Origin of the sequence: Flavobacterium sp. H4147 (assembly GCF_029360735.1) — a bacterium.
Taxonomy (GTDB): Bacteria; Bacteroidota; Bacteroidia; order Flavobacteriales; family Flavobacteriaceae; genus Flavobacterium; species Flavobacterium endoglycinae.
In genome coordinates this window covers 57672-115342 of record NZ_JARKNB010000001.1, presented here as the reverse complement: position 1 = coordinate 115342, position 57671 = coordinate 57672, and the positions used below count along the sequence as shown (strand labels likewise).

The window sequence follows — 57671 nt, the reverse complement described above, 5'->3', positions numbered from 1 at the left end:
CTGAAATTCACGTTGATTTACGTCCAGAAGCTGAAAAAGCTTTAGTTAGTGGAAAAAGTCTTGTAAATAATGATCATCCGCAGGTAATTGAAATCTGGAATAATGTATTCATGGAATTCAATCGTAAAGCCGATGGTTCTTTAGAAAAACTTCCTGCACAACACGTAGATACCGGAATGGGATTTGAGCGTTTGTGTATGGCTTTGCAAGGAAAAACATCTAATTACGATACAGATGTTTTTACACCGCTAATTGAAAAAGTAGAGCAGATTACAGGTTTAAAATATACATCTGATGCGGTTAAAAACATCAGCGAAGAGCAAAACAAAGTCAATATTGCCATTCGTGTAGTGGTAGATCACGTTCGTGCGGTTGCTTTTGCAATTGCTGACGGACAATTACCATCAAATACAGGAGCGGGTTATGTAATTCGTAGGATTTTACGTCGTGCAATTCGTTACGGATTTACATTCTTAAATACAAAAGAACCTTTTATCAATAAACTGGTAGAAGTGTTAGCAGATCAAATGGGACAATTTTTCCCAGAAATAAAATCACAGCAGCAATTAGTTACCAATGTAATTCGTGAAGAAGAAGCGTCTTTCTTAAGAACTTTGGAGCAAGGATTACAATTGTTAGAAAATGTTGTGGCAGAAACTACAGGAAAAGAAGTTTTAGGAGCAAAGGTTTTTGAATTGTACGATACTTTTGGTTTTCCAAAGGATTTGACAGCTTTGATTTTAAAAGAAAAAGGTTTCTCTTATAATGAAGCAGAATTCGAAGTTGAATTGCAAAAACAAAAAGCACGTTCTCGTGCGGCTTCTGAAGTTTCTACAGAAGATTGGAATGTTTTGATTCCTGGAAATGTAGAAACATTTGTAGGTTATGATAAAACAGAAAACGAAGTAAAAATCACTCGAATTAGAAAAGTTGATTCTAAAAAAGATGGTATTTTGTATCAGATTGTTTTAGATAATACACCGTTTTATCCAGAAGGAGGAGGACAAGTTGGAGATAAAGGAACACTTGTTTCTGCAAATGAAACAATCAAGATTATCGATACTAAAAAAGAAAATAACTTGATTTTACATTTTGCAAAACAGCTTCCAGAAAACATTGAAGCTGCTTTTACTGCAAAAGTAAATACTGATTTAAGAACATCAACTTCAAAAAATCACTCGGCTACGCATTTAATGCACTTGGCTTTGAGAAACATTTTAGGAACACACGTAGAACAAAAAGGATCATTGGTAAATCCTAATTATCTACGTTTTGACTTTTCGCATTTCAGTAAAGTTTCTGATGAAGAAATTAAACAAGTTGAAGCTTCTGTAAATGCTCAAATTGAAGCGCAGTTACAATTAGTCGAATACAGAAATATTCCAATTCAGGAAGCATTAGATAAGGGCGCAATGGCTTTATTTGGTGAAAAATATGGCGATACTGTTCGTATGATTGAATTTGGAGATAGTAAAGAATTATGTGGAGGTATTCACGTAAAGAACACTGCAGATATCTGGCATTTCAAAATTGTTTCTGAAGGTGCTGTTGCAGCTGGGATCCGTCGTATTGAAGCGATTACAGGAGATGCAGTGAAAAACTTCTATCAAAATCAAGAAAACACATTATCTGAGATAAAAGAAACACTTAAAAATCCACAGGATATTTTAAAATCTGTAGCTTCACTTCAAGACGATAATACGAAACTTAAAAAACAAGTTGAGCAATTGCTTAAAGAAAAAGTAAGTGCATTAAAAACCGAACTTGAAAAAGATTTTCAAGAAGTAAACGGAGTTAATTTCCTTGCAAAACAAGTAGATTTGAGCATGGCATCGACTAAAGAATTAGCTTCGGTATTAGGAAGTTCGAAAGCAGATTCATTTGTGTTTTTAGCTTCTATTGAAGATGGTTTACCAAATATTCATTGTTATATCGCAAAAGAATTAGTGGCTTCAAAAAGTCTGAATGCTAATGCGGTTATCAAAGAATTGGGGAAATATATTGAAGGAAATGGAGGAGGACAGCCTTTCTTCGCTTCTGGAAAAGGTAAAAATGCAAACGGAATTGCAGAAGCATTAGCTAAAGCAATTGAGTTTGTGAAATAGTTTTTAATCTCGCAAAGACGCAGAGCCGCAAAGTTTTATAAGCTTTGCGGTTTTTTTATTTTTAAATTTATTTTTTTATAGGTTTATACTTTAATTTTTATAAATGAACGAGAATGAAATTTCAGCTGTTGTGGTTGATGTTAGCTATAAAATACACGTAAAACTTGGACCAGGTTTATTGGAATCAGTTTATGAAGCTATTTTGTTTCACGAATTAACTAAAAGAGGTTTAAGTGTAGAAAGACAAAAAGTACTGCCTGTAATTTGGGATAAAATATATTTGGATATTGGTTTTCGTGCTGATTTAATAGTTGAGAATAAAGTCAATCAATAGAACAATTGACAGATATTCACGCAAAACAAGTTTTGACCTATCTCAAAATCACAAAAATGAAATTAGGGTTACTAATAAATTTTAATGTGCCAATAATAAAATTTGGTATCAAAAGAGTAGTAAGTAATCTTTAATAAAAAAATTAGATAAACAAAGAGTCGCAAAGCTTATAAAACTTTGCGACTCTGCGTCTTTGCGAGATTAATTCTGCGCAAAGAGAAAATGCTTTAGCTAATAGCTTAAATTACTTTCGCTCCCCAATCTGCTGGCGCCACATAGCATAATAAAGTCCTTTTTCTACAATTAAATCATCATGTTTACCTTGTTCGATGATTTTACCTTGTTCCAGAACAAATATTCTGTCAGCGTGCATTACGGTTGATAAGCGGTGTGCAATTAAAACCGTTATTCGGTTTTTGTCTGAAATGTTTCGAATGGTGTCGTTGATTTCTTCTTCAGTAATTGAATCCAAAGCGGAAGTCGCCTCATCAAAAATCAATAAATTCGGATTTCTTAAAATTGCTCTGGCAATAGACAGACGCTGCTTTTCACCACCAGAAACCTTAATTCCACCTTCACCAATAGTAGTATTTAAACCATCTTCGGCACGTCTTAAAAGTTTATCACAGCTGGCTCTTTTTAAAGCATCGTATAACTCTTCGTCGGTTGCATTTGGTTTTACGAACAATAAGTTTTCTCGAATGGTACCCGAGAACAATTGAGCATCTTGAGTTACAAAACCTAACTGTTTTCGTAAGTCTAGTAAATCAATTTCGGTAGAATCAATATCATTATATAATACCTGACCTTCAGCAGGCGTGTAAAGACCCACTAATAATTTTACCAAAGTAGTTTTTCCGGAACCAGAAGGCCCGACAAAAGCAACGGTCTGCCCTTGTTTGATTTCGAAATTGATATTTTCAACCGCTTTGAACTTAGCCGTTTTATGCTGAAAACTCACATTATCAAACAATAGAGATTGAATTGCTCCAACATGTTTTGGGTTTTTCGGACGGAATTCTTTCGGAGCACTTAATAATGTTTTGAAATTTTCCATCGAAACTTTGGTTTCATTCAAAGCAATAATGAAGTTTCCAAGTTCCTGAAGCGGACCAAAAATAAAAAAAGTAAAAAATACCATCGTCAATAAATCGCCCACAATAATTTTTCCTCCAAACAAGAAATAATATAAAGTGAAAACCACACAGGTTCTTAAAAAGTGAACTGTTGTTCCTTGTATAAAACTTAAACTTCTGATAAAACGGATTTTCTCCAATTCTAGCTGAAGAATTTTAAAAGTATTCAAATTCAAACGTTTCTCTTCTTGATACGTCAATCCAAGACTTTTTACCAATTCGATGTTTCGCAAACTTTCGGTTGTGGAACCTGCTAAAGCATTAGTCTGGTTGATAATTTTCTTTGAAACAATTTTGATTTTTTTACCCAAATAAGAACTTACCAAAGCAATAATGGGAGCAGTAATTAAAAAGATAAGTGAAATTCGGAAATCAATTCTTGCGACATAGAAAATCACAAAAATAAAACCAACAATTGTTTGGAAAATAAGTGAAATGGAAAGTGTAATTAACTTTTCCGAATCAGAACGAACCTTGGTTAGTTTGCTTAAAGTTTCACCGCTTCGCTGATCTTCAAATTCGGCATACGGAAGGTCAAGTGATTTTTTAATACCATCAGTATACATTTGCGCACCCGTTCTCTGAATGACAACATTGGTAAAGTAATCTTGAAAGTTTTTGGTAATTCTGGAAATCATCGCTGCACCAAGCGAAAGTCCAAGCCAGAAAGATAATGCTTTGATGAAACCAGTTGGATTTCCTTGGTATTTGTGTAAACCAACTCCGCAGTCCTGCATTAATTTACCGGTAATAATAGAATCTGATAAACTGAAACAAATGTTTATAGAAGCCATAATCAAAGCAAAAAACAACAATAATTTATGCTTGACTATATAAGAATATAATAATTTCATAGAATAATTAAAAAAATGGAAGATGCAAAAATAAGGAATTGTTTTAGTTTGTGAAGTTCATTTATGTTATTTAAAATCTAATTTTTTTGCTTACTATTTTCTTCTTTGATTTAAGAATAAAAAGCTGAAATTAGATCATAAAAAAATTAAGAAAAGGGCTAAGTATTCGTACGTGCTTCGTTGTTTGGAACGAATTTTTTCTGATGAAGAATAATCAAATTTTACTTTTTTGATTTTTAGATATTTATATGTTTCTTTTAAACTAATTTAATTAAAGAAGTACCACAATACGTTTTTTTAGTATTAAAATAAGTTTAAAAAAAATTAGGTTTTGGGGTCCGTTTTTATTTACATTTAGGTCAATTAACACAAACCTACCCCAAAAATGAAAAAAATTCTATGTCTTTTTGGAGCTTTGTCTCTGCTGCTAAGCTCTTGTTCCAGCCAAGATTCTCCTTCTTCTGATTCTGCAGAATCATCAGTTTTATTAAAAAAAGTAATTCTAACCAGTCAGGATGGTCAGAGTAAAGTGAATGTCGATTATAAATACGATGGTAATAAAATTGTAAGTATTACTGATGACTCAGGTGAGGTCGGGATGTATTATACGTATACAGGTGATTTAATTACGAAAATTGAATTTAAACTTCCTGATGGAACAATAGAACAGACCAATACTTTTAAATATAATTCTGAAGGAAAATTATCAGAGTTTTTAAGAGTTGAAAGTGACAATGGCGAATTAAGAGGGCATAAAGAAGTATTTACTCATAATGCTGACGGAACAATTTCGGTAAAATTATACAGCGGAGATGCAGATGTTCAGGATTACCTTTCTGGAACATCTACTATTAAATTTGTTGATGGTGAAGTAACCGATATTATCAATTCAGAATCGGCAAACCGTAAATATACTTACGATACTAAAAATAATCCCGCAAAACATATTTTAGGATTTGAAAAAATTGCATTTGTTGATGGTGAAGCAACTGGAATTGCTCACAATGAAATCAAAGAAACATCAGACGGAGCAGTAGTGGCAACCTATAGTTATACTTATAATTCAGATGGATATCCAGTTAAAAGTGTAGATTATATAGACGGATCTAACTACAGCACAGAATATTTCTACTAAGAAATCGAAATTAAGAAAGAAGCCCGATGAAATTTTCATTGGGCTTTTTTGTTTCTATAAAATAATCGAAATTTGTATTAAAACCATCATGTAATGCAATTCAGAACTCAAATCCCAATTTCAAAAAGTAACCATCCAATCGATTATAATTCGAAAGTACTTTCTATTGGTTCCTGTTTTGCAGAAAATATGGCTGAGAAATTCGATTATTTTAAATTTCAAAATGAAACCAATCCCTTCGGGATAATCTTTAATCCAGTTTCAATCGAAAAGCTGTTTCGAAGAGCTTGCGAACAAAATTTCTTCGGCGAAAAAGATGTGTTTTTTCATAACGAACGCTGGCATTCTTTCGAAGTTCATTCGGATTTAAGTAATTCAGACAGACAAGAATTGCTCGAAACACTTAACAAAGCAGTTACAGAAACGCATAAACAATTAAAAGAAGCTACGCACGTCATCATCACATTGGGAACTTCATGGATTTACAGAAGTACTGAAAGCGATGAAGTTGTCGCTAATTGTCATAAAGTACCGCAGAAACAATTTTCAAAAGAATTGCTTTCGACAGAAGTTATTCAGAAAAGTATTCAAAATACAATTGAATTAATTCGTGGATTGAATCCTAACATCAATTTTATATTTACCATTTCTCCAGTTCGCCACATTAAAGATGGATTTATAGAAAACCAACTAAGCAAATCACATTTGTTTACAGCACTTCACGACGTTTTAAAAACTCATAATTCACAACTCATAACTCATAATTATTTTCCTTCTTATGAAATCATGATGGACGAACTCCGCGATTATCGTTTTTACAACGAAGATATGCTTCATCCCAACCAAATTGCGATTAATTACATTTGGAAACTTTTCAGTGAAAATTACATTTCAGAAGACAGTTTTTTAGTTATGAAAGAAGTAGATGAAATCCAGAAAAGTCTTCGCCACCGCAGTTTTAATCCCGAGTCAGAACAGCACCAAAAATTCTTAGCCAAACTGCAGCAAAAGATAAATACTTTAGGAATAAAACAGCCCCATATAAAATTCTAAAAGGAAAAACTCCGTTCTTTAAACCTTTGTTTCTTACAACGAAAAGTAAGAAAATTAACTATTTCACCGTAAAATTTTAGAAGAATTGCTCATAATTATGTAAATTGTTAAAGGTTAAATTTTACATTTTTGTAAAATGTGTAACCCTGCTTTTTCCACAAGCAATTTAATCTAATTGATTTTACTGGCGTATGAATAAGAAACCCGTTTATTTTCTTAAAAAAACACTTCGCATTCTGCTTTGGTGCGGGATTTCTGTAATCGCCTTATTGTTGCTTATTATAATTTTGATTCAGGTTCCGTCCGTACAAAATTTCGTTAAAGATAAAGCCGTTACCTATCTCCATAAGAAAATAAAAACTAAGGTTTCACTCGATAAAATCCTCATTAAATTCCCTAAAGATGTAGTTCTGGAAGGTTTCTATTTTGAAGATCAAAAAAAAGATACTTTATTGGCAGGTAAACGTTTAGAAGTAGATGTCGACCTTTTTAAACTTGTTAGCAGCGAACTCGAAATCAACTCTGTTTCTCTTGAAAATGTAAAAGCTAATATTTCGAGAAACAAAGACGGCGTTTTCAATTTCGATTATATCATAAAAGCATTCGAATCTAAAGAACCAAAAGTTGAAGATCCGAATAGCAAACCGTTTAAAATATCGGTTGTAAAAGTCAATTTGGATCAGGTTAAATTCAATTTTAAAGACGATTACTCTAAAAACGATATTCGGGTAAACTTGACACATTTTGATACGAAATTTAGGGAATTCGACTTGGATAATATGAAGTTTAATATTCCGAGAATCAATCTCGATGGATTAAAACTAGTTTTAGATCAAGATGTTGTCGAAAAAATTGCTGAAGTTTCGGTTGAAACTGTCGATACCATTTCGAAAAGAAAAGATTTCAATTTAGAACTCGGAAAAATCAGCCTTTCTAAAATTGATATTCTTTATGATAACAAAGATTCCAAACTTAATTCGGGGATTCGTTTAGGAAATTTAAATTTAATAGTAAATGAGATTGATCTTAATAAACAGTTTTTGGATTTTGATACTTTTGAAGTTAAAAATCTTAAAGGAAATTTGCGTCTGGGTGCAAAAGATAAGCAGATTCAAGCACCAAATTTAGATTCAACAGCCATAAAACAAGCGGGTTGGAAAGTAAAGCTGAACGATGCTGATTTAGAAAATATTGCTTTCAAATTTGATGATATGCAGTCAAAACCCAAAACAAAAGGAATTGATTATATGCATTTGGATTTGAATAAATTCAACTTTAAAGCAGAGAAATTATATTACGGAAACGATACCATTTCGGGAAATATAAAAACACTGACCGTAAACGAAAAAAGCGGTTTACAGATTCAGGCATTAAAAACCGAATTCTTTTATGGACCTCAAAATGCGTCTTTGGATAATTTGTATTTAAAAACACCGCAGACATTAGTACAGGACAAAGTAAAAGCTCAATATAAATCGCTTGCATCACTTCAACAAGATTTAGGAAATCTAGCTGTCGATGCCAATTTAAAACAGTCTAAAATTGGTTTCAAAGACATTCTGTTATTCGTCCCAGATTTACAGAAAACAAATCCGTTTAAAAGCAATCCAAATGCGGTTGTATATATAGACAGCCGTGTAAACGGAAAAGTAAAAGATTTGAATATTTCAAAATTTGAAATGAGCGGTATTGGCGCAACAAAAGTTTCCCTTTCGGGGAAGATTGCTGGACTTCCTGATGCTCAAAAAGCTTATTATGATTTGAATATCAAGAAGATTTCGAGCACTTCAAAAGACATCAATATGTTTGTGCCGGCTGGAACAATTCCGAAGAATATTCAATTGCCTTCGCAGTTAAATCTGCAGGGAAAATTTAAAGGTTCAATTCAGAATTTTAAAACCAATCTGGCTTTAAACAGCAGTTTTGGAAATGCTAAGATCGATGCCTTATTCGATCAGCGCATTAAGAAAAGAGAAAAATACGATGCAGATGTGTTGCTGCAGGAATTTGATTTAGGCCGATTAATCAAAAATGATTCAATTGGAAAAATTACCCTTAAAGCAAAAGTTAAAGGAAATGGTTTAGATCCAAAAACTGCTAATGCCGTAATTGACGGTTTGGTTCAGAAAGCTGTTTTTAACCGATATGAATATAAAAATCTAGCATTAAAAGGAAATATCGAAAACGGATCTTTTGCCGTAAAATCGGGAATGAAAGATCCAAATTTGAATTTTGATTTAACGGCCAGCGGTGATACAAAAGACAAATATCCAACCATCAAATTAAAATTAAATCTGGATATTGCCGATTTAGAAAAACTCAACTTACACGCGGGGCCAATGAAACTGCGCGGTAATGTCGACGCCGATATTACTAACAGCAATCCTGATTTCTTAAACGGAAAAGTATTCTTGTCGAATGTTCAGATTTTGAAAGATGCTGAGCCAATCGTTTTAGATTCGGTTCGTGTAATTGCGTTTTCAGATAACACCAAAAATAATATTAAAATTTCGTCTCAGTTTTTAAAAGCAGAAGTCGACGGGAAATACAAATTAACAACGCTTGCCAATGCAGTAAAAAAATCACTATCGAAATATATTGATTTAAAAACTCCAAAAGTAAACGCAGAATCAGATGAGCAAAGATTAGCGTTTACCTTAACGGTTGATAATGACCCGATTCTTTTTAAACTGATCCCGAAATTAACTGGCTTAGAGCCGATTAAAATTACGGGAAAATATAATAATGTGACCGATTCATTAGAGGTTAGAGGAACTATTCCAAGAATCACGTATGGAGAAAACACTATTTCTGATGGAAAAATAAATATTGAAGCCAAAGAAAATGCTTTAGAATACTCGATTTCTATCGCTACAATAGAAAGCGGTTCGTTAAAAGTTCCGTTTACCACTTTAAGAGGTGATGTGCAGAATAATATTTTGACGTATGCTCTTGAAGTTCAGGACGCCAAACAAAAACAACAATATTATATAGCTGGAGAATTTAAAACAGAAGATTCTAAAAACATTGTAAAACTCGATGCCGAAAACTTTGTTTTAAATTACGATAAATGGAATGTTGATCCAGAAAATGCTATCGAATTTGGAGGAAAAAGACTGTATGTAAACAAATTCAATCTTAATAATAACGGAAACGAATTAAAAGTTCAGTCGCAGGGAACGCAGGACAACGCGCCTTTACAGGTCGATTTTGTAAACTTCAAAATTGAGACCATCATGAATATGGTGAAAAAAGACGAAGTTTTGATGCAGGGTTTAATTAACGGAAATGCAGTTGTCGAAAATGTAATGACAAACCCCACTTTTACATCAGACTTAAAAATTGATGATTTTGCTTTTAAAGGAGAAAAAGTCGGCGATTTAGAAGTAAAAGTAGACAACAAAACAGCCAATACTCTTGCAGCCAATGTGACGTTAAGTGACGAAGGAAATGACCTTAAATTAACGGGAGATTATCAGCTTAAAGCTGGAAATTTTGATTTTGATATCGATATCAATAAACTCAACATAAAAAGCATTCAGGGCTTTACAATGGGTAATATTACCGAAGGAACTGGATATCTATCTGGTAATTTTAAAGTAACCGGAAATACTGCAGCACCGCAGATTAATGGAGAATTAAATTTTAATGATACTGGTTTTAGAGTCACACAACTTAATTCATATTTTAAAACTAAAAACGAAAAAATCACTTTCAGCAATGAGACGATTACTTTTGATAAATTCTCTCTTTTTGATGAAAACGACAACGAATTATATGTAAACGGGAATATAAAATCTCCTGATTTTAGAAAATACAATTTTGATTTAGTAGTCGAAGCCAATGATTTCAGAGCCATAAATTCGAAAGCAAAAGACAATGATTTGTTCTATGGCGATTTGTTTCTGGATACCAAACTGAATGTTAAAGGAAATCTGGATAGTCCTGTTATTGATGGAACAGTTAAAATCAATAAAGAAACCAAATTTACAGTGGTGCTGCCGCAGTCAGATCCTTCGATTGCAGATCGTGAAGGAATTGTTGAATTTGTGAATGAAGACAATATGTACTTAAAGCAGACTGTTGAGCTGGAAAATCAGTTAAATCAGTCAGAGCTTAAAGGAATGGATGTAAATGTTGCCATTTCAATTGATAAAGAAGCAGAATTGACTTTATTAATCGATAAATCAAATGGGGATTATTTGAATTTGAAAGGTGAAGCAGAACTAGTAGGCGGAATCGATCAATCTGGAAAAACAACTCTGACAGGTAAATATGAATTTTCTGATGGTGCTTATCAAATGAACTTCAATGGAATAAAAAGAAAATTTGATATCCAAAAAGGAAGTTTCATAACCTGGAACGGTGAACCAACAATGGCTAATGTTAATATAACCGCAATTTATAAAGTCAACACGGCGCCGATCGATTTACTAGGCAATCAGTTGAAAAGCGAAAGTACAACGATACAAAACACATACAAACAAAAACTTCCGTTCAATACCTTATTGAAAATGAATGGAGAATTAATGAAGCCGGAAATCTCTTTTGGAATTGAACTGCCAGAAGGTAATTATAATGTTTCATCAGATGTAGTTGAACTGACACAAAGCAGATTAAAGCAATTAGAACAAGATCCGGCTGAATTAAACAAACAGGTTTTTGCCCTTTTATTACTTAACCGATTTGTGGGCGAAAATCCTTTCCAAAGTGAAAGCGGCGGGGTAAATGCCGAATCGTTTGCCAGACAGAGTGTGAGTAAGATCCTTTCGCAGCAATTAAACAATCTGGCTGGAGAACTTATTACAGGATTTGAAGTCAATTTCGATCTGGAATCTACTGAAGATTATACAACTGGAACCATGCAGAACAGAACCGATTTGAATGTTGAGGTTTCTAAAAAACTGCTGGACGATAGATTAAAAGTTACAGTAGGAAGCAGTTTTGGAGTAGAAGGACAGGAACGTGCCAATGAAGAAAGCACCAATATTGCCGGAGACGTTGCCCTTGATTATCAATTAACAAAAGACGGACGTTATATGGTTCGTGCTTATAGAAAAAATCAGTATCAGGTAGCTGTTGAAGGTCAGGTTATTGAAACCGGAGTTGCCTTTGTCATTACGATGAGTTACAATAAATTCAGAGAACTTTTCCATCGTACCGAACAGGAAAGGGAATTGATAAGAGAAGAAAAACTTCGTAAAGAGAAAGAAAAACAAAAAAAGAGAGAAGCAAAAGAAAAGGAAAAATTACAGGAAAATCAGCAAGAAAACCAAATTGAAGGAAATGAACAAAAAACATAATCATATAAGCCTATTTTTAAAGTGTATGACGCTGTTTTCCTTATTTTTTGTTTTAGGATGCAGCAATACAAAGTACCTGCCTGAAGGTGAATTGCTTTACACAGGAGGTTCTGTAACGGTGAAAGATTCTGTGTTGAAAAAAAAGGAACGAAAAGCACTTGAAACAGAATTGGAAGGATTACTGCGCCCGAAACCTAATAAAAAATTTCTCGGTCTTCGTCCTAAATTATGGATTTACAATCTTGCCGGAGAACCTAAAAAAGAAAAAGGAACACGTTACTGGCTTCGTAATAAAGTGGGCGAACCGCCGGTGCTTTTTAGTCAGGTTGATTTAGATTACAATGCATCTGTTTTACGAAATTATACAGAAAACAGAGGTTTCTTTAAAACCCGCGTTAGCGCTGATTCTACTGCTAAAAATAAAAGAGTAACAGCAGAATATACTGTTACACCAAAAAAACAATACAAAATAAAAAGTGTCATTTTTCCAGATGATTCGCTGGCGATGTCCAGAATTATTGGAAGATCAAGCCGAAGAAGTCTGCTGAAGGTTGGAAACCCGTACGATTTGGATGTAATTAAAGCCGAAAGAGAACGAATCGATGCCCGATTAAAAGAAAAAGGATATTACTATTTTAATCCCGATTATATTTTGGCAAAAGTAGACAGCAGTAAAGGCGATCACGAAGTAAATATTCGATTGGTAATAAAAGATGACACGCCTGTAAAAGCACTTACAGCTTATAAAATTGATAAAATCTTTGTGTATCCTAATTATTCGCTGACGAATGACAGCATGGTGTACAGAAAAAGAAATATTCAGCAGTACAAAGACTTTACGATTATAGATACTACAGAGACTTTTAAACCAAGAGTTTATGATCGTACAATTTACTTTAAAAAAGGAGATTTGTACAATAGAAAAGATCATAATCTAACCTTAAACCGATTTGTAAATTTGGGAACGTTCAGTTTTGTAAAGAACGAATTTAAACCGTCAGACAGTATTAAAAATGCTTTAGATTCGTATTACTACTTAACACTTCTGCCAAAGAAATTCATACGAGTTGAGGTTTTAGGAAAAACCAATTCAGCAAGTTATACCGGAACAGAAGTAAATGTAAACTGGAATAACCGTAATTTCTTTCGTGGAGCAGAATTATTTACTTTCTCCATTTTTGGCGGTGCCGATTTTCAGCTTGGAGGTGTAAATAAAGGGAAAAACATCTATAAACTCGGAGCCGAAACCAGTTTGACCTGGCCAAGATTTATAACGCCTTTTAACATTGAAGGAAACAGCGAATATGTACCTAGAACTAAAGTAACACTGCGATACGAATATCAAAAAAGAACCCAGTTGTATGCTTTGAATTCCTTTAATACCTCTTTTGGATATTTATGGAAAGAGAACATCCGTAAAGAACATCAATTAAATGTAGTAGACATTACGTATGTGAGTCCAAATCACGTTACGCCAGAATATATGGACGACATTGCTCAAGATCCGGCGTTGGGTAAAGTAATTGAAAAACAATTGATTTTTGGACCAACTTACAATTACACGTATACGAATACCATGCAGAAACGCCGAAAAAATACCATTTATTTTAACGGAGAATTGGATTTAGCAGGAAACATAACTGGATTAGTTACAGGTGCAAATTATAATAAAGATAATGTAAAAACCATATTTGATGTTCCGTTTAGCCAATATGTGAAAATCAGATCAGATTTTAGACATTATTTGAAATTGAGTAAAGAAAGTGAATTAGCCAGCCGATTAATTGTTGGTGCCGGATTTGCATATGGAAATTCGAATACCCTTCCAACTTCAAAACAATTTGTAGCAGGTGGAACCAATAGTATACGAGCTTTTAGAGCAAGAACTTTAGGTCCGGGTAGTTATGTGCTTCCAGATAACTTAACGAACAACTATACTCCAGACCAATCAGGTGATATAAAACTGGAATTCAGTACCGAATATCGTGCAAAACTTTTTAGTATCGTAAGAGGAGCGGTTTTCTTAGATGCTGGAAATATCTGGCTTTTAAATGCCGATCCTAATAAACCGGGAGCTGAATTTTCGAAAGATTTTATGAAAGAACTTGCTGTTGGAGCAGGAGTTGGTTTGCGTTTCGATTTGTCATTCCTGATTTTAAGAACCGATTTAGCCATGCCGCTTCGAAATCCAGCTTTACCAGACGGACAAAGATGGGTAATTGATGATATCAATTTCGGAAGCAGTTCCTGGCGAAAAGACAATCTAATTTTGAATATCGCTATTGGATATCCGTTTTAAAATTTTTTCAACCACAAATTCACGAATTAGCTTTAATTTGCTAGCGTTAAACTCGAATTATTCGAATTTTAATTTGTGGAATTAGACACATATTTAAACTCAAAGGAATTAGCGAAAATTCGTGAATTCGTGGCGAAAAAAAGAATAAAAAGAAGTAAATTGGTCATAAATATTTTATTCGAATGCAAAACTTGATCAAAAGAATTATAGGAATCGGTGTTATTGTTTTACTCATTGTTCTGGCTTTTAAATACTGTCAGTTCAAAAAAGATGACGATTCTGGAATTGACTATAATACCAATTTAATTCAGCAGCAGATTCTTAATGTTGGAAAGCTGGTCGTTACCGAAGGACATTTCTCGGAAGTAATCACCTATAAAAACCAGCAGAAGTATTTAATGAATATGATTTCTTTTGAGAAAAAAGCGCTGATTGTGGTAAATGCAAATGTTACAGTAGCATACGATCTGCATAAAATGAAATATGGCATTGACGAAAAAAATAAAACCATTACGATTTTAAATATTCCAAAAGAAGAAATTACAATAAATCCAGATATTCAGTTTTATGATGTAGAACAAAGTAAGCTGAATCCGTTTACAGGTGATGATTACAATAAAATAAACAAATCTGTAAAAGCAAATCTGGCTAAAAAAATCGAAAATTCTACACTAAAAACCAACGCCCAAAACAGACTAATAAGCGAATTGTCTAAGATTTTAATTATGACCAATTCAATGGGCTGGAAACTGCAATATAACGGAAAAACGATTGAATCAGAAACGGAGTTGAATCAGGATTTGAAGCTTTAGATTTTGTTAAAGGTTCAAAGTAACAAAGTAACAAAGGTTCAGAGTTTTTTATTTTAATTAATTGCCTCCTGCTTTACTTGAGGGATTTTTATAAAAAAAGAAAAGGCTTTAGGCAAAACTAATGTTTGGCTAAAGCCTTTGTAGTTAACTTTATTTTTCCTCCAGCTAAGCAGGAGGTAATTCAAAAAAAGATTTATTAAAATTTGCGACTTGGCGTCTTTGCGAGATTAAAAAAAATCAGCAGAATCAGCTTAAATCAACAAAATCTGCGTGAAATAAAAAACTTCGCGTCTTAGTGACTTTGTGGCAAATGAGAATTATTAAAAATCAAATCCAATCCACCCGAAATTAAATGGGCCGTTTCAGGTCGTCTTTTTTTCAATTGATCCAGATAAACCAATACTTCCTGTAAAAGCTGTTTGTCATCAGAATCTTTTAAAAGTTCTGCGATTTCAACCGCTAATAACCAATCATTTGAATGTTCTTTTTTCAGTTTTTCAAATACAGATTGTAAATTCGTTTTAGATTCTTTATTGGTTCTGATGTTTCGAACGGATGCGTATAAATTCTCTAAATCATCGCGTTCTGAAGTATGTTTTGCTTTAATAGTCTTTGTTGAAGGAACAATATTAATCAAGTCAAAACTATTGACATCGGCTGGACCAGAAAAAGCAGAAATCACTTTTTTACCAATCGCCATATCATAATTGCCCCATTCCGGTTGAAACAAAATCGTTTCGCCATGAGTGACCGTACAATTTCTAAAACTGATGAGAATAATTTCTCCGTGAAGATTTCGAGATCCAGTAATAATTTCACCTTCCACGATAATGTTGCCTTCAAATTCCAGTTTTATGGTTTCATTTTCTACAATACTGTAAGCCTGTAAATCCTTCGGACTCATATCTTCAATGGCGAGATTAAAACCTTTCAATTTCCCAATCGGACTTCCAAAACCATGAGGATGTGTTAAGGTTCCGTGACCAACCAGTTCTTTTTCACGATATGCCAAAGCCGTCTTTCCAGTTGTTTGAATATAAACCGGTTTTCCTTCTTCTTCAATCACATTTGTAAAAACTCCAGAAATCTGTAAACCAGTACTTAACTCAATCGTTCCTAAAGCATTTGACTGAATCAGTTTTTTAATTCCTGATAAACCTCCGGTTCTTAAAGCCATTTTATTGGCAAACTCTTCCAGAATCAAACTTAAATGAGAAAAAGTTGGTGTTACATATAGTTGAGGCTGTAACTGTGTAATGTCAAAATTTTGATTCGCAGCGGAAATATCATACGGGATTTTCTTTACATTATCGGTCATACAATGAGCGCTTTCGCCAATTGAAGAAAGCAATCCGGCGCCGTAAATTTTTGGATTTTCAACAGTTCCAATTAAACCATATTCAACAGTCCACCAATGCAGATTTCTAATTTGAGCCATTTCAGATAATTCGCCCATATCATTTTGTAAATCGGCAACTGCTTTTTCGGCTTCGTCTATTTTTTCCTGTGGCGTATCTTCAGCTTCTTTCAAAATAGAAAGCAAACGAATTGCTTCATACATCTGATAATCTTTATGAGATGAAATCGCTTTACAGCCAATTTCTCCAAAACGTCTTAAATATTCGGCATATTCAGGATTTGCAATAATAGGAGCGTGGCCGGCACCTTCGTGAATAATGTCTGGAGCAGGTGTATATTCGATATGTTCCAATTGTCGAATATCGGATGCAATTACCAAAACATTATAAGCCTGAAATTCCATAAAAGCATTTGGCGGAATAAATCCGTCAACGGCAACTGCAGCCCAGCCAATTTCGCTCAGAATTCGGTTCATGCCATACATACTCGGAATAGAATCGACTTCAATTCCGGTTTTGCGTAAACCTTCCAAATAAGAATGATGCGCTACTTTTGAAAGATAATCCACATTTTTACGCATTACATATCGCCAAACCGCTTGATTTATAGGGGTATAATCACTGTAATCTTGTGGTTTAATAAATTGCTGTAAATGTTTCGGCAATTTCTCTAATAACGGATTGGTTTCAATATTTGGATTCATTTCGAAAACGATGTAGATTAGAATGTAAAATTACGAATTTATGAGTCGATTTTTTATCATTCATCACAAAATTTTTATTCGAAATACTATTTTATTGCGTTTTTGTAGATTTTTAAACGTTGAAAAAGAAAGCGATTTTAGCAGTCATTATTTTCATAATTTACTTTCTCCATTGCATTTTCATAGCTTTCAATCTCTTTTTTAGTCATTGAAGTTTCTTTTAAATCAATTTTCAACTGCTTTTTAGCATCTGGACTAATCCATAAACCAGAGAAAGTGTTTCCGGTTATCTTTAAAATGAGAACGCCGCTGAAACCATGTTCTACCATTACAAATTCATTTTCAACTTTTTTATTCTGAGTGATATAAAGCTGAATCCATTTGTTTGATTTATAGCGGTACATTGAAGTGTACATTAAATCTGCCGTACAGGGATTTTCTTCGGTTTTAATATAAATCGTTACAGGTGTTTTTCCATCAAGAGTTCCTTTGTACAAATTAAAAACAGGAGCTTGCTGTGCATTTACATGATTTAAAAAAGAGAAACAGATGGCAAAAAGCAGGAATACTTTTTTCATTATACAATTATTAGTTAGTTACAAATAGGCTTTTATTTGCTTTTCAGCTAAGTCAAATTTATCTAATTAAAAATAGTATTCCAATCGTAATGTAAATATCTTTTAAGATTTGCCTGATGAATTTCTGAGTTCGTTTTCGGCATTTCTAAAATATTCAATTTTGTGGCTGAACATAAATGCCATATTGGTCGCTCGCATTTTGGCTTCTTCGGTAATTGGACCAGCAAATTGAGAATCGATAGTCGAATTAAAAATCGCAATCCAACGGTCAAAATGAGTTTTATCTACCGGTAATTGTTTGTGCGGAGGAAAAGGAGTTCCAGAATAAGCACGAACATCAAATAAAATTGTCTGCCAGAATCCGTACATTTTTTGAAGATGGGGTTCCCATCTGTCCTGTAATTTATCATTAAAAATGGGACCAATCAAATCGTCTTTACGAACATTTCCATAAAAGCTGTTCACCATTTGTTTTATATCGTCGAGAGTTGAAATATCTTTAAGAGTTTCCATGTTTTTGTGCAATAAAAATGAGCTGTAAAAATACAACATAAGTTTATGTGCATTCCATGATATTTGTCACTAAAACCGAATGTGTTTTTTGCATTTGCTGTAATAATTATTGAGGTATAGGTCTTCTAATTTATTGGTTTTTAGTGTGTTGGGAATAAGTAAAAAATTATGAGAACTTTTTTTATTGATTATTAAAATTAAATAATTGATTTTTAAATAGTTATGAAAATTTTAGATAAGTTTTTGTTAAGGTAATTTTTACAATTGATGTGTATTTGTTAAGCTTCAAAAAAAACGATTTCGCTGAAATTGATATAATATTGTGCTGTTTTAATAAAATAATCCTTAATAAATGAGAAAAAATTAATTAACAAAAAATCAAAAAAAATGCACAAAACTACACAAAAACCTAAAAACCAATTAAAAGCTGTGATATTCTCAATTATTGCAATGCTTTTATGTATTACTAAAGTTAATGCTCAAACTGTTACGCCTGTTTTGACAACGGGTGATAAAAGCAGTTTATTGCAGACTCAGGGAACAGTAAATTTCGGAGCCAATTCAGGGACAAATGCTTCTACTGTAACTGTTAATGCTGGAACAACGTATCAAACCATGGATGGTTTCGGCTACACCCTTACTGAGGGAAGCTGTGAAGTCATCAGCGGTATGGCTGCCACACAGCAGAACCAATTATTAAATGAACTATACAATCCAACAACAGGATTAAACGCCAGTGTAGTTCGTATTAGTATTGGAGCTTCAGATTTAAGTAGTTCTTCCTATAGTTATAATGAAACTTCCGGAGATACTAATATGAATAACTTTAGTTTGAATGGTCCGGATTTAACCTATCTAATTCCGATCATCAAAAAAATTCAGCAGATTAATCCTAATATCAAAATTCTCGCAACACCATGGTCTGCACCTAGATGGATGAAAACCAACGGATCTTGGGTTGGAGGAAGTCTGCAGACACAATACTATGCCGCTTATGCCAGGTATTTTGTAAAATACCTTCAAGCTATGCAGGCGCAGGGAATTCCTATTTGGGCAATTACACCTCAAAACGAACCTGAAAATCCTAATAATGAACCAAGTATGTTGATGAATTCTACAGAACAAAAGAATTTTATTAATCAACAGCTTGGTCCTCAAATGGCATCGGCTGGTTTTGGAAATGTGAAAATTATAGCTTTCGACCATAACTGTGATAATACGGCTTACCCAATTGATGTTCTTAATAATAGTTCTTATGTTGATGGAGCAGCATTTCACTTGTATTTAGGAAATATCTCTGCAATGTCTACAGTAAAAAATTCTACGAATAAAAACGTTTATTTTACAGAACAATATACAGGTTCTGGCGGAAACTTTGGCGGTGACTTTGGCTGGCACATGCAGAACGTAGTAATTGGAAGTACTAATAATTGGTCTAAGACCGTTTTAGAATGGAATGCTGCTAACAATTCAAGTTTAGGCCCACGTACTCCAGGCGGATGCAATACCTGTTTAGGTGCTATAACAGTAAATAACAGTACAAGTTATACTAAAAATGTGGCGTTTTATATTATTGGACAAATTTCAAAATTTGTAAAACCCGGAGCAGTACGAATTGGATCTTCAAGCACAAACGGAAGTATTCAATCGGTTGCTTTTAAAAATCCTGATGGTTCAACAGCACTTGTGGTGTACAATTCAGGGTCATCAAATACTATAAAAGTAGTTTCAGGATCATCGGCATTTAATTACACAATTCCGGGCTCAGCAGCCGTTACTTTTACATGGGGAGCAGGTACACCGCCTCCAACAGGTTTTCCGGGATATTATAATATCATTTCAAGAAACAGTAATAAAGGACTTGATGTAGCAGATAATTCAACAGTAAGCGGCGGTAGAATCCAGCAGTATGATATTACAAATGGAGGAGGAAATAATCAGCGCTGGAAATTTGTTTCTGATGGAGCAGGAAATTATTACATTATAGTTAAATCGACAGGAATGTATCTTGCAGTTGAAAATAACGGAACAGCAAATGGACTGAAAGTACAGCAAAGAACTTTCGCTAATTCGAATGAATTTAAATGGACTGTTGCTAGTCTTGGCGGAGGATATTATAAAATTACCAACGTTAACACGGGTAAATCTCTTGATGTTGAAAATGTTTCTACAACAAATGGAGCTAATATTCAGGTTTGGGATTATACAGGAGGACTGAATCAGCAGTGGCAGTTTGTTCAAGTTGAATCTACAGCCAAAAAAGCGTTGGCAATAACCGATGAAAATGAAAGTACAGTTGATATGGTGGTTTTTATTGATGAAGTAAGCGATCATTTAAAAATTGATACCAACCATGAAGGAAATGCAGAAGTACAGATTTTCAATGTAGGCGGACAGTCTGTTTTAAAGAAAGACGTGAATTTTGTAAAAGGAAACATTTCTGAAATTGAAGTTTCAAGACTTCCAAAAGGCGTTTACATTGTGAGAGTAAATGACAATCAAGGTTCTTATTCTAAAAAAGTCATTAAGCAATAAATTACAAATCTAGAATTCAATTAGTAATTTTATATTTGATTTTTAAAAGGCTGTCATAAGTATTTGACAGCCTTTTATGTTTTTTATCCAATTAATTGTGTAAACAAATCCTGATTGTCATTTAGGTATTGAAATTCAAAACCATTTTGAGTCATATTCATTTTGATGGCCATAATATCGTTTTTGTTTTTCAGCTCTAATCCTACGACAACAGAACCTACTTCACGGTTGTTTTTCTTATGAAACTGGAAATATGTAATATCATCATCCGGACCTAAAATATTATTGACAAATTCTTTTAAAGCTCCCGGACGCTGCGGAAACTGAATCATAAAATAATGCATTAAACCTTCGTAAAGTAACGATCGTTCTTTAATTTCGGCAGTTCTTTCGATGTCATTATTACTTCCGCTCACAATGCAAACCACATTTTTTCCTTTGATTTTATCTTTATAAAAATCCAAAGCCGCGATCGTTAAAGCACCAGCAGGTTCTACTACCATTGCTTCTTCATTATACAATCTTAAAATCGTGGTGCAGACTTTTCCTTCGGGAACCAAAATCACATCTTCTAAATTATAACGGCAAATTTCAAAAGTTTTATCGCCGACTTGTTTTACAGCGGCACCATCTACAAATTTATCAATTGTTTGTAAAGGGGTATTTTTATTTTCTTCAATGGAAGTTTTCATCGAAGGAGCTCCTTTTGGTTCCACGCCAATAATTTTAGTATGTGGACTTAAATGTTTAAAAACTTCCGATAAGCCCGAAGCCAATCCGCCGCCGCCAATGGGAACAAAAACATAATCGATTGGTTCTTTAAAACTTTCTAAGATTTCTAATCCCACAGTTCCTTGTCCAGCGATTACTTTTTCGTCATCAAAAGGATGAATAAAAGTTTTATGATTTTTGATGGCATCAGCCGTTGCAGAAACATAAGCATCATCAAAAGTATCTCCCGTTAAAACAATTTCTACAAACGATTTTCCAAATAATTGAACTTGTTTTACTTTTTGTTTTGGAGTGGTTTTCGGCATGTAAATTTTACCGTGAATCTTTAGAAGATTGCAAGAATAAGCAACACCTTGTGCATGATTTCCAGCACTGGCACAAACGATTCCGTTTGCTTTTTCTTTTTCATTTAACGAAGAAATCTTATGGTACGCACCTCGAATTTTATACGAACGAACAATTTGTAAATCTTCTCTTTTTAATAAAATAGTCGATTCAAATTCGTCTGAAAGATTAAGGTTCTGTGTTAAAGGAGTCGCCGCAACTACATCTTCAAGCTGCTTTTTGGCGTTAAGTACTTCGTTGAATAAATCCATTTTGTTTGTTTTTCTGCCCCGAATTACACCAATTGAACTAATTTTTATTTTTAATTAAAAAGTAAAATGGTGAAAATTGGTACAATTCGGCGCTAATATTAAATTTCGTTTAAAATAAAAAACCTCCCGAGTTGGGAGGTTTATAAATTATATTTTACATACTGATATAACACCTCGCCATTACTGCTGAATTGCAATAATGCTAATAATAGCGATAATAATGTTAGTATAGTTTGTCATTTTAACTAATTGAATAGCAAAAATAGATAATTATTTTTTAACCGGCGGATATTGAGCTAAAATTTTGTTTACGAACTCAGCTACTTTCTCGTCTTTTTTGTCAACGTTTTTAGTTAAAGTTCCCTGACCTTCACCCTGCCAGATCATTTCTTTCTTTTTGGCATCGATTAAGTCAATATATAATGTGCCTTCAGTAGAAGTTGAAACCGAAGTCTGGTTACCGTACATCAACCACGGATTCCAACCCCAGCCCCAGCCATAACCCCAGCCAGCATTAAATTGATTTACATTTACCTGCTCTCTTGATTTGGTAAAAATGTTGACTAATAAATCAGGATTGTCACTTTTGGTTAAACCTTTAGCCTGCATTTCATTGTCGATGGCGTGAAGAATACGTCTTTTATCCAAATCAGAAACCTCGACCTTATCAATTCCGGGCTTAAAGAAAGCATACGTTTTATAGGGCGCAAAATCGACTGTTTTGTCATAGTCAGAATATACAGTTATACTGCTGCAAGAAGAAAGAATCAAAAGCAGCAAAATCGGAACTAATTTGAATGTTTTCATATTATTAAGAATTAAATGTTCTGTTTTAGTTTAAAGCAGACTTTCATCAACTAGGTTGGGTAAAGTTACTTTTAATAATGGCTCAACTTCCATTGCTCTTTTTATAGCAAAAACAGCACCTTCATTTCGAGCCCAGCTTCGTCTTGAAATTCCGTTGTTAACATCCCAGAAAAGCATTGATGCTAAACGTTTTGAAGCCTCTGTAGAACCATCAAGAACCATACCAAATCCGCCGTTTATAACCTCTCCCCAGCCAACGCCACCACCATTATGAATAGAAACCCAAGTTGCTCCTCTAAAGCTATCTCCAATCACATTGTGAATCGCCATATCGGCTGTAAAACGTGATCCATCATAAATGTTTGAAGTTTCTCTGTAAGGCGAGTCAGTTCCGGAAACGTCGTGATGATCGCGCCCTAAAACCACAGCGCCAATTTCACCTTTTGCAATGGCTTGATTAAAGGCTTCAGCAATCTTGATTCTTCCTTCTGCATCAGCATATAAAATACGAGCTTGTGAACCTACAACCAGTTTGTTTTCCTGCGCACCTTTAATCCATTTAATGTTATCCTGCATTTGCTGCTGAATTTCATTGGGAGCAGTTTCGGCCATTTTTTCTAAAACTTCACATGCAATGGCATCTGTTTTTAGTAAATCTTCCGGTTTTCCAGAAGTACAAACCCAACGGAAAGGACCAAATCCGTAATCGAAACACATTGGTCCCATAATATCCTGAACGTAACTTGGATATTTAAAATCGATATTGTTTTCTGCCATTACATCTGCACCAGCGCGGGAAGCTTCTAATAAAAAGGCATTTCCGTAATCAAAGAAATACGTTCCTTTTGCAGTATGTTTGTTGATAGCATCCGCATGACGGCGTAAACTTTCTTGAACTTTTTCTTTGAATAAATCAGGATTTTCAGCCATCATTTTGTTGGCGTCTTCAAACGAAATTCCAACCGGATAATAACCTCCAGCCCATGGATTGTGAAGCGAAGTCTGATCTGAACCTAAATCAATTTTGATATTTTCCTGATCGAAACGTTCCCAAACATCGACCACATTTCCTAAATAAGCAATCGAAACGGTTTCTTTTTTGGCTTTCGCCGAATTTACTCTGGCAACCAATTCATCCGTAGAAGTCACCACTTCATTAATCCATCCTTGTTCGTGACGGATTTTAGTAATCTTCGGATTTACTTCGGCGCAGACTGTAATACAACCTGCAATATTTCCGGCTTTTGGCTGCGCACCCGACATTCCGCCAAGACCAGAAGTAACAAATAAACTCCCTTCTGGATTTTGTTTTATTTTTCTAAAACCGTTTAAAACCGTAATCGTAGTCCCGTGAACAATTCCCTGCGGGCCGATATACATATAACTTCCCGCCGTCATTTGTCCGTATTGCGAAACCCCAAGAGCATTCATTTTTTCCCAATCGTCAGGTTTGGAATAATTCGGGATTACCATTCCGTTTGTTACGACCACTCTCGGCGCTTCTTTATGAGAAGGAAATAATCCCATTGGATGTCCAGAATACATCGTTAAAGTTTGCTCATCTGTCATTTCAGACAAATATTGCATGGTCAATAAATACTGTGCCCAGTTTTGGAAAACAGCTCCGTTTCCACCATATGTAATTAATTCATGCGGATGCTGTGCCACCGCATAATCCAAATTGTTCTGGATCATGTGCATAATCGCTTTTGCCTGCAATGATTTTCCTGGATATTCATCAATTGGTCTTGCGTACATTTTATAATCTGGGCGAAGACGATACATGTAAATACGCCCATAAGTTTCTAATTCTTCCGAAAATTCAGGAAGCAATTCAGCGTGGTGTTTTGGATCGAAATAACGCAAAGCATTTTTCAGCGCCAGCTTTTTTTCTTCTGCCGAAAGGATTTCTTTTCGTTTAGGAGCATGATTAATCGCTGGATCGTATGCCTGTTTTGGTGGCAATATAGAAGGTATTCCTTGTTGTATTTGTTCTTTGAAAGTCATTTTCTTTTTGAGGTGCTGAGTTGTTTTTTTTAAAGATACTAAGTTGCTAAGGTTCTAAGCTACTAAGGTATTCTTGTTAGATTAACAACAGATTAATTTTAGTGTTTAAATTATGTCGCCCCCGCTGGGGCTTAATGTGACGGGATGTTAATTAATGCTATAAATATGTCGCTCCTAACGGAGCTAATAAAACATATCCATTCCCAATATAAAGCCTTAGAAAGGCGAAATACTTATAGAAATAATTAATGACCAACCTAAAAGCTCCAGCGGAGCGAAATATTAATCGTTACAATTAGATTTTCAATTTGCGTTTGGGATTTAAAATTTAAAAATTGAAATTTATTTTTAATTATCTAATTTTCAAATCGCCACATTTTCTAATAAAAAAAAACTAGGGATAACGGATATCCGACCTATGATAGGATTTGTGGATTTTGATCCTGAATTTTCGTGAGTGGATATCCATTTTATAATTTTAGATTGTTGGTCTTAGATTGGAATTTGGAATTTTCAAATTTGGAATTTAATTTTCAAAATTATCAAATTGTCATATTTTCTAATTGCGTTTGCGAATTTCTCCTGTTCTTTTGTCAAAACCATATGGACAATGACGACAACCGCTTTTGCAGCAGTAACCACGTTTTAAATGATGTTTTTCAGTAAAGCATTTGTAACCTTCGGGTGTATAGTAAAAATCTTCGCCTTCGATTAATTTATTTTCATTACTTTGCTCTTTCATAAATCTGCTTCGGGTTCTTTTTCGAATAATTAAAATCAAAAATAAAAATATTTGATTATGATTTTATTCAAATCGAACAATTTTATAGCTACAAATTTATAAATTTTACAGCCAATGTTTCTGATTGTTGCTAAATATTTAATTCCGAACGGATATAGAGGAATGGCTGTATTTCCGTTTATTGTGATGAAATATGATTGTGATAAAAGAAATCAAACTTTTGTTAATCATGAAAAAATACATTTAAGACAGCAAATTGAATTACTCATTCTTCCGTTTTTTATTTGGTATATTTTGGAATTTATTATTCGTTTAATTCAGTACAAAAACAAAGATTTGGCTTATCGAAATATTAGTTTTGAAAGAGAAGCTTACGCAAAAGAAACCGATTTGAATTATCTTAAAAACCGATCTTTTTTTCAGTTTCTAAAGTATATCAAGCAATAAACTTTAAGATATTAAAAATGAATTATCCCTTTTGACTTTCGACTTTCCAACTAAAAAAATGAATCCAGTTTTCAATCAATCTTTAAATATTCAATTTCCGAATGCTATTTCGGTGACCATAAAGCGCGAAGATCTCATTCATCCTTTTGTGTCTGGAAATAAATTTAGAAAACTAAAATACAATCTGCTTCAGGCAAAAGCCGAAAACAAAGACACTTTATTGACTTTCGGTGGAGCATTTTCCAATCATATTGCCGCTGTAGCTTATGCGGGAAAAGAGCAAGGATTTAAAACTATAGGAATCATTCGCGGAGACGAACTTTTTGATAAAATAGAAGAAAATCCAACTCTGAAATTTGCGCATGAAAACGGAATGCAATTCGAGTTTATTTCGAGAGAAGAATATCGTTTAAAAAGTGAAAATTCATTTATAGAAAAACTAAAAAATAAGTTTGGCGATTTCTATCTGGTTCCCGAAGGCGGTACAAATGAATTGGCTGTAAAAGGCTGCGAAGAGATTTTGACAGGCGAAGATTCGGTTTTTGATTACGTTTGCTGTGCAGTTGGAACTGGCGGCACGATTTCGGGATTAATTAATAGTTCGCTGCAAAATCAGAAAATTTTGGGTTTTCCAGCGTTAAAAGGTGACTTTTTAAACGATGAAATTCGTATTTTTGCAAAAAAAGATAACTGGAATTTAATTTCTGACTATCATTTTGGAGGTTATGGCAAGATAAATTTAGAATTAATTGAATTTATTAATGCTTTTTTTGAAAAGAATAAATTGCCTTTAGATCCAATTTATACAGGAAAGATGGTTTTTGGCGTTATAGATTTAATACACAAAAATTATTTTCCTGCCCATTCAAAAATTTTACTCATTCACACAGGCGGATTGCAGGGAATTGACGGAATGAATATAAAGTTGAAGCAGAAGAAATTACCAATACTCAAAACCAATGATTAAAAAAATTGTATTACTTCTCGTAATATTAGCTTTAGCAAGCTGCTCGTCTAGTAAGCCTGCCATCGCGACGACTAAAAAAGCGGCAGCAGTTCAATCTCGAACAGCTTCAACAAAAAGAAGTACTCCTGCTAAGCCAATTGCCAAAAATTATCCTTCTACAAATAATACAACTGAAGTTATTCAATCTACTTCCAAAACCGTTGTTACCAGTGATTTAATTAATAATTATGTGTTGCAGTACAAAGATATTGCAATGGGAAACATGAAAACGTACGGAATTCCTGCGAGTATTATTTTAGCGCAAGGAATTTTAGAATCGGGTGCGGGTAGAGGAGATTTAGCGGTAGATGCTAATAATCATTTTGGAATAAAATGCCATAATGATTGGTTAGGAGAAAGTGTCCGCCATGATGATGATTCGGCTCAGGAATGTTTTAGAAAATATAGAGAGGCTTCGGAATCGTATAGAGATCACGCGTTGTTTTTAGTTGGTAAAAAGCGATACGCTACTTTATTTACTTACGAAAAAGACGATTACAAAGCTTGGGCAAAAGGATTGAGAGCAGCAGGTTATGCCACAGATCCGAAATATCCTGATAAGTTAATCAGTTATATCGAACGTTACAATCTGCATCAATACGATTGTCAGGTTACGGGAAAAAATTATGTGCCCATTAATGCTTCGGCTCCAACAAGAAGTTCATCTTCAGTGGCTAATTCCGATCTAAAGATTAATATGAGTTCAAATGATCCAAATTTATACGAAGTTCAAAAAGGTGATACTTTGTACTCTATTTCAAAGAAATTCAATTTATTAGTTGATGATTTAAAGCAGAAAAATAATCTGACTGATAATGCGATTTCGATAGGGCAGAGGCTGAAAGTGAAGTGATTTTTTTAGTTTCAGTTACAGTTTACAGCCAATCTAAAATCTAAAGTCTAAAATCAGAAATCTAAAATTATAATGTTATATAAAAGAAGTAGTCAGCTTTTTGCTGAAGCAGAAAAAGTAATTCCGGGAGGAGTAAATTCACCAGTAAGAGCATTTAAAGCCGTTGGCGGAACTCCGATTTTTGTAAAAAGTGCAAAAGGCGCTTATTTGTATGATGAAGACGGAAATAAATTAATCGATTATATTAACTCTTGGGGACCAATGGTTTTAGGTCATGCATATCAGCCGGTTGTTGATGCTGTGATTGAGAAAGCAAAATTAGGAACATCATTTGGAATGCCAACAGAATTGGAAACAGAAATCGCTGCTTTGGCCGTTTCTATGGTTCCAAATATTGATAAAATACGTTTTGTAAATTCAGGTACAGAAGCTTGTATGAGTGCAATTCGTTTAGCTCGCGGATTTACAAAAAGAGATAAAATTATAAAGTTCGCAGGTTGTTACCACGGGCATTCAGATTCATTTTTGATTCAGGCGGGAAGTGGAGCAGTTACTTTTGGTTCGCCAAATAGCCCTGGAGTTACAGAAGGAACTGCAAAAGATACTTTACTAGCAAAATACAATGATTTAGAGAATGTAAAAACGCTTGTTGAAGCTAATAAAGGAGAAATTGCTGCCATTATTATTGAAGCCGTTGCAGGAAATATGGGATGTATTCCGCCTCAAGAAGGTTTCTTGCAAGGATTACGAGATTTGTGTACGGCAAACGGAATTTTATTGATTTTTGATGAGGTAATGACAGGTTTTCGTTTAGCTCGCGGTGGCGTTCAGGAATTGTATGGAATTGATGCTGATATCGTGACTTTTGGAAAAGTTATTGGTGGTGGACTTCCAGTTGGAGCTTTTGCAGCGCGTGAAGAAATCATGAATTATTTAGCGCCTCTTGGACCAGTTTACCAAGCCGGGACATTATCTGGAAATCCGTTAGCAATGGCTGCTGGATTAGCAATGTTGAAAGCGCTTGATTCAGACAGAGAAATTTTTACTCGTTTGGAAGAAAAAACAGCTTATTTAGAAGCTGGAATCGATAGAGTTTTAAAAGCGAATAATGTTGTTTTTACCATCAATAGAGTTGGTTCTATGATTTCGGTTCACTTTGATGCAAATCCAGTAACCGATTTCCAAACGGCTGCAAAAGGAGATAACGAAACGTTTAAGAAATTCTTCCACGGATTATTGCAAGAAGGTGTTTACATCGCGCCATCTGCATACGAAACGTGGTTTATTACCGATGCATTGACGTACGAAGATTTAGATTTTACAATTAATGCAATTGATAAAGTATCAAAATCATTTTAATAAAAAAGGAGGCTTTAAGCCTCCTTTTATTTTTATGTTTATTTGTTTTGTTCTTAGTGCTTTTCTTACCTTTCATTTCTATATTAAATATTGCCTTAATCTGTTATTAATAAGATTTTTAAGAGCTATTTAATAGCTTTCAAAAGGATTTATTTGCATCTATAAATTGTAAAATTTACAAAAATGGAGCATAAATTTTGGGGAAAGATTAATGAAAATTGGATAGGTTTTCTAAGTGATGTAAAGTTTAAAATTCCTTACCTAAAAAAAGAAGAAATAGAGATATATTTAGGAAGAGATAGAAGTATTCCAGATGAGCAAGAAATGGACGATTATGAAAAAACTTTTCGCAGTTTTTTGGATAATATCAAAGATGCAATGGATGAAATAAAAAAAGAAACTTTTACTCGATATAAAAATATTTACGCAAAATATTATGAGGATTTTAATCGATCAGGAGAAGAACCTCTTAATATTGATAACGATGAGAAGCATTTTGAATATATACAAGATATTTTATATATAAGAATATTAAAAAGAAATACGCTGAAAATTCTTATACGATATGATTTGGATCCTGAACATGGTATTGAAATAAAAATGAAGAAAAATAAAATAATTGCAATTGGTGGTATTGCGGCTTAATCATATTAAGAAAAAGAACAATAAAAAAGGAGGCTAAAAGCCTCCCTTTTTTACAACCGAGATTATTTTTTGTCTTTTCTGTGTTCTTTCATTTTGTTTTTATGCTCTTTTTTCATTGCAGTCCATTTTGTGTATTGATCAGCAGTTAAAATCGATTTCATTTTGGCGTCATAAGCTTTGTGGTCTTCTTCCATTTGTTTTTTCATAGCTTTTTTTTCAGCGTCGGTTGGTGGAACACCAGAATCTTTTCTGCTTTTTTTAAGCATCGCCATTTTTGTGCTTCTGTCAGATAAAAGTTCACTTACTTGTTTTTGCTGATCTGCATTCAAGTTTAAATCTGTTGTCAGTTTCTGTAAATGCTCTTTATTACGTTCCTCAGGTGATTTATGATCTTTACCTTTATGATCGTGTTTACGTTCTTCTTTTAAAGCAGTCCATTTTTTATATTGATCAGCATTTAAAATAGATTTCATTTTAGCATCATTAGCTTCTTTCTCAGCATCCATCTGTTTTTTGAAAGCTACTTTTTCTTCAGGAGTTGGGATTGTTTTGCTGTCTTTGCGAGTTTGTTTGAATTTTTCAACTTTCGCACTTCTTTCTGCAATAAGCTGTTTTACTTGTTCCTGTTGTTTTTTATCTAAATTTAAATCAGCAGTTAATTTTTGTAAATGCTTTTCGTTACGTTGTTCTGGAGTTAGTTTTTCTCTTTGATCACGTGTCGGTTTCTGATTAACGGCTTGTGCAAAACTTATCATTCCCACGAATAATAAAGCTGCGATAAATACTTTTTTCATAATTGTTTTTTTTAAAGGTTTATGCCATTTAGACTTCAACAGATTTATTAAGTTTAATGAGATTGTCAGATTTATCTTTTATTTAACAGAAGTTATTAATGAAAACCTAAATTGGTTTCAAATAAAAAAGAGGCTTTAACGGCCTCTTTTTCTAAAGTATTTTAGTTTTTATCTTTTCGATATTCTCTTATTCTATCTTTAGCTTTTTCCTTGTTTTCTTCCTGAATAGATTTCCATTTTGTATACTGGTCAGCATTCAAAATAGATTTCATTTTAGCATCATTGGCTTCTTTTTCAGCTTTTAATTCATTTCTAAAAGCTTCTCTTTCTGATGCAGTTGGCTTAACGTCGCTATCTTTTTGTGCCTCTCGAGCTTCTCTTAATTTTTCAACTTTTGCACTTCTGTCTGCTAAAAGCTGTTTAACCTGAGCCTGCTGATTAGTATCAAGATTTAATTCTGTAGTTAATTTTTGTAATTGTTTTTCGTTTCGCTGTTCAGGAGTAAGTCTTTCTTTTTTGTCTTGTGCAAAACCTGCTATTCCAACGAATAACATAGCTGCGATTAATAGTTTTTTCATGATTTATTTCTTTAAAGGTTATGTGGCTTAGATATCTTTTTTATCAATAGGTTTAATCTGACTTTTGAAAATATTTTCTTATTTTTAGGGGATCAACAAATTATAATCTCAAGAATCAATCATTATGAGTTTAGCGAGTACTTCCACTAGAAATAAAATTGCTTTTTTCTCAACACAGCCTTACGATAAAACCTTCTTCAATACCTACAATGAAGATTTTGGTTTTCAATTGGACTTTTTTGAAACACAGTTAAATCAGCAGACTGCTGCTTTAATTGAAGAATGTGAGATTGTCTGTGTTTTTGTAAATGATATTGTAAACGAAGCTGTAATAAAACAATTGGCAGAGAAAAACGTAAAAATAATTGCCTTGCGCTGTGCCGGTTTTAATAATGTTGATTTAGAAGCGGCGAAAAAATATAACCTCAAAGTTTGCCGAGTTCCGGCTTATTCTCCACAAGCAGTTGCAGAACATGCAATGGCAATGATTTTGACTTTAAACAGAAAAACACATAAAGCATACAATAGAGTAAGAGAACAGAATTTCTCTTTAAACGGATTATTAGGTTTTGATTTGTATGGGAAAACAATCGGAATTATTGGAACGGGAAACATTGGAAAAGCTTTTGCGAAGATAGCATTAGGTTTCGGCTGTAAAGTTTTGGCTTATGATATTGTCGAAAATGATGAAATGATAAAAAATGGCGTTTCTTTTGTGAGCTTAGAGGAAATCTTTAAATCAAGCGATATTATTTCGCTTCATTGTCCGCTGAATGATCAGACAAAACATGTTATCAACAAAACCTCTATTTCGTTTATGAAAGAAAATGTGATGATAATCAATACAAGCCGAGGCGGGTTAATAGAAACGGCTTGTGTTATTGAAGGTTTAAAAGAAGGGAAAATTGGTTATCTCGGAATTGATGTTTACGAACAGGAGGAGAAATTGTTCTTTAGAGATTTATCGGCAGATATTATTCAAGATGATGCGATTCAGCGTTTAATGAGTTTTCCGAATGTTTTGGTAACCGCACATCAGGCGTTTTTTACCAACGAAGCTTTAACGCAGATTGCCTTGGTGACTTTCAATAATATTAAATCTCTTTTGGAGCAGAATGATATTGAAAACAAAGCTGCATTATTAGTTTAGCGTATAATTAAATGAAATCAGATTATGAAAAATAAAATTCTAATTCTAATAGGAATTTTGGCATTTTATTCCTGTCAAAATAAGAATGATTCAAAGAATATTGTAAAGACTATTGTTCAAGATACATTGTCCAAAACATTGGGTGGAACGGCAGATTTAAGCGATGTTCCAACTAAGGATGACAAAGAAGTTGAGTTAATCAGAAAGCAATTAAAAGTGTTGTTGAAAAATGATCTTAAAGCTATATCAAAAGAAGATCGTTATTTTTATTACGAAGCTTTCGATTTAAACAACGATCAGGATAATGAATATTTTGTAGGTTTCTCAAATTCCTATTTCTGTGGAAGCGGAGGTTGCTCAGGATATATTCTGAATACTGATGGTTCTTTAATCAATTCGTTTACCGTAACCGATTTTCCGATTTTAGTAACAACATCGATCACTGAAAAATTTTATGATTTATTGATCAAAAGTGATGGATTATATCATTTGATAAAAATGAAAAACGGAAAATATCCATCAAATCCTTCTGTTGAAGAAAAATGGAAAGGAGATGTTCCTAAAGAAAGTACAAAGGTGCTGGATATTTATGACAAGAAATTAGAGAAGTATTCGTTTTAAAAAGCAATAAAAAACCCGACAGATTTTTAAAATCTGTCGGGTTTGAAATATTATAAAATCAAATTGGAATTTGTATTTTTTAAGATTGGAATTTAACCAACAAGTTCCACAAATTTAAACTCACCGTCAACAACAACTTTAGTCACACCGTGCTTCGATAAGTTTTTCATAGATGCATCCCATTTCTTACCGCTTAAATTAGCCGTAATTTTTAACTGCTGAAGATCCATTTTGTCTTCATTTTTTTTCAACAAATCTACAATAAACTTCTCTTCATCAGAAAGTTCAATCTGAGCTGATTTTTTCTCAGGACGCATTTGTGGGAATAATAAAACTTCCTGTATAGAAGCATTATTTGTTAAATACATAATCAAACGATCCATTCCAATTCCCATTCCAGAAGTAGGAGGCATACCGTACTCAAGTGCTCTTAAGAAATCCTCGTCGATAATTCCGTTTGCTTCATCATCACCTTTTTCAGAAAGACGCATTTGGTCTTCAAAACGCTCTCTTTGGTCAATTGGGTCATTCAATTCAGAATACGCATTTGCGATTTCTTTTCCGCAAACCATTAATTCAAAACGTTCTGTCAAATCTGGATTATCGCGGTGCTCTTTACAAAGCGGAGACATTTCTTTTGGATAATCTGTAATGAAAGTTGGCTGAATATAATTTCCTTCACATTTCGCTCCAAAAATCTCATCAATCAATTTTCCTTTACCCATAGTTTCGTCAACCTCGATTCCCATTCCGCGTGCTGCTTCAAACAATTCTTGTTCGGTTTTACCAGAAATATCAAAACCAGTAAAATGTTTGATAGAATCGGTCATCGTAACACGAGCGTAAGGCGCTTTAAAGTTGATTTTGTGCTCGCCAAAAGTAACTTCACTAGTTCCGTTAACAGCAATTGCACAATGCTCTAATAAACCTTCTGCAAATTCCATCATCCAGTTGTAGTCTTTGTAAGCCACATATATTTCCATTGCAGTAAACTCAGGATTATGCGTTCTGTCCATTCCTTCGTTACGGAAGTTTCTAGAGAACTCATAAACACCTTCAAATCCACCCACAATTAACCTTTTCAAATACAATTCGTTTGCAATACGCATATAAAGCGGAATATCAAGCGAGTTGTGGTGCGTAATAAATGGACGCGCAGAAGCTCCACCAGGAATTGATTGTAAAACTGGAGTGTCAACTTCTAAATATCCTGCATCGTTAAAATAACCACGCATTGCCGTAAATAACTTAGTACGTTTAATAAAAGTTTCTTTAACCTGAGGATTTACCGTTAAATCTACATAACGCATTCTGTAACGCAATTCAGCATCGTTAAACGCATCGTGTACATTTCCTTCTTCGTCAACTTTTGGCAACGGAAGCGGACGTAATGTTTTACTCAAGAAAGTAAAACCAGTTACGCGAATACATTTTGCACCAACTTGTGTCGTAAACAATTCCCCTTCAATACCAATAAAATCACCTAAATCGGTTAATTTTTTGAAAACTTGGTTGTATAAAGTTTTATCGTCGCCTTCACATAAAACATCACGGTTTACGTACAATTGAATACGTCCTTCACTGTCTTGTAACTCAGCAAAACAAGCTTTACCTTGATCACGAACACTCATCAAACGTCCTGCAACGATAACCTTCTTACCTTCTTCAAATGACTCCTTTATCTGCTTAGATGTATGATTTACAGGAAAAAGATTAGCTGGATAAGGATTAATACCTAAGTTGCGTAAGTTTTGAAGTTTTTCTCTTCTGATGATTTCTTGTTCTGATAATGCCATTTTTGCTCTATTTTTTTAAGTGTGCAAAGATAAAGAAAAGAATGTAGATTTTAGAATGCAGATTTTAGATTTTTTGCAGCATCAAATTATTGGGTTTCAATGACCTTTAGTCCCGCTATCCACTTGTATCTTTTCCTTGCTAAAGAAGCAAGAAAAAGGATACCGCTTCTATCGGGGCTAGATTAGAAATTTTCGATTTCACAAACCATTTGTGTTTTAAAGCAACGAAGAAACTTAGTGCCTAAGTACCTTAGCCTCTTAGAACCTTAAAAATAAAAAAGTTCGTATCTTTGATAAAAAATTGTAAACAATGAAATTATATAAATTATTAAGTCTTTCTTTTCTATTCGCAACTTTAACAAGCTGTACTTTTACTGAAAATATTTATATTAATGATAACGGAACTGGGAAATTTTCTGTCGATATGGACGGTTCTGCTTTAATGGAAATGGCTGGTGATCAAATTGGTAACCAGATGGGCGCTAACGCTAAAAAAGATATCGACTCTACTTTTACTTTCAAACAATTATTTGCTGAGAAAAAAGACAGTATCGCTAAATTATCACCGGATGTTCAAAAAGAACTTAAAAAACTGGAAAACTTTGTCGTGACAACAAAAATGAGTTCAGAAAAGAAACAGTTTTTAATGACAATGGCAACAGATTTTAAAAATGTAAATGAACTTCAGGATATTTTACAAACGGCAAGCTCACTTCAAAAACTAGAAGGAGGAGCAAATGCAAACCCGCTGGGAAGTGGTTTTGGTGATAACAAAAGCAAATTAAGTTACACGTATGACGGAAAGAAATTTACCAGAAAAGCTGTAATTGATCAGCAAAAATTAGCAGCAAAGGCAAAAGATTCGGCTGCAGATATGTCAAAAATGATTTTTGCGTCATCCAATTATATTGTGAAATACCATTTTCCAAAAAAGATTAAGAAAGTTTCTAATCCAAATGCGTTGTTTAGCGACGATCGAAAATCAATTACAATTCAATACCCTTTTACGGATTATATGGAGAATCCGGACAAACTTAACTTTGACGTTGAGTTTGAAAAATAATCAAAATGAATAAAAAAATTCAACTTCAGGATCTGGGAAAAAGAGATTATAAATCAACTTGGGAATATCAAGAAGAGATTTTTAAAGATATTGTTGATTTAAAAATCAAGAACAGAAGAGAAGAATTAGATCTGCCAACACCTAATTATTTATTATTTGTTGAGCATCCGCATGTGTATACTTTAGGCAAAAGCGGCGATCTGGAAAACTTATTATTAAACGAAAAACAATTAGAAGCCAAAGGAGCGACTTTTTATAAAATCAATCGTGGCGGCGACATTACATATCACGGACCTGGACAAATTGTAGGCTATCCTATTTTAGATTTGGAAAATTTCTTTACGGATATTCACAAATACCTGCGTTTACTAGAAGAATCTATTATTCTAACATTGGCAGAATACGGATTAGAATCGGGGAGAAGTGAAGGAGAAACGGGTGTTTGGCTGGGTGTAGGAACTCCGTTTGCACGTAAAATTTGCGCGATGGGAGTTCGAGCTTCACGCTGGGTAACCATGCACGGATTCGCTTTAAATGTAAATGTCGATTTAGGCTATTTTGATAATATTATTCCGTGTGGTATTCGAGGAAAAGGAGTTACTTCTTTACAAGTCGAACTTGGTGTGGAAAAAGTAGATGAGGAAGAAGTAAAATCCAAAATTGTCAAACATTTTAAAGATTTGTTTGAAGCCGAATTTGTTTAAAAAACTTCAAAATATAAACCGTTTCAGATGCATATTTGAAACGGTTTTTTCTTTTTCTTTAAATAATTAAGATGCTTTTCTTAAGCAGCAGCAGAAATTTTAGAATATAATACAGCGTAAGTTTTAGACATAAAATCGCATTTTTAGAAAAATATATTCGAAAAATGTAAAAAAGAGTTCCCAAAAGTTAAGATTTTGAAGGGATGACAAATTACAGAGTATACTGGTTTTGTTGTTGTATTTATACTAAATTTGGTTGTGTTGTTATGAAATCCCAATTATTTTAATGAAAATGCTTATGAGAAAAATTTACTTACTCTGTTTCCTTTTTATACTTAGCGGTCTTTCTGCCCAAAAGAAAGATAAATTATATCCCATTACGATTTATGAAAAAGCATGGCAGGAAAAGAATAATGATGCCAGACTAAAACTTATAAAATCGATTTGGCTAGAAGACAGTACTTTTGAAGATCCATCGGCATCTATAAAAGGAATTGCGGCATTTAATAATGTGATAGCTGAATTTTACAAAAAAAATCCAGATGCGGTTTTAACATCAGGAGCCAAAGTTGTAAAAGACAATTATGTAACTTGGGAATGGAAAGTTCTGGATTCAAAAAGCAATGTTATCATGACTGGACGTGATTTTGCCAGATTAAACGGCAAAGGTCAGGTAAGTAAAATTATTGGTTTTTGGGACAAAGAAGTAACAATGTCTGAAGCGGATGCTTTAAAAAAACTCGAATCAGAAAATTTTAATGTAGTGGCTCAATATTTTGAATCTGTTTTTAAAACTAAAGATTTTATTAAAATGTCGGCATTAATCGAAGACGGAGCGATTTATAATCAGGCAGAAGGACTTCCATATGGCGGAACCTATACAGGATTTACAGAATGGACTAAAATGTTTACAAAGTCGGCTGAATTCTTTAGTTTGGAAGTAGAAAAAGAACCAACTTATTTTAGTGACGCTTCTAAAAATGAAGTCATTATTTATTTCACTATAAAATGTACTGCTAAAAAATCAGGTAAATCACTTTCAATGCCTATTTCAGAACACTTTGATTTGAAAAACGGAAAAATTACGGCAATACGACCGTTTTATTTTGATACGAAACAATTTGCAGAGTTTTTAAAAAGCAAAAAGTAATAGCTGCAATTCTATACTAATAAAAAAGACCTTCATGAAAAGGTCTTTTTTATTAGAACAAATCCAATTCTAATTGTTCGGGTAAGAGTCTAAAACTCATTCGGTGGTATTTTGTTGTACCAAATTCTTTAATTGCTTCCCGATGTTCTTTTGTTGGATATCCTTTGTTTTGTTTCCAGTTGTACATTGGAAATTCCTCGTGAATTTGATCCATATATTCGTCACGGTACGTTTTGGCTAAAATAGATGCGGCGGCAATGCTTAAATATTTTCCGTCACCTTTTATAATGCTTTGGTTTGGAATCGATTTTAAAAGAGCAATTTCGTCTGTAGAAAACTGTCTTCCAAAAGTATTTTTGAGTCCAAGTTTAGCATTTAAAGAACGATTTCCATCCACAATAATAAATTCAGGAATATGTTTTAATTTCAAAATACATTCCTGCATACCTTTCATCGAAGCATTTAAAATATTGATTTCATCAATCTCATCCGGAAATAAATGTGTTACAGCAAAACAAAGAGCTTGTTCTTCAATTACAGGTCTTAACAGCGCTCTTGTTTTTTCAGACAATTGTTTACTGTCATTTAAAATAGCATTCTCAAAATCTGCTGGGAGAATTATCGCAGCTGCCGTTACAGGACCTGCAAGACAGCCTCGTCCTGCTTCATCAGTTCCGGTTTCTAAAACAAATCCTGAGAAATTTTTTTCAAGCATTTTTGATTTTTTTAATACAGTTGAGGTGAAATTTTCCACAAAAATATTCGTTTTGATACTGTCTGCCAAGGCAATTGTATAAATTGAAGTGTTTTTTTATTTATTTGTTTTTATAATTTACCTTTGCTTAGCAAATTTTGTCAAAATAATTTTATATAAAGCCATCAAATGAGAATATTCATTTTTCTATATCTATTAGTAGTTCCAACTTTATTGTTTTCTCAGGGAAAGCCTGCTTCTAAAAATAATTTAGATATGAACACCCAATATTCAAGCATAACAGATACAGTAAAAAAGAAAAAATCAAAGATTGCTACTATAGATCAATATAAGATTATTTCATTAGAACACGACACGATTTATGCCGATACTTCGCTGACTCTTAAGAGTGCTTATAAACAAAATCATCTTCGAAAAGATCTTTTTGGGCTTTTGGAATTGCCAAACATTGGCCAGCCGATAAATACTTTACAATACAGTTTAACAAGTTTTTCGCCCTATCCAGAAATTGGTTTCAACGGAAAACATTTTAATTACATTCAGGCAGATGAAGTACGTTATTATTCGGCAGCAACACCTTTTACTGAACTGTTTTTTAATACGACTATCAATAAAGGGCAAAACGTAGATTCATTTATTACTTTAAATACTTCAAAAAATCTTAACTTTTCTATTGCGTATCGTGGTCTTCGTTCAGAGGGAGATTACATTAATCAGTTGGTAAGTTCAGGAAGTTTTAGGTTTACAACGAGTTATGCGACTACCGATAAAAGATATGCTATAAACGGACATTTTACATATCAGGATAATTTGAATGAAGAAAACGGAGGTATTACAACACCAGAAGATTTTGAAAGCGACAATCCAGATTTTAAAAACCGCCAGCGTCTGCAAGTATATTTAACAGATGCCGAATCACTTTTAAAAGGAAGACGTTTGTTTTTTGATCATGCTTTCAGAGTAAATCCAAAAGAAGGCAATAATAATTTATACATCAACCATCAGTTTAATTATGAAAGTAAAGCGTTTGAATATAAACAGCCAACTGTTCTTTCAATAGTGGATGGTGAAGAAGTACAACGTTTTGGAGAATCGTATGTAACGAGTAATATAAACGATCAAACTCATTTTGAACGACTGTATAATAAAGTAGGATTGGCTTATGAAAATTCTCTTTTAGGGAAATTTCACTTTTTTGTAGATGATTACCGCTCTAATTATGAGTATGGCAAAATCATTGTTTTTAAGGACGGAAGAACAATTCCAGACAATTTATTTCTTCAGATTAATAATTTTGGAGCGCAGTATGAATATCAAAAAAACAAATGGAACGGACGATTTTTGTATACTAGATCGATTACAAACCAGTCACTTTCTGATCTTGATGCTAAATTGCGTTACAACTTAAATGAGAAAATCCAGTTTGATTTCAGATATAGAAACATCAACAAACTGCCAAATAACAATTTCAATTTATACCAAAGCAGTTACGTACAATATAACTGGTCGAATAATTTTAAAAATGAGAAAATTAATTCGCTTGGAGCAGCTATTTACACGCCTTGGTTAAATGCAGAAGTGCAATACACGGTCTTAAACGATCATTTATATTTTAAAGATGTTTCAACTGCTGCACAAACAGCATTGCAAACTCAGATTATCAATCCGGCACAATATGGAAATGCCGTTAATTACCTTGAAATAAAAGCCAATAAAGAATTCAAATTCGGGAAATTCGGATTTGATAATACCTTGTTATATCAAAAAGTTGATCAGTCAGAATCAATCGTAAACGTACCTGATTTCGTGACTAGAAATACATTGTACTATTCAAATTACTTTTTCAAAAAAGCATTGTATGCACAAGGAGGAGTTGTATTGAATTATTTCACCAAATATTATGCTAATGGATACAATCCTGTAATTGGAGAATTCTATGTTCAAGATGCCAAAGAAATAGGTGATTTTGCAACAATTGATCTTTTTATAAATGCAAGAATTCGTCAGACTCGTTTTTATTTGAAAGGAGAACATATAAATGCTCTTTTTTCAAAAGGAAACTATTACTCGGCGCCTAATTATCCATACCGTGATTTTGTAATCAGATTTGGTTTGGTTTGGAATTTCTTCCAATAAAAGGTGTCTTTCATCAGAACCACTATAAACTTAAAATAAATGGACTTTTCAAATAATATTTTAGAAACAATCGGCAATACGCCATTGGTAAAACTCAACAAAATTGTTGCTGAAATTGATGCGTTAGTATTGGCAAAAGTCGAAACCTTTAATCCTGGAAATTCTGTAAAAGACAGAATGGCCGTAAAAATGATTGAAGATGCTGAAGCAGACGGCAGATTAAAACCAGGCGGAACTATTATTGAAGGAACTTCTGGAAATACCGGAATGGGATTGGCACTTGTTGCTATTGTAAAAGGATACAAACTGATTTGTGTAATCTCAGATAAACAGTCGAAAGAAAAAATGGATATTCTTCGTGCCGTTGGTGCGAAAGTGGTCGTTTGCCCTACGGATGTGGAGCCAACAGATCCGCGTTCGTATTATTCAGTTTCAAAACGTCTGGCTGAAGAAACACCAAATTCATGGTATGTAAATCAGTATGATAATATGTCAAATTCATTGGCACATTATGAGCAGACTGGACCTGAAATCTGGAAACAGACAGAAGGAAAAATTACACATTTTGTAGTTGGAGTTGGAACAGGAGGAACTATCTCTGGAGTTGGAAGATATTTAAAAGAGAAAAATCCAAACATCAAAATTTGGGGAATCGATACGTACGGTTCTGTTTTTAAAAAGTACCATGAAACAGGAATTTTTGACGAAAATGAAATTTACTCTTATATAACGGAAGGAATTGGGGAAGACATTCTGCCTAAAAACGTAGATTTCTCTTTAATTGACGGATTTACAAAAGTAACAGATAAAGATGCAGCAGTATATACGAGAAAGATTGCTTTAGAAGAAGGAATTTTTGTTGGGAACTCAGCAGGAGCTTGTATAAAAGGTTTGTTACAGTTAAAAGAACATTTTAAACCAGATGATGTAGTTGTGGTTTTGTTTCACGATTCAGGAAGCCGATATGTTGGAAAAATGTTTAATGACGATTGGATGCGTGAGCGTGGTTTCTTAGAAGAAAATGTAACCAAAGCCGAAGACGTAATCAAAGATCATATTGATAAAGAATTGATCGTGGTTCGTACAGAAGAATTGGTTTCGCATGCTATCGAACGTATGCGTAAATACAAAATTTCTCAAATTCCGGTTGTAGATATAAATGGTTTTGTAGGTTCTGTAGATGAAACAGATTTATTTAGAAGTTATGTAGCTGATAAAAACGTAGCCGAAAAACCAATTAAAGAAGTAATGGGCAAACCATTTCCAATTGTAAAAATGGGAACTCCAATTGAGGAAGTTTCGAAACTTTTCTCAAAAGAAAATGATGCCGTTTTAGTTGATTTAGGAAACGGTAGTCATCATATTATTACGAAATACGATATCATTGGCTCAATAAAATAAATGATATTTGAAATAGGCTAATCCATAAATCCAATTGTTTTAATTGGGTTTATGGATTTTTTTATGAATAGTAACTACATGTAGAAAATATTTAGTCGTTAAAACTTCTTTTATTTTGTAAGAATAGTATTAAATTATTTATTTTTGGATTTTAATTATATGCCTTAAAATCTAAAAATGAAAGAAGACTTTCTTCACTATATCTGGAAATTCAAAAAGTTCGATATACTTGACTTAAAAACGGCACAAAACGAACCAATCCTTATTATCAAAACTGGTGAATATCTTGAACTATCAGGTCCTGATTTTTTTAATGCGCAATTGAAAATAGGGAACCAAAAATGGGCTGGCAATATCGAAATACATTTAAAATCTTCCGATTGGTATTTGCACAATCATGAAAAAGATCCTGCTTATGAAAACGTAATTCTTCATGTTGTCTGGGAAAATGATACTCCGATTTACAGAAAAGACAATACTGAAATTCCAGTTTTGGTTTTAAAAGAATATGTCTCCAAAGAAATAATAGAAAATTATAATGCTTTAGTTTCTCCAAAAACATGGATTTCCTGCGAAAAACAAATTAAAGAAATAAATGGTTTTGTTTTCAAAAATTGGCAGGAACGATTATTTTTTGAAAGATTAGAACGAAAATCGGAGTTTGTTTATCAACTTTTAGAAGAAATGAATCAGGATTGGGAAGCTGTTTTATTTTGCCTTCTAGCTAAAAATTTCGGTTTAAATACAAATGGAAACTCCTTTTTGCAAATTGCTAAATCATTGCCTTTTTCGGTTGTTAGAAAAGAAAGTTTTGAAGTAGAAAGTCTTGAATCACTATTTTTAGGAACAGCAGGTTTATTAGATGCTGAAAAAGAAGATCTGTATTTTAAAGATTTAAAGTTTAAGTATTTTTTTCTTCTTCATAAATATCAGCTGGAGAAAAAACATATTGATCCGATTTTGTTTTTTAAACTACGTCCAGATAATTTTCCAACTATTAGACTTTCCCAGCTTGCGGCTTTATATCATAAACATCAAAATTTGTTTTCTAAAATAATCAGTATAAAGACAGTCCAGAATGTTTATGAACTTTTCAATGTATCAGCAAGTTTGTATTGGCACAATCATTATCAGTTCGATAAAGAAAGTGCAAAAAAAGGAAAGTCTTTGTCAAAGTCATTTTTAGATTTAGTAATAATCAATACTGTAATTCCAATTCAGTTTGCGTATTCAAATGTAATGGGAGAATCAATTGCAGAAGATTTAATCGATTTGATGCATGAAACAACATCAGAGAAAAATGCCATTACAGATAAGTTTGATTCATTCGGAATAAAGTCAAAAAACGCATTTGAAAGCCAATCATTGCTTGAACTTAAAAATGAATACTGCAATGATAAAGCGTGTTTAAAATGCGCTATAGGACTTGAATTATTAAAAAATAATCAGATAACTGGAGATTAAAAAATGAGATAATTAGATTATTCTTATTTTTGTAAAAAATCTAAATCTAAAATTAGAAATGTCAGCTATTTTAAAACTTAAATTCTTTTTTGAAAAATACGGTTTTCACGTGTCTTCAAGGCTTGCAGACAAGCTTGGAATGCGTGTAACGAGTGTGAGATTATTTTTTATCTATATATCGTTTGTAACCGCTGGTTTAGGTTTTGGAGTTTATCTAACTCTTGCCTTTTGGATTAGATTGAAAGATTTAATTCGCGCCAAAAGAACTTCAGTATTCGATTTATAAAAAAAGCTCCAATGTAAATTTGGAGCTTTTTCTTTTCAAAATAGTATTTTATTCTTCAGTAGTTGTATCATTAAGTCTTGATCTTTTTTTACTGTATCCAAAGTAAACTATAATACCAACAGCAAGCCATCCAAGCGATAATAATTGAGCATCAATACTCAAGTTTATAATAAGGTAAGTGTTGATTGCGATTCCTAAAACAGCAATAACTGGTAACGCAGGAACTTTAAATGTTCTGTTTAAACCTGGTTGTTTTACTCTTAAAATCCAAACGGCAATACAAACCATTGTAAAGGCAAACAAAGTACCAAAACTAGTCATGTCGGCTAATTTGTTGATTGGTGTAAACGCAGCAACAGTTGCGATGATAGCACCTAAGATCATTAAGTTCGTTTTTGGAGTTCCAGAAATAGGATTTACCTTAGAGAAAACAGATGGAATTAAACCGTCTTTAGACATTCCAAGGAAAATTCTAGATTGTCCCATAATCATTACCATTAATACCGAAACTAGACCTATAGTTGCAGCAACAGTGATAATAAAACCAGCCCAGCCTTGTCCAGCAATATCAAATGCATAAGCAACAGGAGCTTTAATAGCTTCAGGGTATTTTCCTAGTGGGTTAAAATCTTTATAGTTCATCATTCCTGTTAATACTAAAGAAACAAGAATATATAAAGTAGTACAAATTAATAAAGAAGCGATGATCGCAAATGGAACATCTTTTTTAGGATTAATAGCTTCTCCAGCTTGTGTAGAAACGGCATCAAAACCAACGTAAGCGAAGAAAATTGCTGCTGCTCCAGAAACAATTCCTCCAATTCCGTATGCATTGTGAGTAGTTTCTTTTTCAATAATTTGAGTGGCATCTGGGATAAATGGGCTCCAGTTTGCTGTATTAATAAAGAAAAGACCAGCTATAATTACAAAGATTACTGCAGATACTTTTAGGATAACGATTGCATTATTTGCTTTTGCAGCACTTTTTGTTCCTTTAATAAGTAATGAAATTACTAAAATAACGATCAAAAAAGCCGGAAGGTTCATAGAAAACCCTTCTCCTGTATAACTAGCAGGATCTGTAGTAAGCCATTCTGGAAGTTTTATATGAAATAGTTTAAGCAATTTATTAAAATATCCTGACCAGGAAACGGCGACTGTCATGGATCCCATTGCATATTCGAGAATAAGCCCCCATCCAATTATCCAAGCAAAAATTTCTCCAATTGTACCATAGGCATACGCATAAGCAGATCCTTCTACAGGTAAAATTGAAGCAAATTCAGAATAACAAAGAGCGGCAAAAACGCAGGCAATACCTGCAATAATAAACGAAATTGCTAAAGCTGGACCTGCATGGTAATATGCTCCCGTACCGGTAAGTACAAAAATTCCTCCACCGATAATGGCACCAACACCAATGGCAGTAAGACTCCATTTTCCAAGGACTCTTTTTAAATCACTTTTTTTCATATCGGCCTCAAAGGCTGATATTGGTTTAACTCTCCAAATTGACATACTATTTTATTGGTTTATTTGTTATTAAGTGCCAAATGTATTGTTTTTTGTAAAAAATAAAAACAATTATCATGTTTTAAGTTATAAAATATTTAAATTTTTCTAGATAAAATTATTGGGTTTGCTTTAATAGCTGAGATTCATTAAATTAATAGAGAGGGAATTACAAGATATTTAACTTTTATGGAATTACATTTTTTATTAATTTTCTTATTAAATATGTAAATTCTTACTTATTTTGCACCTTTTTAAATTTTAAAATTTTTGTTAATAATGAATTTTAAGGCGCTTAATCGGTATTTTAAGTTTACAAATAGACAGCAAACAGGTATTTTTTTGCTTTTTATCATTATAATTGTTTTACAACTAATTTATTTTTTTGCAGCCTTCAGTCATCCCGAAGTTGTTTCTGCTGAAGAAAAACAGTGGCTCTCGCTTCAAAAAGAAATTGACGATCAGAAACAAATTAAATTAGAGCAAAAACATACCATCTATAAATTTAATCCCAATTATATTTCAGATTATAAAGGATATAAGTTAGGAATGTCAGTTCAGGAAATTGATCGTCTGCTTGCCTTTCGTAAAGAAAATAAATATGTAAACTCGGCCGAAGAGTTTCAAAAAGTGACACAAGTCTCAGATTCATTATTAAAAGTCCTAACTCCTCTTTTTAAATTTCCAGACTGGAAACAAAATACCAGAGAATTTAAAACAGAAAAGAAGGAATACGAAAAGAAGCCTTCTTATAATAAAGAGAAAATCGTATTAACTGATATTAATCAAGCCAGTCAGGAAGATCTAATAAAAATATATGGTATTGGTGAAGCACTTTCCTCAAGAATATTGAAACAAAAGGAAATTTTGGGAGGTTTTGTTTCGATGGAACAGCTCGAAGATGTCTGGGGTCTTTCGCCCGAAGTTATTGCAGAATTGAATAAACATTTTAAAATTGTTATGCCTGCAAGTTTTAAAAAAATTCCCATAAATGATGCCTCTTTAAAAGAATTAGCACAGTTTCCTTATTTCAAATATGCACTGGCAAAACAAATTGTGACATATCGAAGTATGAACGGAAATTTTAATAATATTGAGGATTTGTCAAAAATTAAAGGTTTTCCTGTTGAAAAAGCAAAAATAATTAGTTTATATTTGGACTTCTAAAAAATCACTAAACAATGAATTTTGAATTTAACCAAACACAGTCTATGATTGCCCAATCTATAAAGGACTTTGCAGAAAAAAACATAAGACCTTATATAATGGAGTGGGATGAAGCTCAAATTTTTCCTGTTGACCTTTTTAAAAAACTAGGCGAAATGGGATTTATGGGAGTTTTAGTGCCTGAAGAATATGGCGGATCAGGATTGGGGTATCATGAATACATTACGATTATCGAAGAGATTTCAAAAGTCGATCCTTCAATTGGATTGTCGGTTGCTGCCCATAATTCACTTTGTACCAATCACATTCTGACTTTTGGAAATGAAGAGCAAAAAAAGAAATACCTGCCCAAATTAGCAACAGCAGAGCATATTGGAGCATGGGGATTAACTGAACATAATACAGGTTCTGATGCAGGAGGAATGAATACAACAGCAGTTAAAGATGGCGATTCATGGATTATAAACGGAGCTAAAAACTTTATTACACATGCTATTTCTGGAGATGTAGCGGTTGTCGTTGCTAGAACAGGAGAAAAAGGAGATTCTAAAGGAATGACTGCTTTTGTATTAGAAAAAGGTATGGCCGGTTTTTCGTCTGGAAAAAAAGAAAATAAACTGGGGATGAGAGCGAGCGAAACGGCAGAACTGGTTTTTGACAGCTGTCGTGTTCCTGATGCGAATAGACTAGGTGAAGTGGGACAAGGATTTGTACAAGCTATGAAAATTCTTGATGGAGGCCGAATTTCTATTGGAGCATTATCACTAGGAATTGCAAAAGGGGCTTATGAAGCGGCATTAAAGTACTCAAAAGAAAGGCATCAGTTTGGACAGCCTATTAGTAATTTCCAGGGAATTTCTTTTAAACTGGCGGATATGGCAACTGAAATTGAAGCTTCAGAATTGTTATTGCATAAAGCAGCTTATTTGAAAGAAATGCATAAGCCAGTAACTACAGCAGGTGCAATGGCAAAGATGTACGCTTCTGAAGCTTGTGTGAAAATTGCAAATGATGCGGTTCAAATTCATGGTGGTTACGGATATACCAAAGATTTTCCAGTTGAGAAATTCTATAGAGATTCTAAATTATGTACCATTGGCGAAGGAACAACCGAAATACAAAAATTAGTTATTTCCAGAAATTTATTGAAATAGTTCAGAGTTAGCTAATAAGGTATTCCCTGAAAAAATCTAGTTTCTTTTTCTATTCTTTATTTCATTAGAAAAATAATTTGCAATTTGTGACTCATAATTGATAATTAATATATACATTTGCAGCCTTAACGAAAGGAGGTGTCTATATTATGTTAATTATACCAATTAAAGACGGAGAAAATATCGATAGAGCATTAAAGCGCTATAAAAGAAAATTTGATAAAACAGGAACTGTTCGTCAATTAAGAGCACGTACTGCTTTTATTAAGCCTTCTGTTATAAAAAGAGCTCAAATTCAAAAAGCTGCTTACATCCAAACGTTGAAAGACAGTTTAGAAAGTTAATATAAGCTTTTCAAAAATAATTACCGTTAGTGGTCAAAATGTTATAATTTTGATGCTAACGGTTTTTTTTGTTTTTAAAACTTCCTAAAAAGAAGTTTTTATTACTTCTTAAATTAAAAGAACTTCCTTATGCAATCTAATAAAGACGCATTTCGTGATTATCTTCAGCTGGAGAAAAAATATTCTCCGCATACTGTTACTGCCTACTTAAATGATATAACTGTTTTTGAAGATTTTAATAAGCTGAATTTTGAACAGGAGGAAATCGATAAGGTTAATTACAGTCAGATCAGGAGTTGGATTGTTTCTTTGGTAGATCAGGGAATTTCAAATGTTTCAGTGAATAGGAAAATGGCTTCGCTTAAAGCTTTTTTTAAATTTTTGCTAAAGACTAAGCAAATTGAAGTTAATCCTATGTTGAAGCATAAAGCATTAAAAACACCTAAAAATGTTCAGATCCCATTTTCTGAAAAAGAAATAAATGATTTGATGTTTGGAGTTGATGCTGTATCTGGTTTTGAAGAAATACGAGATAAACTTATAGTAGATCTTTTCTATACAACAGGAATGAGAAGGGCGGAGTTGATACATTTAATGTTGAAAAATGTTGATTTGTCTTCAAATGTCATTAAGGTTTTAGGGAAAAGAAACAAAGAGCGAATAATTCCACTTCTGCCTATTGTTGAAGAACAGATCAGGCATTATTTGAATGAGCGGGACTTGATTGAGGACATTGTGGATTCGGATTATTTTTTTATTTCGGCAAAAGGGTTAAAATTGAGTGAATCGTTTGTGTATCGATTAATAAATTCATACTTTAGTAGGGTCTCTGAGAAGGTAAAAAAGAGTCCGCATGTGCTTCGGCATACTTTTGCGACTCATTTATTGAATAACGGGGCAGATTTAAATTCAGTTAAAGAATTATTAGGTCATTCCAGTCTGGCTTCTACTCAAGTTTATACTCATAATAGTTTAGCAGAACTTAAAAAAGTGTACTCGGATGCCCATCCTCGGAATAAATAATGATTCTTGAAATGTTTAACTTTTTAAAATTTGTATTATGAAGGTAGATGTTCATGCAGTTAACTTTACTGTCGACAGAAAATTGGTGGATTTTATTCAAGAAAGAATGGATAAGCTCGAGAAGTATTACGATCGAGTTGTTTCGGCTGATGTTTTTTTAAAAGTTGAAAGAACAAGTGATAAGGAGAATAAGGCAGTGGAGATTAAGATTAATGTTCCGGGAGATGAATTTCTGGTTAAAAAACAGTGTAAATCATTTGAGGAAGCAGTTGAGCTTTCGGCGGAATCTTTAGAACGTTTGCTGGTAAAAAGGAAAGAAAAAATAAGAGCACACATTTAATTGAAATTTTTTTTGAAAAATGTTTTGATTAAAAGATAAAATAGCTACATTTGCAGTCCGTTAGAAATAGCGGACTTTTTTAATGTATTCGCCGATGTAGCTCAGCTGGCTAGAGCAGCTGATTTGTAATCAGCAGGTCGTGGGTTCGAGTCCCTCTATCGGCTCAAAATATTTCAGATGCGATTTGAAATAGGTTCTTTAAAATATTGGAATTTTAAAAATTAGGGGAGATACTCAAGCGGCCAACGAGGGCAGACTGTAAATCTGCTGTGAGAACTTCGCAGGTTCGAATCCTGCTCTCCCCACTAAAAAAGAAGTTGAGATTAAGGGTTGTAGGTTTTTGAAAGAAAAATCTGAAATCTAAATTCAGAAATCTTAAATCAGAACTCTCTGCCGGTGTAGCTCAGGGGTAGAGTGCTTCCTTGGTAAGGAAGAGGTCTCGGGTTCAAATCCCGACATTGGCTCAAGTAAGTAGGAAATTGAAAATTAATATATAACTAAGATTAAAAATTAAGTAAAATGGCAAAGGAGAATTTTAATCGTTCCAAACCGCACTTAAACATAGGTACAATTGGACACGTAGATCACGGAAAAACTACATTAACTGCTGCAATTACAAAAGTATTGTCAGATGCTGGTTACTGTCAAGCAAAATCGTTTGATCAAATCGATAACGCTCCAGAGGAGAAAGAAAGAGGTATTACTATTAATACATCACACGTAGAGTACGAAACTGCTAACCGTCACTACGCTCACGTTGACTGTCCAGGTCACGCGGATTACGTAAAGAACATGGTTACTGGTGCTGCTCAAATGGACGGAGCTATCTTAGTAGTTGCTGCTACAGATGGTCCAATGCCACAAACTCGTGAGCATATCCTTTTAGGACGTCAGGTTGGTATTCCAAGAATCGTTGTTTTCATGAACAAAGTGGATATGGTTGATGATGCTGAGTTATTAGAGCTTGTTGAAATGGAAATTAGAGATTTATTATCTTTCTACGAATATGATGGAGATAATGGTCCTGTAGTTCAAGGTTCTGCTTTAGGAGGATTAAACAATGATCCAAACTGGGTACCTAAAATTATTGAATTAATGGAAGCTGTTGACAACTGGATCGAAGAGCCAGTACGTGACGTTGCTAAACCATTCTTGATGCCAGTTGAGGACGTATTTACAATTACAGGTCGTGGAACTGTTGCTACAGGTCGTATCGAAACTGGAGTTGCTAACACTGGAGATCCTGTTGAAATCATTGGTATGGGAGCTGAAAAATTAACTTCTACTATTACAGGAGTTGAGATGTTCCGTAAAATCCTTGACAGAGGTGAAGCTGGAGATAACGTAGGTTTATTGTTAAGAGGTATTGATAAAGCTGATATCAAAAGAGGTATGGTTATTATTAAGCCAGGTTCAGTAAAACCACACGCTAAATTCAAAGCTGAGGTTTATATCTTGAAAAAAGAAGAAGGTGGACGTCACACTCCATTCCACAATAACTACCGTCCTCAGTTCTACGTACGTACAACTGACGTAACAGGAGTTATTTCTTTACCAGCAGGTGTAGAGATGGTAATGCCAGGTGATAACTTAACTATTGAAGTTGCTTTATTAAGCCCAATCGCTATGAACGTAGGTTTACGTTTTGCTATCCGTGAAGGTGGTAGAACAGTTGGTGCTGGACAGGTTACTGAAATCGTAGAGTAATTCTATTAAAATAAATAAAAAGCCAGTGATTATTTTTTAATCACTGGCTTTAATTACGGGCGTAGTTCAAGGGTAGAATAGCGGTCTCCAAAACCGTTGATGGGGGTTCGAATCCCTCCGCCCGTGCAATAAAAAATATATCAAATGACAAAAGTTACTAATTATTTATCAGAGGCTTTCGAAGAGTTGAAGTCAAATGTTACTTGGCCTTCTTGGGCAGAAGTACAGAAATTAACAATTGTTGTTGCTGTATTTTCGGTTTTATTTGCTTTAGCAACTTGGGGAGTTGACGAATTTTTTGCAAAAGCTTTGGCTGGATTTTTTAACTGGTTAAAAGGGTAAATTTTTTTGTGATGGCAGATAATAATGTGAAAAAATGGTATGTGGTAAGAGCTGTAAGCGGCCAAGAAAACAAGGTAAAAACTTACATTGAAACGGAGATTGCCAGATTAGGTATGGAAGATTATGTTTCCCAAGTTTTAGTTCCTACTGAGAAAGTAGTTACTGTAAAAGAAGGGAAAAAACTATCTAAGGATAAAGTTTATTTTCCTGGATATGTTATGATCGAAGCAAACCTAGTTGGTGAGATACCTCATATTATTAAGTCTATTACAAGTGTAATTGGTTTCTTGGGGGAAGTTAAAGGTGGGGAGCCTGTTCCTTTGAGACTTTCGGAGGTTAATCGTATGTTAGGTAAAGTAGATGAGCTTACTGTTAATACAGATACTCGTTCTATACCATTCAGCCTTGGAGAGACTGTTAAGGTTATTGATGGACCTTTCAATGGATTTAATGGATCTGTTGAGAAAATCAATGAAGAAAAGCGTAAACTTGAAGTAATGGTTAAGATTTTCGGAAGAAAAACTCCATTAGAATTGAGTTTTATGCAAGTTGAAAAAGTATAATTTTTTGTTACACTATAATAAACCATTGTAATCGCTTCCAATTGATTACAGTGTTAAATTTTTTAAAAATGGCTAAAGAAATTAGTAAGGTAGTTAAACTACAAGTTAAGGGAGGTGCTGCGAACCCGTCGCCACCGGTTGGACCTGCTTTAGGAGCTGCTGGGGTTAATATCATGGAGTTTTGTAAGCAATTTAATGCTAGAACTCAAGATAAACCTGGCAAAATTTGTCCAGTGCAAATCACTGTGTACAAAGACAAATCATTTGATTTTGTTGTTAAGACTCCTCCAGCAGCAGTTCAGTTAATGGAAGCTGCAAAGCTAAAATCTGGTTCTGGTGAGCCTAATCGTAAAAAAGTAGCTAGCGTTACTTGGGAACAAATTAGAACTATTGCTGAAGACAAAATGCCAGACTTAAACGCTTTCACAATTGAGAAAGCTATGAGTATGGTTGCTGGAACAGCTAGATCTATGGGTATAACTGTATCAGGAGATGCTCCTTTTTAATTAAGAAAAAGAAATGGCAAAATTAACAAAAAAGCAAAAAGAGGCTGCTTCAAAAATTGAAAAGAACAAATTATACTCTTTAAAAGATGCTGCTGCATTAATTAAGGTGGTTGCTTCTGCAAAATTTGATGAGTCTGTTGATATCGCAGTTCGTTTGGGTGTTGATCCAAGAAAAGCGAATCAAATGGTTAGAGGTGTAGTTACTTTACCTCACGGAACAGGAAAAGACGTTAAAGTATTAGCATTGGTTACTCCAGATAAAGAAGCTGAAGCAAGAGAGGCTGGAGCAGATCACGTTGGTCTTGACGATTACTTACAAAAAATTAAAGACGGTTGGACAGATGTTGATGTGATCATTACTATGCCTGCTGTTATGGGTAAATTAGGTCCATTAGGTCGTATTTTAGGACCTAGAGGTTTAATGCCAAACCCTAAAACAGGTACAGTAACAATGGATGTTGCTAAAGCTGTTCAAGAAGTTAAAGCTGGTAAAATTGACTTTAAAGTTGATAAAACTGGTATCGTTCACGCTGGTATTGGTAAAGTTTCTTTCGGAGCTGAGCAAATCGTTGAGAACGCACACGAAATTATTCAAACATTAATAAAACTTAAACCAACTGCTGCTAAAGGTACATACATCAAAGGTATTCACCTTACAAGCACAATGAGTCCTGCTATTGCATTAGACCCAAAAGCAGTATAATTGGTAGTTAAAAATTTTTAGTATGACTAGAGAAGAAAAATCAATCGCGATTGAAAATTTAACTGCGCAGTTAGCTGGTACAAATATCATTTACATTTCTGATATTTCTGGTTTAAACGCAGAGACAACTTCAAGCTTACGTAGAGCTTGTTTCAAAGCAGGTATCAAATTAGAAGTTGTTAAAAATACTTTGCTTGCAAAAGCAATGGAAGCTTCTTCTAATGATTATGGTGATTTACCTACAGTTTTATCTGGTAATAGTGCTATATTCATTTCTGATGTTGCTAATGCACCTGGAAAAATTATCAAAGATTTCCGTAAGAAATCTGATAAACCAGTTTTAAAAGGAGCTTACATCAATTCTGAAGTTTACATTGGAGATAACCAATTAGATGCGTTAGCTACAATTAAATCTAAAGAAGAACTTATTGGAGAAATCATTGGATTATTACAATCTCCAGCTCAAAGAATTATTTCTGCTTTACAAAACAAATTCGCAGGTAGCGAAGAAGAAACTGAAGCATAATAATCAACGCAAGGAAGCTTGTTGCTTCCATGCTGCTTAATTAGCGCACAATAATTAAATTATATTTTTACAAATCATTTTAAACGATAGAAGAAAATGGCAGATTTGAAACAATTCGCAGAACAATTAGTTAACTTAACAGTTAAAGAAGTTAACGAATTAGCAACAATATTAAAAGACGAGTACGGAATCGAGCCTGCTGCTGCTGCTGTAGTAGTTGCTGCTGGTGGAGGAGACGGTGCTGCTGAAGAAGCACAAACTGAATTTACAGTTGTATTAAAAGATGCAGGAGCTTCTAAATTAGCTGTTGTAAAATTAGTTAAAGAATTAACTGGTTTAGGTCTTAAAGAAGCTAAAGACGTAGTTGACGGTGCTCCAAGTAACGTTAAAGAAGGAGTTTCTAAAGAAGAAGCTGAAGGTCTTAAAAAATCATTAGAAGAAGCTGGAGCTGTAGTTGAGCTTAAATAATTCAACTCGGTTTTAAGAACTAGGTTTAGGTCCTGAGTTAACACTCAAAGGCCTAAACCATTTTTCGTATAATAAAATACATTAAATTTTATTATCAAATAGTTTAAAATACGAAAAAGTTTTTGATCAATACGAAGACAAAAAATGAATCCGATTTTATTGGTTTATTTTTAAAGATGTATTGGTTTTAAAAAGAAAGTATAAACTAAGCAGTGTGTTTTTACACAAAACAAATTACTTTTTTTTAATCAAAATTTTGTCCATTGATGATAACAAATCAGACTGAAAGATTGAATTTTGCCTCTACAAAAAATATTCCTGACTATCCAGACTTCTTGGATGTTCAGGTTAAATCTTTTAAAGATTTCTTCCAATTAGAAACGAAATCTGACGAAAGAGGCAACGAAGGGTTATACAACACCTTCATGGAAAACTTTCCAATTACAGATACGAGAAATAACTTCGTATTGGAGTTCCTAGATTATTTTGTTGACCCACCACGTTATACAATTCAAGAATGTATAGAGAGAGGTCTTACTTATAGTGTGCCATTAAAAGCTAGGTTAAAACTATATTGTACAGATCCAGAACACGAAGATTTTGAAACAATTGTACAAGATGTTTATCTTGGAACAATCCCTTATATGACTCCAAGCGGTACCTTTGTAATCAATGGTGCTGAGCGTGTAGTAGTATCTCAATTACACCGTTCTCCAGGAGTTTTCTTTGGACAGTCATTCCACGCAAATGGAACTAAACTATATTCTGCAAGAGTTATTCCTTTTAAAGGATCTTGGATAGAATTCTCTACTGATATCAACAGCGTAATGTACGCCTATATCGATAGAAAGAAAAAATTACCTGTAACAACTTTATTCCGTGCTATTGGATTCGAAAGAGATAAAGATATCTTGGAGATTTTCGACTTAGCGGAAGAAATTAAAGTATCTAAAACAGGAATTAAAAAATATATTGGAAGAAGACTTGCTGCACGTGTTTTGAACACATGGCACGAGGATTTCGTAGATGAGGATACTGGAGAGGTAGTTTCTATCGAACGTAACGAAATCATCCTTGATCGTGATACGATTATCGATAAAGATAATGTTGAAGAGATCATTGATTCTAACGTTAAATCTATTTTGTTACACAAAGAGGATAATAACCAAGCAGATTATGCTATTATCCACAATACATTACAAAAAGATCCAACCAACTCTGAAAAAGAAGCTGTAGAGCACATTTACCGTCAGTTGCGTAACGCTGAACCGCCTGATGAGGAAACTGCTCGTGGTATTATTGATAAATTATTCTTCTCTGACCAACGTTATAACTTAGGTGAAGTAGGTCGTTACAGAATGAATAAAAAATTAGATTTAGATATCCCTATGGATAAGCAAGTGCTTACTAAAGAAGATATCATAACAATCGTAAAATATTTGATCGAATTAATTAACTCTAAAGCAGAGATTGATGATATTGATCACTTATCAAACCGTCGTGTAAGAACAGTTGGTGAACAATTGTCTCAACAATTCGGTGTTGGTTTAGCACGTATGGCTAGAACTATTCGTGAGAGAATGAACGTTAGAGATAACGAGGTGTTTACACCAATTGATTTGATTAATGCTAAAACATTATCATCAGTTATCAACTCTTTCTTTGGTACTAACCAGTTGTCTCAATTTATGGATCAAACGAATCCATTAGCTGAGATTACACACAAAAGAAGACTTTCTGCACTTGGGCCAGGTGGACTTTCTAGAGAAAGAGCTGGTTTCGAGGTTCGTGACGTTCACTATACCCACTATGGTCGTTTATGTCCGATTGAAACTCCTGAGGGACCAAATATTGGTTTGATTTCATCTCTTGGGGTTTATGCTAAAGTAAACGGAATGGGATTTATCGAAACTCCATACCGTAAAGTAACAGATGGTGTTGTTGATTTAGAAAGTGCACCAATTTACTTAAGTGCTGAAGAAGAAGAAGGAAAAATGATTGCTCAGGCAAACATTGAAATGGATGATAATGGTAAAATTACTGCAGGTAATGTTATTGCTCGTGAAGAGGGTGACTTTCCAGTTGTTGAACCAAGTTCAGTACATTATACAGACGTTGCTCCTAACCAGATCGCTTCGATTTCTGCATCTTTGATTCCTTTCTTGGAGCATGATGATGCGAACCGTGCGTTGATGGGATCGAACATGATGCGTCAGGCAGTTCCTTTGATCCGTCCTGAAGCACCAATTGTAGGTACAGGTTTAGAGCGTCAGGTAGCTTCAGATTCTAGAGTATTGATCAATGCTGAAGGGCATGGAACTGTAGAATATGTTGATGCTAACATCATTACTATTAAATACGATCGTACAGAAGACGAGAGAATGGTAAGTTTTGATGCTGATGAAAAAACGTATAACTTAATTAAATTTAGAAAAACCAATCAAGGTACAAGTATCAACTTGAAGCCTATCGTAAGAAAAGGTGATAGAGTTGTTCCTGGACAAGTATTATCAGAAGGATATGCTACTCAAAATGGAGAATTAGCTTTAGGTAGAAACTTAAAAGTTGCGTTCATGCCATGGAAAGGGTATAACTTCGAGGATGCGATTGTAATTTCTGAAAAAGTAGTTCGCGATGATATCTTTACATCTATCCACGTTGATGATTATTCATTAGAGGTTAGAGATACTAAGTTAGGAAATGAAGAGTTAACAAACGATATTCCTAACGTTTCTGAAGAAGCTACTAAAGATTTAGATGAAAACGGTATGATCAGAATTGGAGCAGAGGTTAAGCCTGGCGACATTTTGATCGGAAAAATTACACCAAAAGGAGAATCAGATCCAACTCCAGAGGAGAAATTGCTTCGCGCGATCTTCGGGGATAAAGCTGGTGACGTAAAAGATGCTTCATTAAAAGCTTCTCCATCTTTACATGGTGTAGTTCTTGACAAAAAATTATTTGCAAGAGCCGTAAAAGATAAACGTAAACGTACTCAAGATAAAGATGCTTTAGGCGCTTTAGAAATGGAGTTTGAAACTAAATTTGTTGAATTAAAAGACAGATTGGTTGAAAAATTATTCTTGATCGTTAACGGAAAAACATCTCAAGGTGTAATGAACGATTTGGGTGAAGAAGTTTTACCAAAAGGTAAAAAATATACTCAGAAAATGCTTTACGCAGTAGAAGATTTTGCTCACCTAAGCAAAGGTCAATGGGTTGCCGATGACGCTACTAATAAAATGGTTAATGATTTGATTCATAACTATAAAATTAAGCTGAACGACTTACAAGGATCTTTAAGAAGAGAGAAATTCACTATTACAGTTGGAGATGAATTACCATCTGGAATCTTGAAATTAGCTAAGATTTATATTGCTAAGAAACGTAAATTGAAAGTAGGGGATAAAATGGCGGGTCGTCACGGTAACAAAGGTATTGTTGCGAGAATCGTTCGTCATGAAGATATGCCTTTCCTTGAAGATGGAACACCAGTTGATATCGTGTTGAACCCACTTGGGGTACCATCACGTATGAACATCGGT

Annotated in this window: 49 protein-coding genes and 4 tRNA genes (2 of these 53 cut by a window edge); 40 read left to right on the top strand and 13 right to left on the bottom strand. The window is 33.7% G+C overall.

Going from position 1 to position 57671, the window contains the following annotated elements:
* From alaS to P2W75_RS22545, 3 genes are all read left to right on the top strand, one after another.
* A protein-coding gene (gene alaS, locus P2W75_RS00470; RefSeq protein ID WP_276378512.1) for an alanine--tRNA ligase crosses the window boundary here: on the top strand, positions 1-2105 show its 3' portion. The gene continues 532 nt to the left of window position 1, outside the view; the window shows 2105 of its 2637 coding nt (coding positions 533-2637); its start codon lies off the left edge, out of view; the stop codon is at positions 2103-2105.
* A 103-nt stretch (positions 2106-2208) separates the two neighbouring features.
* Positions 2209-2439 carry a GxxExxY protein gene (locus P2W75_RS22550; protein WP_306801507.1) on the top strand — a complete coding sequence of 77 codons (231 nt, stop codon included), beginning with the start codon at positions 2209-2211 and terminating at the stop codon, positions 2437-2439.
* 5 nt (positions 2440-2444) lie between these two features.
* The gene (locus P2W75_RS22545) at positions 2445-2573 is read left to right on the top strand and encodes a GxxExxY protein (RefSeq protein ID WP_306801506.1); all 129 of its coding nucleotides are present in this window, start codon (positions 2445-2447) and stop codon (positions 2571-2573) included.
* 110 nt (positions 2574-2683) lie between these two features.
* Here P2W75_RS22545 and P2W75_RS00460 read toward each other — a convergent pair whose 3' ends face one another.
* Positions 2684-4429 carry an ABC transporter ATP-binding protein gene (locus P2W75_RS00460; protein WP_276378511.1) on the bottom strand — a complete coding sequence of 582 codons (1746 nt, stop codon included), beginning with the start codon at positions 4427-4429 and terminating at the stop codon, positions 2684-2686.
* Positions 4430-4814: 385 nt separating this feature from the next.
* Between P2W75_RS00460 and P2W75_RS00455 the strand changes: the two genes are divergently transcribed.
* The 5 genes from P2W75_RS00455 (at position 4815) to P2W75_RS00435 (ending at position 15031) form a co-directional block, all read left to right on the top strand.
* Positions 4815-5564, top strand: coding sequence for a hypothetical protein (locus P2W75_RS00455; RefSeq protein WP_276378510.1), 750 nt, complete (start codon positions 4815-4817; stop codon positions 5562-5564).
* A 93-nt stretch (positions 5565-5657) separates the two neighbouring features.
* Positions 5658-6617, top strand: coding sequence for a GSCFA domain-containing protein (locus P2W75_RS00450; protein WP_276378509.1), 960 nt, complete (start codon positions 5658-5660; stop codon positions 6615-6617).
* A 191-nt stretch (positions 6618-6808) separates the two neighbouring features.
* Positions 6809-11920 (top strand): translocation/assembly module TamB, encoded by a 5112-nt coding sequence (locus P2W75_RS00445; protein ID WP_276378508.1) that lies wholly within the window; start codon positions 6809-6811, stop codon positions 11918-11920.
* Positions 11904-14219, top strand: coding sequence for a BamA/TamA family outer membrane protein (locus P2W75_RS00440; RefSeq protein WP_276378507.1), 2316 nt, complete (start codon positions 11904-11906; stop codon positions 14217-14219). Before P2W75_RS00445 ends, P2W75_RS00440 begins: the two co-directional genes overlap by 17 nt.
* 182 nt (positions 14220-14401) lie before the next feature.
* Positions 14402-15031 carry a DUF4230 domain-containing protein gene (locus tag P2W75_RS00435; RefSeq protein ID WP_276378506.1) on the top strand — a complete coding sequence of 210 codons (630 nt, stop codon included), beginning with the start codon at positions 14402-14404 and terminating at the stop codon, positions 15029-15031.
* Positions 15032-15323: 292 nt separating this feature from the next.
* Here P2W75_RS00435 and P2W75_RS00430 read toward each other — a convergent pair whose 3' ends face one another.
* From P2W75_RS00430 to P2W75_RS00420, 3 genes are all read right to left on the bottom strand, one after another.
* On the bottom strand, positions 15324-17093 hold the full coding sequence (locus P2W75_RS00430; protein WP_276378505.1) for an aromatic amino acid hydroxylase: 1770 nt from the start codon (positions 17091-17093) through the stop codon (positions 15324-15326).
* Between the two features lie 137 nt (positions 17094-17230).
* Positions 17231-17671: a hypothetical protein gene (locus tag P2W75_RS00425; RefSeq protein WP_276378504.1), complete on the bottom strand. Its 441-nt coding sequence runs from the start codon at positions 17669-17671 to the stop codon at positions 17231-17233.
* 102 nt (positions 17672-17773) lie between these two features.
* Positions 17774-18184 (bottom strand): group III truncated hemoglobin, encoded by a 411-nt coding sequence (locus tag P2W75_RS00420; protein WP_207297527.1) that lies wholly within the window; start codon positions 18182-18184, stop codon positions 17774-17776.
* A 387-nt stretch (positions 18185-18571) separates the two neighbouring features.
* Between P2W75_RS00420 and P2W75_RS00415 the strand changes: the two genes are divergently transcribed.
* Positions 18572-20719, top strand: a complete 2148-nt coding sequence (locus P2W75_RS00415) for an RICIN domain-containing protein (RefSeq protein WP_276378503.1) — start codon at positions 18572-18574, stop codon at positions 20717-20719.
* Between the two features lie 83 nt (positions 20720-20802).
* On the opposite strand, the gene ilvA is transcribed toward P2W75_RS00415, so the two are convergent.
* From ilvA to P2W75_RS00395, 4 genes are all read right to left on the bottom strand, one after another.
* Positions 20803-22047, bottom strand: a complete 1245-nt coding sequence (gene ilvA / locus P2W75_RS00410) for a threonine ammonia-lyase IlvA (protein WP_276378502.1) — start codon at positions 22045-22047, stop codon at positions 20803-20805.
* A 270-nt stretch (positions 22048-22317) separates the two neighbouring features.
* Positions 22318-22854: a DUF4136 domain-containing protein gene (locus P2W75_RS00405; protein ID WP_207297524.1), complete on the bottom strand. Its 537-nt coding sequence runs from the start codon at positions 22852-22854 to the stop codon at positions 22318-22320.
* A gap of 30 nt (positions 22855-22884) precedes the next feature.
* Entirely contained in the window at positions 22885-24861 is a 1977-nt protein-coding gene (locus tag P2W75_RS00400; RefSeq protein WP_207297523.1) for a urocanate hydratase, read from the bottom strand.
* 559 nt (positions 24862-25420) lie between these two features.
* A complete protein-coding gene (locus P2W75_RS00395; protein WP_276379899.1) occupies positions 25421-25603 on the bottom strand; it encodes a DUF5522 domain-containing protein in 183 nt (60 codons plus the stop codon).
* A 114-nt stretch (positions 25604-25717) separates the two neighbouring features.
* Between P2W75_RS00395 and P2W75_RS00390 the strand changes: the two genes are divergently transcribed.
* The 5 genes from P2W75_RS00390 to P2W75_RS00370 all read left to right on the top strand — a co-directional run bounded on the left by P2W75_RS00390 (position 25718) and on the right by P2W75_RS00370 (position 29913).
* The gene (locus tag P2W75_RS00390; protein WP_276378501.1) at positions 25718-26050 is read left to right on the top strand and encodes a hypothetical protein; all 333 of its coding nucleotides are present in this window, start codon (positions 25718-25720) and stop codon (positions 26048-26050) included.
* A 58-nt stretch (positions 26051-26108) separates the two neighbouring features.
* A complete protein-coding gene (locus tag P2W75_RS00385; protein WP_276378500.1) occupies positions 26109-27017 on the top strand; it encodes a 1-aminocyclopropane-1-carboxylate deaminase/D-cysteine desulfhydrase in 909 nt (302 codons plus the stop codon).
* On the top strand, positions 27010-27909 hold the full coding sequence (locus P2W75_RS00380) for a glucosaminidase domain-containing protein (protein ID WP_276378499.1): 900 nt from the start codon (positions 27010-27012) through the stop codon (positions 27907-27909). Before P2W75_RS00385 ends, P2W75_RS00380 begins: the two co-directional genes overlap by 8 nt.
* 72 nt (positions 27910-27981) lie before the next feature.
* Entirely contained in the window at positions 27982-29268 is a 1287-nt protein-coding gene (gene hemL, locus P2W75_RS00375; RefSeq protein WP_276378498.1) for a glutamate-1-semialdehyde 2,1-aminomutase, read from the top strand.
* 183 nt (positions 29269-29451) lie between these two features.
* The gene (locus P2W75_RS00370) at positions 29452-29913 is read left to right on the top strand and encodes a hypothetical protein (RefSeq protein WP_207297517.1); all 462 of its coding nucleotides are present in this window, start codon (positions 29452-29454) and stop codon (positions 29911-29913) included.
* Between the two features lie 62 nt (positions 29914-29975).
* Here P2W75_RS00370 and P2W75_RS00365 read toward each other — a convergent pair whose 3' ends face one another.
* Both P2W75_RS00365 and P2W75_RS00360 read right to left on the bottom strand, forming a co-directional pair.
* Positions 29976-30707, bottom strand: a complete 732-nt coding sequence (locus P2W75_RS00365; RefSeq protein ID WP_276378497.1) for a hypothetical protein — start codon at positions 30705-30707, stop codon at positions 29976-29978.
* A 161-nt stretch (positions 30708-30868) separates the two neighbouring features.
* A complete protein-coding gene (locus P2W75_RS00360; RefSeq protein ID WP_207297516.1) occupies positions 30869-31285 on the bottom strand; it encodes a hypothetical protein in 417 nt (138 codons plus the stop codon).
* Between the two features lie 124 nt (positions 31286-31409).
* Between P2W75_RS00360 and P2W75_RS00355 the strand changes: the two genes are divergently transcribed.
* On the top strand, positions 31410-32435 hold the full coding sequence (locus P2W75_RS00355) for a 2-hydroxyacid dehydrogenase (RefSeq protein WP_276378495.1): 1026 nt from the start codon (positions 31410-31412) through the stop codon (positions 32433-32435).
* A 24-nt stretch (positions 32436-32459) separates the two neighbouring features.
* Positions 32460-33056, top strand: a complete 597-nt coding sequence (locus P2W75_RS00350; protein ID WP_276378494.1) for a hypothetical protein — start codon at positions 32460-32462, stop codon at positions 33054-33056.
* Between the two features lie 92 nt (positions 33057-33148).
* On the opposite strand, the gene lysS is transcribed toward P2W75_RS00350, so the two are convergent.
* Positions 33149-34852 (bottom strand): lysine--tRNA ligase, encoded by a 1704-nt coding sequence (gene lysS, locus P2W75_RS00345; protein ID WP_276378493.1) that lies wholly within the window; start codon positions 34850-34852, stop codon positions 33149-33151.
* 310 nt (positions 34853-35162) lie between these two features.
* On the opposite strand from lysS, the gene P2W75_RS00340 reads away from it, so the two are divergent.
* From P2W75_RS00340 to P2W75_RS00330, 3 genes are all read left to right on the top strand, one after another.
* Entirely contained in the window at positions 35163-35915 is a 753-nt protein-coding gene (locus tag P2W75_RS00340) for a hypothetical protein (RefSeq protein ID WP_276378492.1), read from the top strand.
* Between the two features lie 5 nt (positions 35916-35920).
* Positions 35921-36619 (top strand): lipoyl(octanoyl) transferase LipB, encoded by a 699-nt coding sequence (lipB, locus tag P2W75_RS00335; RefSeq protein ID WP_207297511.1) that lies wholly within the window; start codon positions 35921-35923, stop codon positions 36617-36619.
* Positions 36620-36917: 298 nt separating this feature from the next.
* Positions 36918-37769, top strand: coding sequence for a nuclear transport factor 2 family protein (locus P2W75_RS00330; RefSeq protein ID WP_276378491.1), 852 nt, complete (start codon positions 36918-36920; stop codon positions 37767-37769).
* A 52-nt stretch (positions 37770-37821) separates the two neighbouring features.
* On the opposite strand, the gene P2W75_RS00325 is transcribed toward P2W75_RS00330, so the two are convergent.
* Positions 37822-38484 carry a ribonuclease HII gene (locus P2W75_RS00325; protein ID WP_207297509.1) on the bottom strand — a complete coding sequence of 221 codons (663 nt, stop codon included), beginning with the start codon at positions 38482-38484 and terminating at the stop codon, positions 37822-37824.
* A 168-nt stretch (positions 38485-38652) separates the two neighbouring features.
* Between P2W75_RS00325 and P2W75_RS00320 the strand changes: the two genes are divergently transcribed.
* The 4 genes from P2W75_RS00320 to P2W75_RS00305 all read left to right on the top strand — a co-directional run bounded on the left by P2W75_RS00320 (position 38653) and on the right by P2W75_RS00305 (position 43771).
* Positions 38653-40620: a putative porin gene (locus tag P2W75_RS00320; RefSeq protein ID WP_276378490.1), complete on the top strand. Its 1968-nt coding sequence runs from the start codon at positions 38653-38655 to the stop codon at positions 40618-40620.
* 39 nt (positions 40621-40659) lie between these two features.
* A complete protein-coding gene (locus P2W75_RS00315) occupies positions 40660-42021 on the top strand; it encodes a pyridoxal-phosphate dependent enzyme (protein ID WP_207297507.1) in 1362 nt (453 codons plus the stop codon).
* A 177-nt stretch (positions 42022-42198) separates the two neighbouring features.
* Entirely contained in the window at positions 42199-43485 is a 1287-nt protein-coding gene (locus tag P2W75_RS00310; RefSeq protein ID WP_276378489.1) for a DUF2851 family protein, read from the top strand.
* A 58-nt stretch (positions 43486-43543) separates the two neighbouring features.
* Positions 43544-43771, top strand: coding sequence for a PspC family transcriptional regulator (locus tag P2W75_RS00305; protein WP_007810860.1), 228 nt, complete (start codon positions 43544-43546; stop codon positions 43769-43771).
* Between the two features lie 48 nt (positions 43772-43819).
* Here P2W75_RS00305 and P2W75_RS00300 read toward each other — a convergent pair whose 3' ends face one another.
* Complete coding sequence (locus tag P2W75_RS00300) at positions 43820-45289, bottom strand: APC family permease (protein WP_207297505.1); 1470 nt, start codon at positions 45287-45289, stop codon at positions 43820-43822.
* Positions 45290-45562: 273 nt separating this feature from the next.
* On the opposite strand from P2W75_RS00300, the gene P2W75_RS00295 reads away from it, so the two are divergent.
* The 17 genes from P2W75_RS00295 to rpoB form a co-directional block, all read left to right on the top strand.
* Positions 45563-46450 (top strand): helix-hairpin-helix domain-containing protein, encoded by an 888-nt coding sequence (locus P2W75_RS00295; RefSeq protein ID WP_276378488.1) that lies wholly within the window; start codon positions 45563-45565, stop codon positions 46448-46450.
* A gap of 14 nt (positions 46451-46464) precedes the next feature.
* Positions 46465-47604, top strand: a complete 1140-nt coding sequence (locus tag P2W75_RS00290) for an acyl-CoA dehydrogenase family protein (RefSeq protein WP_276378487.1) — start codon at positions 46465-46467, stop codon at positions 47602-47604.
* A gap of 149 nt (positions 47605-47753) precedes the next feature.
* Positions 47754-47948 carry a 30S ribosomal protein S21 gene (gene rpsU, locus P2W75_RS00285; protein WP_070905495.1) on the top strand — a complete coding sequence of 65 codons (195 nt, stop codon included), beginning with the start codon at positions 47754-47756 and terminating at the stop codon, positions 47946-47948.
* Between the two features lie 129 nt (positions 47949-48077).
* A complete protein-coding gene (locus tag P2W75_RS00280) occupies positions 48078-48971 on the top strand; it encodes a tyrosine-type recombinase/integrase (protein WP_276378486.1) in 894 nt (297 codons plus the stop codon).
* Between the two features lie 37 nt (positions 48972-49008).
* A complete protein-coding gene (hpf, locus tag P2W75_RS00275; RefSeq protein ID WP_053472330.1) occupies positions 49009-49311 on the top strand; it encodes a ribosome hibernation-promoting factor, HPF/YfiA family in 303 nt (100 codons plus the stop codon).
* 90 nt (positions 49312-49401) lie between these two features.
* A tRNA-Thr gene (locus P2W75_RS00270) sits at positions 49402-49475 on the top strand.
* 60 nt (positions 49476-49535) lie between these two features.
* A tRNA-Tyr gene (locus P2W75_RS00265) sits at positions 49536-49616 on the top strand.
* Between the two features lie 87 nt (positions 49617-49703).
* Positions 49704-49775: transfer RNA gene (locus P2W75_RS00260), tRNA-Thr, on the top strand.
* Between the two features lie 55 nt (positions 49776-49830).
* A complete protein-coding gene (gene tuf, locus P2W75_RS00255) occupies positions 49831-51018 on the top strand; it encodes an elongation factor Tu (protein ID WP_012024011.1) in 1188 nt (395 codons plus the stop codon).
* A gap of 55 nt (positions 51019-51073) precedes the next feature.
* Positions 51074-51144: transfer RNA gene (locus P2W75_RS00250), tRNA-Trp, on the top strand.
* A gap of 18 nt (positions 51145-51162) precedes the next feature.
* Positions 51163-51360, top strand: a complete 198-nt coding sequence (secE, locus tag P2W75_RS00245) for a preprotein translocase subunit SecE (RefSeq protein WP_207297501.1) — start codon at positions 51163-51165, stop codon at positions 51358-51360.
* Positions 51361-51371: 11 nt separating this feature from the next.
* Positions 51372-51923 (top strand): transcription termination/antitermination protein NusG, encoded by a 552-nt coding sequence (gene nusG, locus P2W75_RS00240; protein ID WP_276378485.1) that lies wholly within the window; start codon positions 51372-51374, stop codon positions 51921-51923.
* 68 nt (positions 51924-51991) lie between these two features.
* Positions 51992-52429 carry a 50S ribosomal protein L11 gene (gene rplK, locus P2W75_RS00235; protein ID WP_008466923.1) on the top strand — a complete coding sequence of 146 codons (438 nt, stop codon included), beginning with the start codon at positions 51992-51994 and terminating at the stop codon, positions 52427-52429.
* Between the two features lie 13 nt (positions 52430-52442).
* Positions 52443-53132 carry a 50S ribosomal protein L1 gene (gene rplA / locus P2W75_RS00230; protein WP_008466920.1) on the top strand — a complete coding sequence of 230 codons (690 nt, stop codon included), beginning with the start codon at positions 52443-52445 and terminating at the stop codon, positions 53130-53132.
* A gap of 22 nt (positions 53133-53154) precedes the next feature.
* Positions 53155-53658 carry a 50S ribosomal protein L10 gene (gene rplJ, locus P2W75_RS00225; protein ID WP_207297499.1) on the top strand — a complete coding sequence of 168 codons (504 nt, stop codon included), beginning with the start codon at positions 53155-53157 and terminating at the stop codon, positions 53656-53658.
* 96 nt (positions 53659-53754) lie between these two features.
* Positions 53755-54126, top strand: a complete 372-nt coding sequence (rplL, locus tag P2W75_RS00220) for a 50S ribosomal protein L7/L12 (RefSeq protein WP_207297498.1) — start codon at positions 53755-53757, stop codon at positions 54124-54126.
* Between the two features lie 266 nt (positions 54127-54392).
* Positions 54393-57671, top strand: partial view of a DNA-directed RNA polymerase subunit beta gene (rpoB, locus tag P2W75_RS00215; protein ID WP_207297497.1) — the 5' portion only. 534 nt of this gene lie beyond the right edge of the window; only the first 3279 of its 3813 coding nucleotides appear in the window; the start codon lies at positions 54393-54395; the stop codon falls past the right edge of the window.

Excerpts from the sequence above, each read along its gene's own strand:
- P2W75_RS00290 (WP_276378487.1), top strand. The coding sequence starts at position 46,465 with ATGAATTTTGAATTTAACCAAACACAGTCTATGATTGCCCAATCTATA.
- P2W75_RS00315 (WP_207297507.1), top strand. The coding sequence starts at position 40,660 with ATGGACTTTTCAAATAATATTTTAGAAACAATCGGCAATACGCCATTG.
- P2W75_RS00380 (WP_276378499.1), top strand. The coding sequence starts at position 27,010 with ATGATTAAAAAAATTGTATTACTTCTCGTAATATTAGCTTTAGCAAGC.
- P2W75_RS00310 (WP_276378489.1), top strand. The coding sequence starts at position 42,199 with ATGAAAGAAGACTTTCTTCACTATATCTGGAAATTCAAAAAGTTCGAT.
- P2W75_RS00330 (WP_276378491.1), top strand. The coding sequence starts at position 36,918 with ATGAGAAAAATTTACTTACTCTGTTTCCTTTTTATACTTAGCGGTCTT.
- P2W75_RS00415 (WP_276378503.1), top strand. The coding sequence starts at position 18,572 with ATGCACAAAACTACACAAAAACCTAAAAACCAATTAAAAGCTGTGATA.
- lipB (WP_207297511.1), top strand. The coding sequence starts at position 35,921 with ATGAATAAAAAAATTCAACTTCAGGATCTGGGAAAAAGAGATTATAAA.
- rplK (WP_008466923.1), top strand. The coding sequence starts at position 51,992 with ATGGCTAAAGAAATTAGTAAGGTAGTTAAACTACAAGTTAAGGGAGGT.
- P2W75_RS00390 (WP_276378501.1), top strand. The coding sequence starts at position 25,718 with ATGTTTCTGATTGTTGCTAAATATTTAATTCCGAACGGATATAGAGGA.
- rpsU (WP_070905495.1), top strand. The coding sequence starts at position 47,754 with ATGTTAATTATACCAATTAAAGACGGAGAAAATATCGATAGAGCATTA.
- lysS (WP_276378493.1), bottom strand. The coding sequence starts at position 34,852 with ATGGCATTATCAGAACAAGAAATCATCAGAAGAGAAAAACTTCAAAAC.
- P2W75_RS00365 (WP_276378497.1), bottom strand. The coding sequence starts at position 30,707 with ATGAAAAAAGTATTTATCGCAGCTTTATTATTCGTGGGAATGATAAGT.
- P2W75_RS00440 (WP_276378507.1), top strand. The coding sequence starts at position 11,904 with ATGAACAAAAAACATAATCATATAAGCCTATTTTTAAAGTGTATGACG.
- rplJ (WP_207297499.1), top strand. The coding sequence starts at position 53,155 with ATGACTAGAGAAGAAAAATCAATCGCGATTGAAAATTTAACTGCGCAG.
- P2W75_RS00340 (WP_276378492.1), top strand. The coding sequence starts at position 35,163 with ATGAAATTATATAAATTATTAAGTCTTTCTTTTCTATTCGCAACTTTA.
- rplL (WP_207297498.1), top strand. The coding sequence starts at position 53,755 with ATGGCAGATTTGAAACAATTCGCAGAACAATTAGTTAACTTAACAGTT.
- P2W75_RS00300 (WP_207297505.1), bottom strand. The coding sequence starts at position 45,289 with ATGTCAATTTGGAGAGTTAAACCAATATCAGCCTTTGAGGCCGATATG.
- P2W75_RS00360 (WP_207297516.1), bottom strand. The coding sequence starts at position 31,285 with ATGAAAAAACTATTAATCGCAGCTATGTTATTCGTTGGAATAGCAGGT.
- P2W75_RS00420 (WP_207297527.1), bottom strand. The coding sequence starts at position 18,184 with ATGGAAACTCTTAAAGATATTTCAACTCTCGACGATATAAAACAAATG.
- P2W75_RS00395 (WP_276379899.1), bottom strand. The coding sequence starts at position 25,603 with ATGAAAGAGCAAAGTAATGAAAATAAATTAATCGAAGGCGAAGATTTT.
- P2W75_RS00280 (WP_276378486.1), top strand. The coding sequence starts at position 48,078 with ATGCAATCTAATAAAGACGCATTTCGTGATTATCTTCAGCTGGAGAAA.
- P2W75_RS00435 (WP_276378506.1), top strand. The coding sequence starts at position 14,402 with ATGCAAAACTTGATCAAAAGAATTATAGGAATCGGTGTTATTGTTTTA.
- P2W75_RS00445 (WP_276378508.1), top strand. The coding sequence starts at position 6,809 with ATGAATAAGAAACCCGTTTATTTTCTTAAAAAAACACTTCGCATTCTG.
- P2W75_RS00430 (WP_276378505.1), bottom strand. The coding sequence starts at position 17,093 with ATGAATCCAAATATTGAAACCAATCCGTTATTAGAGAAATTGCCGAAA.
- ilvA (WP_276378502.1), bottom strand. The coding sequence starts at position 22,047 with ATGGATTTATTCAACGAAGTACTTAACGCCAAAAAGCAGCTTGAAGAT.
- P2W75_RS00370 (WP_207297517.1), top strand. The coding sequence starts at position 29,452 with ATGGAGCATAAATTTTGGGGAAAGATTAATGAAAATTGGATAGGTTTT.
- rplA (WP_008466920.1), top strand. The coding sequence starts at position 52,443 with ATGGCAAAATTAACAAAAAAGCAAAAAGAGGCTGCTTCAAAAATTGAA.
- P2W75_RS00350 (WP_276378494.1), top strand. The coding sequence starts at position 32,460 with ATGAAAAATAAAATTCTAATTCTAATAGGAATTTTGGCATTTTATTCC.
- P2W75_RS00355 (WP_276378495.1), top strand. The coding sequence starts at position 31,410 with ATGAGTTTAGCGAGTACTTCCACTAGAAATAAAATTGCTTTTTTCTCA.
- hpf (WP_053472330.1), top strand. The coding sequence starts at position 49,009 with ATGAAGGTAGATGTTCATGCAGTTAACTTTACTGTCGACAGAAAATTG.
- P2W75_RS00450 (WP_276378509.1), top strand. The coding sequence starts at position 5,658 with ATGCAATTCAGAACTCAAATCCCAATTTCAAAAAGTAACCATCCAATC.
- P2W75_RS00405 (WP_207297524.1), bottom strand. The coding sequence starts at position 22,854 with ATGAAAACATTCAAATTAGTTCCGATTTTGCTGCTTTTGATTCTTTCT.
- P2W75_RS00400 (WP_207297523.1), bottom strand. The coding sequence starts at position 24,861 with ATGACTTTCAAAGAACAAATACAACAAGGAATACCTTCTATATTGCCA.
- P2W75_RS00325 (WP_207297509.1), bottom strand. The coding sequence starts at position 38,484 with ATGCTTGAAAAAAATTTCTCAGGATTTGTTTTAGAAACCGGAACTGAT.
- P2W75_RS00460 (WP_276378511.1), bottom strand. The coding sequence starts at position 4,429 with ATGAAATTATTATATTCTTATATAGTCAAGCATAAATTATTGTTGTTT.
- tuf (WP_012024011.1), top strand. The coding sequence starts at position 49,831 with ATGGCAAAGGAGAATTTTAATCGTTCCAAACCGCACTTAAACATAGGT.
- P2W75_RS00305 (WP_007810860.1), top strand. The coding sequence starts at position 43,544 with ATGTCAGCTATTTTAAAACTTAAATTCTTTTTTGAAAAATACGGTTTT.
- P2W75_RS00425 (WP_276378504.1), bottom strand. The coding sequence starts at position 17,671 with ATGAAAAAAGTATTCCTGCTTTTTGCCATCTGTTTCTCTTTTTTAAAT.
- P2W75_RS00455 (WP_276378510.1), top strand. The coding sequence starts at position 4,815 with ATGAAAAAAATTCTATGTCTTTTTGGAGCTTTGTCTCTGCTGCTAAGC.
- nusG (WP_276378485.1), top strand. The coding sequence starts at position 51,372 with ATGGCAGATAATAATGTGAAAAAATGGTATGTGGTAAGAGCTGTAAGC.
- hemL (WP_276378498.1), top strand. The coding sequence starts at position 27,982 with ATGTTATATAAAAGAAGTAGTCAGCTTTTTGCTGAAGCAGAAAAAGTA.
- P2W75_RS00295 (WP_276378488.1), top strand. The coding sequence starts at position 45,563 with ATGAATTTTAAGGCGCTTAATCGGTATTTTAAGTTTACAAATAGACAG.
- P2W75_RS22550 (WP_306801507.1), top strand. The coding sequence starts at position 2,209 with ATGAACGAGAATGAAATTTCAGCTGTTGTGGTTGATGTTAGCTATAAA.
- secE (WP_207297501.1), top strand. The coding sequence starts at position 51,163 with ATGACAAAAGTTACTAATTATTTATCAGAGGCTTTCGAAGAGTTGAAG.
- P2W75_RS00320 (WP_276378490.1), top strand. The coding sequence starts at position 38,653 with ATGAGAATATTCATTTTTCTATATCTATTAGTAGTTCCAACTTTATTG.
- P2W75_RS00385 (WP_276378500.1), top strand. The coding sequence starts at position 26,109 with ATGAATCCAGTTTTCAATCAATCTTTAAATATTCAATTTCCGAATGCT.